This is a genomic window from Nesterenkonia halobia, assembly GCF_039536005.1.
Taxonomy (GTDB): domain Bacteria; phylum Actinomycetota; class Actinomycetes; order Actinomycetales; family Micrococcaceae; genus Nesterenkonia; species Nesterenkonia halobia.
Genome location: NZ_BAAAYG010000004.1, coordinates 1 through 55800, shown reverse-complemented (window position 1 = coordinate 55800; position 55800 = coordinate 1). Strand labels below are relative to the sequence as shown.

General features: G+C 70.2%; 55 protein-coding genes, 1 tRNA gene, 2 pseudogenes and 1 other annotated feature. Of the genes and pseudogenes, 29 read left to right on the top strand and 29 right to left on the bottom strand.

Features of this window, described 5'->3' with window-relative positions:
- Nucleotides 1-240: 240 nt before the first annotated feature.
- Nucleotides 241-1233, top strand: coding sequence for an LLM class flavin-dependent oxidoreductase (locus tag ABD652_RS05860; protein ID WP_344719184.1), 993 nt, complete (start codon nt 241-243; stop codon nt 1231-1233).
- Between the two features lie 52 nt (nt 1234-1285).
- Here ABD652_RS05860 and ABD652_RS05855 read toward each other — a convergent pair whose 3' ends face one another.
- Together ABD652_RS05855 and glnA are read right to left on the bottom strand one after the other, a co-directional pair.
- Nucleotides 1286-4348 (bottom strand): bifunctional [glutamine synthetase] adenylyltransferase/[glutamine synthetase]-adenylyl-L-tyrosine phosphorylase, encoded by a 3063-nt coding sequence (locus ABD652_RS05855; protein WP_344719182.1) that lies wholly within the window; start codon nt 4346-4348, stop codon nt 1286-1288.
- 16 nt (nt 4349-4364) lie between these two features.
- Nucleotides 4365-5705 (bottom strand): type I glutamate--ammonia ligase, encoded by a 1341-nt coding sequence (gene glnA, locus ABD652_RS05850; RefSeq protein ID WP_344719180.1) that lies wholly within the window; start codon nt 5703-5705, stop codon nt 4365-4367.
- Nucleotides 5706-5805: 100 nt separating this feature from the next.
- On the opposite strand from glnA, the gene panB reads away from it, so the two are divergent.
- On the top strand, nt 5806-6756 hold the full coding sequence (panB, locus tag ABD652_RS05845) for a 3-methyl-2-oxobutanoate hydroxymethyltransferase (RefSeq protein WP_344719178.1): 951 nt from the start codon (nt 5806-5808) through the stop codon (nt 6754-6756).
- A 59-nt stretch (nt 6757-6815) separates the two neighbouring features.
- Here panB and ABD652_RS05840 read toward each other — a convergent pair whose 3' ends face one another.
- Nucleotides 6816-6992: an SPOR domain-containing protein gene (locus ABD652_RS05840; protein WP_344719176.1), complete on the bottom strand. Its 177-nt coding sequence runs from the start codon at nt 6990-6992 to the stop codon at nt 6816-6818.
- Nucleotides 6993-7063: 71 nt separating this feature from the next.
- Between ABD652_RS05840 and ABD652_RS05835 the strand changes: the two genes are divergently transcribed.
- A complete protein-coding gene (locus ABD652_RS05835; RefSeq protein WP_344719174.1) occupies nt 7064-8275 on the top strand; it encodes an MFS transporter in 1212 nt (403 codons plus the stop codon).
- A 17-nt stretch (nt 8276-8292) separates the two neighbouring features.
- Here ABD652_RS05835 and ABD652_RS05830 read toward each other — a convergent pair whose 3' ends face one another.
- Complete coding sequence (locus ABD652_RS05830; protein ID WP_344719172.1) at nt 8293-9528, bottom strand: nitronate monooxygenase; 1236 nt, start codon at nt 9526-9528, stop codon at nt 8293-8295.
- Between the two features lie 112 nt (nt 9529-9640).
- Between ABD652_RS05830 and map the strand changes: the two genes are divergently transcribed.
- The 3 genes from map to ABD652_RS05815 all read left to right on the top strand — a co-directional run bounded on the left by map (nt 9641) and on the right by ABD652_RS05815 (nt 11758).
- A complete protein-coding gene (gene map / locus ABD652_RS05825) occupies nt 9641-10534 on the top strand; it encodes a type I methionyl aminopeptidase (RefSeq protein WP_344719170.1) in 894 nt (297 codons plus the stop codon).
- Nucleotides 10535-10742: 208 nt separating this feature from the next.
- Entirely contained in the window at nt 10743-11576 is an 834-nt protein-coding gene (gene ppgK, locus ABD652_RS05820) for a polyphosphate--glucose phosphotransferase (protein ID WP_344719168.1), read from the top strand.
- Nucleotides 11577-11685: 109 nt separating this feature from the next.
- Nucleotides 11686-11758: transfer RNA gene (locus ABD652_RS05815), tRNA-Val, on the top strand.
- A gap of 54 nt (nt 11759-11812) precedes the next feature.
- On the opposite strand, the gene ABD652_RS05810 is transcribed toward ABD652_RS05815, so the two are convergent.
- Nucleotides 11813-12925: a class I SAM-dependent methyltransferase gene (locus tag ABD652_RS05810; protein WP_344719166.1), complete on the bottom strand. Its 1113-nt coding sequence runs from the start codon at nt 12923-12925 to the stop codon at nt 11813-11815.
- Between the two features lie 178 nt (nt 12926-13103).
- Here ABD652_RS05810 and ABD652_RS05805 point away from each other — a divergent pair, with 178 nt between their 5' ends.
- From ABD652_RS05805 to ABD652_RS05775, 7 genes are all read left to right on the top strand, one after another.
- Nucleotides 13104-13832, top strand: coding sequence for a winged helix-turn-helix transcriptional regulator (locus ABD652_RS05805; protein ID WP_344719164.1), 729 nt, complete (start codon nt 13104-13106; stop codon nt 13830-13832).
- Between the two features lie 282 nt (nt 13833-14114).
- On the top strand, nt 14115-14453 hold the full coding sequence (locus ABD652_RS05800; RefSeq protein WP_344719162.1) for a GRAM domain-containing protein: 339 nt from the start codon (nt 14115-14117) through the stop codon (nt 14451-14453).
- Between the two features lie 10 nt (nt 14454-14463).
- A complete protein-coding gene (locus ABD652_RS05795; RefSeq protein ID WP_344719160.1) occupies nt 14464-15228 on the top strand; it encodes a potassium channel family protein in 765 nt (254 codons plus the stop codon).
- Nucleotides 15203-16081, top strand: coding sequence for an alpha/beta fold hydrolase (locus ABD652_RS05790; RefSeq protein WP_344719158.1), 879 nt, complete (start codon nt 15203-15205; stop codon nt 16079-16081). The genes ABD652_RS05795 and ABD652_RS05790 overlap by 26 nt, the downstream gene beginning before the upstream one ends.
- A gap of 60 nt (nt 16082-16141) precedes the next feature.
- Entirely contained in the window at nt 16142-17509 is a 1368-nt protein-coding gene (locus tag ABD652_RS05785; protein WP_344719156.1) for a DUF2252 domain-containing protein, read from the top strand.
- 57 nt (nt 17510-17566) lie between these two features.
- Nucleotides 17567-19006 carry an FAD-binding oxidoreductase gene (locus ABD652_RS05780; protein WP_344719154.1) on the top strand — a complete coding sequence of 480 codons (1440 nt, stop codon included), beginning with the start codon at nt 17567-17569 and terminating at the stop codon, nt 19004-19006.
- The gene (locus ABD652_RS05775; protein WP_344719152.1) at nt 19003-19824 is read left to right on the top strand and encodes an SDR family NAD(P)-dependent oxidoreductase; all 822 of its coding nucleotides are present in this window, start codon (nt 19003-19005) and stop codon (nt 19822-19824) included. The genes ABD652_RS05780 and ABD652_RS05775 overlap by 4 nt, the downstream gene beginning before the upstream one ends.
- A 70-nt stretch (nt 19825-19894) precedes the next feature.
- On the opposite strand, the gene ABD652_RS05770 is transcribed toward ABD652_RS05775, so the two are convergent.
- The 3 genes from ABD652_RS05770 to ABD652_RS05760 all read right to left on the bottom strand — a co-directional run bounded on the left by ABD652_RS05770 (nt 19895) and on the right by ABD652_RS05760 (nt 22552).
- Nucleotides 19895-21370: an NCS2 family permease gene (locus ABD652_RS05770; protein ID WP_344719150.1), complete on the bottom strand. Its 1476-nt coding sequence runs from the start codon at nt 21368-21370 to the stop codon at nt 19895-19897.
- A 133-nt stretch (nt 21371-21503) separates the two neighbouring features.
- Complete coding sequence (locus ABD652_RS05765) at nt 21504-22085, bottom strand: redoxin domain-containing protein (RefSeq protein ID WP_344719148.1); 582 nt, start codon at nt 22083-22085, stop codon at nt 21504-21506.
- Entirely contained in the window at nt 22082-22552 is a 471-nt protein-coding gene (locus ABD652_RS05760) for a DUF3052 domain-containing protein (RefSeq protein WP_425574547.1), read from the bottom strand. Before ABD652_RS05760 ends, ABD652_RS05765 begins: the two co-directional genes overlap by 4 nt.
- A gap of 384 nt (nt 22553-22936) precedes the next feature.
- Between ABD652_RS05760 and aceE the strand changes: the two genes are divergently transcribed.
- From aceE to fabF, 6 genes are all read left to right on the top strand, one after another.
- Complete coding sequence (aceE, locus tag ABD652_RS05755; protein WP_344719146.1) at nt 22937-25684, top strand: pyruvate dehydrogenase (acetyl-transferring), homodimeric type; 2748 nt, start codon at nt 22937-22939, stop codon at nt 25682-25684.
- Between the two features lie 147 nt (nt 25685-25831).
- Complete coding sequence (locus tag ABD652_RS05750) at nt 25832-27055, top strand: PucR family transcriptional regulator (RefSeq protein WP_344719144.1); 1224 nt, start codon at nt 25832-25834, stop codon at nt 27053-27055.
- A gap of 103 nt (nt 27056-27158) precedes the next feature.
- Complete coding sequence (locus ABD652_RS05745) at nt 27159-28100, top strand: ACP S-malonyltransferase (protein ID WP_344719142.1); 942 nt, start codon at nt 27159-27161, stop codon at nt 28098-28100.
- 121 nt (nt 28101-28221) lie between these two features.
- On the top strand, nt 28222-29226 hold the full coding sequence (locus tag ABD652_RS05740) for a beta-ketoacyl-ACP synthase III (RefSeq protein ID WP_344719424.1): 1005 nt from the start codon (nt 28222-28224) through the stop codon (nt 29224-29226).
- 255 nt (nt 29227-29481) lie between these two features.
- On the top strand, nt 29482-29727 hold the full coding sequence (locus tag ABD652_RS05735; protein ID WP_010524628.1) for an acyl carrier protein: 246 nt from the start codon (nt 29482-29484) through the stop codon (nt 29725-29727).
- A 147-nt stretch (nt 29728-29874) separates the two neighbouring features.
- Nucleotides 29875-31119, top strand: coding sequence for a beta-ketoacyl-ACP synthase II (gene fabF, locus ABD652_RS05730; RefSeq protein ID WP_344719137.1), 1245 nt, complete (start codon nt 29875-29877; stop codon nt 31117-31119).
- A 209-nt stretch (nt 31120-31328) separates the two neighbouring features.
- On the opposite strand, the gene ABD652_RS05725 is transcribed toward fabF, so the two are convergent.
- From ABD652_RS05725 to ABD652_RS05700, 6 genes and pseudogenes are all read right to left on the bottom strand, one after another.
- Nucleotides 31329-31832: a DUF3145 domain-containing protein gene (locus ABD652_RS05725; RefSeq protein WP_344719134.1), complete on the bottom strand. Its 504-nt coding sequence runs from the start codon at nt 31830-31832 to the stop codon at nt 31329-31331.
- A gap of 280 nt (nt 31833-32112) precedes the next feature.
- Nucleotides 32113-33168 (bottom strand): tyrosine-type recombinase/integrase, encoded by a 1056-nt coding sequence (locus tag ABD652_RS05720; protein ID WP_344719131.1) that lies wholly within the window; start codon nt 33166-33168, stop codon nt 32113-32115.
- Nucleotides 33161-33706: a DinB family protein gene (locus ABD652_RS05715; RefSeq protein WP_344719129.1), complete on the bottom strand. Its 546-nt coding sequence runs from the start codon at nt 33704-33706 to the stop codon at nt 33161-33163. Before ABD652_RS05715 ends, ABD652_RS05720 begins: the two co-directional genes overlap by 8 nt.
- Nucleotides 33707-33720: 14 nt before the next feature.
- Nucleotides 33721-35169, bottom strand: a complete 1449-nt coding sequence (locus ABD652_RS05710; RefSeq protein ID WP_344719127.1) for a DNA-processing protein DprA — start codon at nt 35167-35169, stop codon at nt 33721-33723.
- A gap of 110 nt (nt 35170-35279) precedes the next feature.
- On the bottom strand, nt 35280-35618 hold the full coding sequence (locus ABD652_RS05705; protein WP_344719422.1) for a magnesium chelatase subunit ChlI family protein: 339 nt from the start codon (nt 35616-35618) through the stop codon (nt 35280-35282).
- A 21-nt stretch (nt 35619-35639) separates the two neighbouring features.
- Nucleotides 35640-36143: pseudogene (locus ABD652_RS05700) on the bottom strand (ATP-binding protein); the annotation flags it as partial.
- A gap of 255 nt (nt 36144-36398) precedes the next feature.
- Here ABD652_RS05700 and ABD652_RS05695 point away from each other — a divergent pair.
- Nucleotides 36399-37493 carry a hypothetical protein gene (locus ABD652_RS05695; RefSeq protein WP_344719125.1) on the top strand — a complete coding sequence of 365 codons (1095 nt, stop codon included), beginning with the start codon at nt 36399-36401 and terminating at the stop codon, nt 37491-37493.
- 7 nt (nt 37494-37500) lie between these two features.
- On the opposite strand, the gene ABD652_RS05690 is transcribed toward ABD652_RS05695, so the two are convergent.
- Nucleotides 37501-38052, bottom strand: a complete 552-nt coding sequence (locus ABD652_RS05690; RefSeq protein WP_344719123.1) for a TIGR03086 family metal-binding protein — start codon at nt 38050-38052, stop codon at nt 37501-37503.
- Between the two features lie 297 nt (nt 38053-38349).
- Here ABD652_RS05690 and ABD652_RS05685 point away from each other — a divergent pair, with 297 nt between their 5' ends.
- Nucleotides 38350-38574 (top strand): hypothetical protein, encoded by a 225-nt coding sequence (locus ABD652_RS05685; RefSeq protein WP_344719121.1) that lies wholly within the window; start codon nt 38350-38352, stop codon nt 38572-38574.
- A gap of 134 nt (nt 38575-38708) precedes the next feature.
- Here ABD652_RS05685 and ABD652_RS05680 read toward each other — a convergent pair whose 3' ends face one another.
- The gene (locus ABD652_RS05680; RefSeq protein WP_344719119.1) at nt 38709-38867 is read right to left on the bottom strand and encodes a hypothetical protein; all 159 of its coding nucleotides are present in this window, start codon (nt 38865-38867) and stop codon (nt 38709-38711) included.
- Nucleotides 38868-38945: 78 nt separating this feature from the next.
- On the opposite strand from ABD652_RS05680, the gene ABD652_RS05675 reads away from it, so the two are divergent.
- Nucleotides 38946-39887, top strand: a complete 942-nt coding sequence (locus tag ABD652_RS05675) for an endonuclease/exonuclease/phosphatase family protein (protein ID WP_344719117.1) — start codon at nt 38946-38948, stop codon at nt 39885-39887.
- Between the two features lie 74 nt (nt 39888-39961).
- Nucleotides 39962-40117, top strand: coding sequence for a hypothetical protein (locus ABD652_RS05670; RefSeq protein ID WP_344719115.1), 156 nt, complete (start codon nt 39962-39964; stop codon nt 40115-40117).
- Between the two features lie 48 nt (nt 40118-40165).
- On the opposite strand, the gene ABD652_RS05665 is transcribed toward ABD652_RS05670, so the two are convergent.
- A complete protein-coding gene (locus tag ABD652_RS05665) occupies nt 40166-40729 on the bottom strand; it encodes a putative immunity protein (RefSeq protein WP_344719113.1) in 564 nt (187 codons plus the stop codon).
- A gap of 99 nt (nt 40730-40828) precedes the next feature.
- Nucleotides 40829-41554 (bottom strand): TetR/AcrR family transcriptional regulator, encoded by a 726-nt coding sequence (locus tag ABD652_RS05660; RefSeq protein ID WP_344719111.1) that lies wholly within the window; start codon nt 41552-41554, stop codon nt 40829-40831.
- Between the two features lie 52 nt (nt 41555-41606).
- Here ABD652_RS05660 and ABD652_RS05655 point away from each other — a divergent pair, with 52 nt between their 5' ends.
- Entirely contained in the window at nt 41607-43064 is a 1458-nt protein-coding gene (locus tag ABD652_RS05655) for an MFS transporter (protein ID WP_344719109.1), read from the top strand.
- A 12-nt stretch (nt 43065-43076) separates the two neighbouring features.
- Nucleotides 43077-43301 carry a hypothetical protein gene (locus ABD652_RS05650; RefSeq protein ID WP_344719107.1) on the top strand — a complete coding sequence of 75 codons (225 nt, stop codon included), beginning with the start codon at nt 43077-43079 and terminating at the stop codon, nt 43299-43301.
- Between the two features lie 120 nt (nt 43302-43421).
- Here ABD652_RS05650 and ABD652_RS05645 read toward each other — a convergent pair whose 3' ends face one another.
- The 9 genes and pseudogenes from ABD652_RS05645 to ABD652_RS05605 all read right to left on the bottom strand — a co-directional run bounded on the left by ABD652_RS05645 (nt 43422) and on the right by ABD652_RS05605 (nt 50625).
- Nucleotides 43422-44318 carry a hypothetical protein gene (locus ABD652_RS05645; protein WP_344719105.1) on the bottom strand — a complete coding sequence of 299 codons (897 nt, stop codon included), beginning with the start codon at nt 44316-44318 and terminating at the stop codon, nt 43422-43424.
- A gap of 63 nt (nt 44319-44381) precedes the next feature.
- Nucleotides 44382-44708 (bottom strand): helix-turn-helix domain-containing protein, encoded by a 327-nt coding sequence (locus ABD652_RS05640; protein ID WP_344719103.1) that lies wholly within the window; start codon nt 44706-44708, stop codon nt 44382-44384.
- A 4-nt stretch (nt 44709-44712) separates the two neighbouring features.
- Nucleotides 44713-45039, bottom strand: a complete 327-nt coding sequence (locus ABD652_RS05635) for a hypothetical protein (protein WP_344719101.1) — start codon at nt 45037-45039, stop codon at nt 44713-44715.
- A 32-nt stretch (nt 45040-45071) separates the two neighbouring features.
- The gene (locus ABD652_RS05630) at nt 45072-45758 is read right to left on the bottom strand and encodes a hypothetical protein (RefSeq protein WP_344719099.1); all 687 of its coding nucleotides are present in this window, start codon (nt 45756-45758) and stop codon (nt 45072-45074) included.
- A gap of 59 nt (nt 45759-45817) precedes the next feature.
- Nucleotides 45818-46522, bottom strand: coding sequence for a hypothetical protein (locus ABD652_RS05625; protein WP_344719097.1), 705 nt, complete (start codon nt 46520-46522; stop codon nt 45818-45820).
- A gap of 304 nt (nt 46523-46826) precedes the next feature.
- Nucleotides 46827-48100 (bottom strand): annotated as a pseudogene (locus ABD652_RS05620) (IS3 family transposase).
- Nucleotides 47693-47821: a sequence feature (AL1L pseudoknot), on the bottom strand. It overlaps the preceding pseudogene by 129 nt.
- A gap of 115 nt (nt 48101-48215) precedes the next feature.
- On the bottom strand, nt 48216-49403 hold the full coding sequence (locus ABD652_RS05615; RefSeq protein WP_344719095.1) for a low temperature requirement protein A: 1188 nt from the start codon (nt 49401-49403) through the stop codon (nt 48216-48218).
- A gap of 107 nt (nt 49404-49510) precedes the next feature.
- Entirely contained in the window at nt 49511-49840 is a 330-nt protein-coding gene (locus ABD652_RS05610) for a nuclear transport factor 2 family protein (protein ID WP_344719093.1), read from the bottom strand.
- A 29-nt stretch (nt 49841-49869) separates the two neighbouring features.
- Nucleotides 49870-50625, bottom strand: coding sequence for an SDR family oxidoreductase (locus ABD652_RS05605; protein ID WP_344719092.1), 756 nt, complete (start codon nt 50623-50625; stop codon nt 49870-49872).
- 100 nt (nt 50626-50725) lie between these two features.
- Between ABD652_RS05605 and ABD652_RS05600 the strand changes: the two genes are divergently transcribed.
- Nucleotides 50726-51382 (top strand): TetR/AcrR family transcriptional regulator, encoded by a 657-nt coding sequence (locus tag ABD652_RS05600; protein ID WP_344719090.1) that lies wholly within the window; start codon nt 50726-50728, stop codon nt 51380-51382.
- 691 nt (nt 51383-52073) lie between these two features.
- Here ABD652_RS05600 and ABD652_RS05595 read toward each other — a convergent pair.
- Nucleotides 52074-53201: a low temperature requirement protein A gene (locus ABD652_RS05595; RefSeq protein WP_344719088.1), complete on the bottom strand. Its 1128-nt coding sequence runs from the start codon at nt 53199-53201 to the stop codon at nt 52074-52076.
- A gap of 155 nt (nt 53202-53356) precedes the next feature.
- Nucleotides 53357-54322 carry an alcohol dehydrogenase catalytic domain-containing protein gene (locus tag ABD652_RS05590; protein WP_344719086.1) on the bottom strand — a complete coding sequence of 322 codons (966 nt, stop codon included), beginning with the start codon at nt 54320-54322 and terminating at the stop codon, nt 53357-53359.
- 191 nt (nt 54323-54513) lie between these two features.
- Here ABD652_RS05590 and ABD652_RS05585 point away from each other — a divergent pair, with 191 nt between their 5' ends.
- The 3 genes from ABD652_RS05585 to ABD652_RS05575 all read left to right on the top strand — a co-directional run.
- Nucleotides 54514-55083, top strand: coding sequence for a TetR/AcrR family transcriptional regulator (locus tag ABD652_RS05585; protein WP_344719084.1), 570 nt, complete (start codon nt 54514-54516; stop codon nt 55081-55083).
- An 8-nt stretch (nt 55084-55091) separates the two neighbouring features.
- A complete protein-coding gene (locus ABD652_RS05580) occupies nt 55092-55490 on the top strand; it encodes an IS5 family transposase (protein ID WP_344719082.1) in 399 nt (132 codons plus the stop codon).
- Nucleotides 55456-55800, top strand: a 345-nt coding sequence (locus ABD652_RS05575) for a transposase (RefSeq protein ID WP_344719080.1), incomplete at its 3' end; no start/stop codon positions are given. The genes ABD652_RS05580 and ABD652_RS05575, both read left to right, overlap by 35 nt.

Sequence of the window (55800 nt, the reverse complement as noted above, 5' to 3'; positions counted from 1 at the left end):
GGCCCGCATCGCAGCACGCGATGCGGGCCTCGCGCGTGTCCGGGCGGCGGTCCGGAGACGCGCCGCCGCACGGTGATCATGCTCTCAGCGAATCCGGGATGAGCGGCCCGCATGCTCCTGTTGCTCCTCACAGGACCGTGCCCGGGCCACGAGGCTCCTCCCTCGAGGCCGGTCACGGTCCGCGGCCGCCGCCCGACGACGGCGCCGTCGTCCGTCCGCCTCATTCCAGGAGCCGCCGCCGTGCCCGCATCCCGCCCGCTCTCCGTGCTCGACCTCGCCGTCGTCCGTCCGCCGGACACCGCCGCCGACGGCATCGCCCGCAGCGTGCGGCTGGCGCAGACCGCCGACGCCCACGGCTACACGCGACTGTGGTTCGCCGAGCACCACAACATGCCGTACATCGCCTCCTCGGCGACCTCGCTGCTGATCCAGCACGTCGCCGCCGCCACTGAGCAGATCCGCGTCGGCTCCGGCGGGATCATGCTGCCCAACCACGCCCCGCTGATCATCGCCGAGCAGTTCGGCACGCTGGAGACGCTCTTCCCCGGTCGCATCGACCTGGGCCTGGGGCGCGCACCGGGCACGGACGGCGCGACGCTGCGCGCCCTGCGCCGCGACGGCTCGGAGGCCGACCGATTCTCCACCGACATCCTCGAGCTCTCCGGCTACCTCGCCGGACCCAGCCGCATCCCGGGGGTCAACGCCCACCCGGGCCAGGGCACCGATGTGCCGCTGTGGGTGCTGGGCTCCTCGACCTTCGGCGCGCAGCTGGCCGCCCGGCTCGGCCTGCCCTACGCCTTCGCCTCGCACTTCGCCCCGCAGATGCTCGGCGAGGCCGCGGCGGTCTACCGCGAGCACTTCGACGCGACGAACTCGCTGCAGGGTCCCGACGCCGAGCCGCACTTCATCGCCGCGGCCAACGTCATCGCCCACGACGACGGCGCCGTGGCCGCCGAGCAGCGGCGTCGCGCCGAGGACCAGTGGATCCGCAACATGCTGGGCCGCCAGCGCGAGCTCAGCGCCGACGACGTCACCGCGCTGCGCGGCCACCCCGCCGGCCAGCAGGTGCTGGACATGCTCTCGCGCACCGCCTCCGGCACCGCCGAGGAGGTCGTCTCCTGGCTGGACGCCTTCGCCGAGGAGGTCTCCGCCGACGAGCTCATGCTGGTCAACCTGGCCCCCGACGAGGCCGTCCAGCACCGCACGCTGCAGCTGCTGGCCCCGCGCCCCTGATCCGGCACGCCTGATCCCGCAGGTCTGATCCCCGGCCGGACGGCGCCGGGGCTCAGGCCTCGGTGTAGAACAGCCGCTCGTAGACCTGCCGGCAGCGCCGGGTGGTGCGCAGATAGTGCTCCTCGAAGGCGGCGGCCTCGCCGGCCTCGAAGCCGCACCAGCGCGCCACCGCCTCCAGATCGCGCCGGCCGGAGGGCAGCACGTCGCCGGACCGGCCGGTCCAGACCTTGATCCCGGCGCGCACCCGGGTGCACAGCGTCCAGGCCTCGGCGAGCACCGCGGCGTCCTCGGCGGCGATCAGCTCGGCGGCCACCATCGCCTCCAGCGTCGGCAGCGTCGACTGCCCGCGCAGCGTGTCATGGTCGTGGCCGTGCTGCAGCTGGGTCAGCTGGACCAGCCACTCGACGTCGGAGAGCGCCCCGCGCCCGAGCTTCACATGCCGGGACGGGTCCGCGCCGCGGGGCAGCCGCTCGCTCTCCACCCGGGCTTTGATCCGGCGGATCTCGCGGATCTGCCCGTCGGTGGGCGGCGCGCCGAAGCGGACCTCGTCGACGAGCCGGATGAACTCCGCGGCCAGCCCGTCGGATCCGGCCAGCGGCCGCGCGCGCAGCAGCGCCTGCCGCTCCCAGACGTCCATCCAGCGGCGGTAGTACTCGCGGAAGGACTCCAGCGAACGGGACAGCGTGCCCTTCCGTCCCTCGGGGCGCAGGTCGGCGTCGATCTGCAGCGGGTGCTCGCCGCGCACCGGCGGCTTCACCGACCCGGTCAGCAGCGCGCTCATCCGCGAGGCCAGCCGCTGGGCCTGCGCGTCGGCGGCGTTGGAGTCCGCGCCGGGCAGCGCCCGGTGGACGAAGAGCGCATCCATGTCCGAGCCGTAGGTGATCTCCCGGCCGCCCTGCCGGCCCATGGCCACCACCAGCAGCTCGACCTGCGGCTCCTCGGCGGCGAAGACATCCTGCTCGGCGACGCGCAGCGCCCCCAGCGTGCAGGCCCGGTCGACGTCGGCCAGCGCCCGGCCGATCTCCTGGATGTCGAGCCGCCCGGCGGCGTCGGCGATGGCGATGCGCAGCACCTCGCGCTGGCGGACCAGCCGCGTCAGCCGCACCGCCGTCATCGCATCGCCCTCGTGGCGGGCCAGCTGGTTCTGCACCTCGGTCCAGAGCGCCTGGTAGCTCAGCGGACGCAGCGCGTCGTCGTCGCCGAGCCAGCGGGTGGACTCCGGCGAGTGCTCCAGCTGGTCGGAGATGAACCGCGAGCTGGAGAGCACGTCGCAGAGCCGCTCGGCGGCCACGGAGGAGTCGCGCAGCATCGTCAGGTACCAGGGGCTGCTGCCCAGCGACTCGCTGAGCCGGCGGAAGGCGATCAGCCCGGCGTCGGGATCGACGCCCTCGGCGAACCAGCCCAGCATCATCGGCAGGATCCGCCGCTGCAGCGTCGCCCGCCGCGTGACCCCGGAGGTCAGCGCCTCGATGTGCCGCATCGCCCCGGGAGTGTCCGAGTAGCCCAGGGCGGCCAGCCGCGCCTGGGCGGCCTCGGAGGAGAGCCGGACCTCCTCGTCGGAGAGCACTGCGGTGGTGGACAGCAGCGGCCGGTAGAAGATCGTCTCGTGGAAGCTGGTGACCTCGCGGACGACGTCGCGCCAGCGGCGCTGCAGGCCCTCCGGCGTATGCCGCCGATCAGTGCTCGGCGGCTGGATCGCATGCGCCAGCGCCCGCAGCTCCTCCTCGCGGACGGGCATCAGATGGGTGCGCCGCATGCTGGTCATCTGGATGCGATGCTCGAGCAGCCGCAGCCAGCGATAGCAGCGCGACATCGCATCCTGGTCGCGGACGGCCATGTACTCGCCGTCGCCGAGCGCGCGGATCGCGGTGAGCGTGTCGCGCACGTGCAGCGACTCGTCCACGCGCCCGTGGACCAGCTGCAGCAGCTGGACGGTGAACTCGATGTCGCGCAGCCCGCCGCGGCCGAGCTTCAGCTCGCGCGCGACGTCCGCGTCGGGGATGGTCGCGAAGACCCGCCGGCGCATGCGCTGGACGTTCTCCACGAAGCCCTCCTGCTGGGAGGAGCTCCAGACCTGCGGCCAGATCGCGGCGATGTAGGCCTCGCCCAGATCGGCGCTGCCGGCCACGGGGCGGGCCTTCAGCAGCGCCTGGAACTCCCAGCCGTGGGCCCAGCGGCGGTAGTACTCCAGATGAGACTCCAGGCTGCGCGAGAGCGGCCCGTCCTTGCCCTCGGGGCGCAGGTTCGCGTCGACCTCCCACAGACCGGGCTCCGGGGCCGAGCCGTCGACGACGCGGGCGATCCCCGAGGCCAGCCCGGCCGCGAGCGTGCCGGCCCGGGAGGCCTCGAGGTGCTCCGGGGCCCGGTGGACGTGGATGACGTCGACGTCGGAGACGTAGTTCAGCTCGCGGGCGCCGCATTTGCCCATGCCGATGACGGCCAGCTCGACGTCGCGCACCTCGGCGCCGTGGCGGGCGACGAGCTCGGCGCGGGAGACGGCCAGGGCGGCGTCGAGCGCCGCACCGGCGAGGTCGGCCAGCTGGCGGGAGACCAGCGGCTGGTGCTCCAGCGGGTCCTCGGCGCAGAGGTCGCGCAGCGCCAGCGCGGTCAGCTGCCGACGATAGGCCACGCGCAGCGCGGCCGTGGCCTCACGGACGGTGAAGTCCTCCGCCAGCCGGGCCTCCGGCGCCGCGGCGGCACCGCCGGGCGAGGCGCCGTCGGCCCGGACGGCGGCCAGCAGCTCGGCCCGCATCGCCGCGGCGGGCACCGTGTGCGGCATCGCCGCGCCGTCGACGGCGAGCAGGTCGGCATGCTCGGGCCGCCGGACGAGGAACTCGCCGAGCGCCGGAGAGGCGCCCAGCAGCCGCAGCATCGGCACCGCGCGCGGCATCCTGCCCGCGGCGTCGGGGACCAGCAGCTCGGCGACGCCCTCGGCGCGCTCGAGCAGGCGGATGAGCAGCAGCAGGGCCTGGTCCGGATCCGGTGCGACGCGCAGCGTCGCCAGCAGCGCCCGGAGATCGACGTCGGCCAGCTGGGGATCCTTCAGGAACCCCGAGGCGCGGTCGAGCTCCTGGAATCCGGCCGCGATCAGCTCCCGGGTGGACAGTGCCTCCATGCTCGACCCCGCCCTCTCAGATCAGGCCGAGGTACCGGTTGATCTCGAACGGCGAGACGTTGACGCGGTAGTCGTCCCACTCCTCCTGCTTGTTGCGCAGGAAGTTCTCGAAGACCTGTTCGCCCAGGACCTCCGCGACGAACTCGGAGTCCTCCATCTGGCGGATCGCATCGTGCAGCGTGCCCGGCAGCGGCTTGATGCCCAGCGCCTTGCGCTCCGGGGTGGTCAGCGACCACACGTCCTCGGTGATCGCCTCGGCCAGCTGGTACTCCTCGCGGATGCCCTTCAGTCCCGCGCCCAGGACCATGGCGTAGGCCAAGTAGGGGTTCGCCGAGGAGTCGATGCCGCGGAACTCGATGCGCGCCGAGCCGCCCTTGGTGGGCTTGTACAGCGGCACCCGCATCAGTGCCGAGCGGTTGTTGTGGCCCCAGGAGACGTGCGACGGCGCCTCGCCGCCGCCCCAGAGCCGCTTATAGGAGTTCACGAACTGGTTGGTCACCGCGGTGAACTCCGGCGCATGGGTGAGCACGCCGGCGATGAACTGCCGGGCGACGGTCGAGAGGTTGAACTCCGCGTTGGGGGCGAAGAAGGCGTTGGTGTCGCCTTCGAAGAGGCCGAAGTGGGTGTGCATCCCCGACCCCGGGTGCGCGGCGAAGGGCTTGGGCATGAAGGTCGCGTACTTGCCCTGCATCACCGCGACCTCCTTGATCACGGTGCGGAAGGTCATGATGTTGTCCGCAGTGGTCAGCGCGTCGGCGTAGCGCAGGTCGATCTCGTTCTGCCCCGGGCCGGCCTCGTGGTGGCTGAACTCCACCGAGATGCCGACGGCCTCGAGCATGTTGACCACGTGGCGGCGGAAGTCCTGCGAGACGCTGCCGGTGACGTGGTCGAAGTAGCCCGCCCGGTCCACCGGCACCGGGTGGCCCTCGGCGTCGACGTGCTCGGACTCCAGCAGGTAGAACTCGATCTCCGGATGCGTGTAGCAGGTGAAGCCCATCTCCCCGGCCGCGTCGAGCTGGCGGCGGAGCACCGAGCGCGGGTCGGCCGCGGCGATCTCCTGGTCCGGGGTGAGGATGTCGCAGAACATCCGCGACGTCGGCTCCTCCTCGCCGCGCCAGGGCAGGATCTGGAAGCTCGAGGGGTCGGGCTTGAGCAGCATGTCGGACTCGAAGACCCGCGAGAGCCCCTCGATGGAGGACCCGTCGAAGCCCAGCCCCTCGCTGAAGACGCCCTCGACCTCGGCCGGCGCGAGCGCGACCGACTTCAGGGCGCCGACGACATCGGTGAACCAGAGGCGCACGAAACGGACATCCCGTTCCTCGATGGTGCGCAGTACGAATTCCTGCTGTCGATCCATGCTCGCTGCCAACTCTCTGACGTGCGGGGTCACTGGCGTTCACCACTCTACCGGAGTCCCTTCAGGCCGCCGGGCCGTGCGTCGGCGGTATCGTGGGGCCATGTCCGAGACGCCGCAGACCCCTCCGCAGACTCCTCAGCAGCCCTCGCAGCAGCCCCGGCAGCAGGCCCCGCAGACCTCCGGCGGTCCCGCCGACGCCGAGACCGCGCCGTACTCCGGGCCGGCCGCGGACCGGGCGGCCGAGTTCACCCCGCGCCGGGTGCGCACAGTGCATCTGCGGCGGTTCAAGGAGGCCGGCGAGCGCTTCGCCATGCTCACCGCCTACGACGCGACGATGGCCGGGATCTTCGACCGGGCCGGCGTCGAGGTGCTGCTGGTCGGGGATTCGGCGGCCAACGTGATGATGGGCCGGTCGACGACGCTGTCGATGACGGTCGAGGAGATGCTGGTCTACTCCCGCTCGGTCGTCGCCGGCGCCGAGCGCGCCCTGGTGATCGCCGACGTGCCCTTCGGCAGCTATGAAGCCTCGCCGCAGCAGGCCGTGGAGACCGGGGTGCGGCTGATGAAGGAGGGCGGAGTCCACGCGGTGAAGGTCGAGGGCGGCGCCGCGATGGCCGGGCACGTGCGCGCCATGGTCGCCGCCGGGATCCCGGTGATGGCCCACATCGGCTTCACCCCGCAGTCCGAGCACGCGCTGGGCGGGTACCGGGTCCAGGGCCGCGGCGAGGCCGGTGAGCGGCTGCTCGCCGACGCCCGTGCGCTGGAGGAGGCCGGGGCCTTCAGCGTGCTCATGGAGATGGTGCCCGCCGCAGTCGCCGCCGAGGTGGATGCCGGGCTGGCGGTGCCGACGGTCGGCATCGGTGCCGGCTCGGGCACCACCGGCCAGGTGCTGGTCTGGCAGGACATGCTGGGGCTGACCGCCGGCCGGAAGCCCCGGTTCGTGCGCGAGTACGCGGATCTGCGCTCGACCGTCGCCGAGGCGGTCGGAGCCTATCGCGAGGACGTCCGCACCGGGCGCTTCCCGGCCGAGGAGCACAGCTTCGACGACTGAGCCGCCGAGCCGCCGAGCGGCTGCAGCTCAGGCCCCGGACCGACGGCGGAGCCGTCGGATCAGCCCGTCGGGTCTCCGGTGCCCTCGTCCTCCCAGGCCTCGTTGTTCTGCCGGACCCGACGCAGCGCCGCGGCGGCCTCCTCGCGCGTGTCGTAGGGGCCGAGCAGATGCTTCCAGCTGGACTGCGCACCCTCTTCGACCTCGCCGGTGGTCACGTTGTACCAGTACTCCGTCATGACTCCAGCCTACGCGCCGCGCCGCGGCAGTGTGATTGCACCGCCGCCGATCCTGGACGAGACTCGTCAGCATGCCTCGATCCGCCGCCGCTGACGCCCATGCCCCGACGCCTGCCCGGATCCGCGGGGCCCGGGCGGCGGCGATGGTCGCCTTCGCCACCAACGGCGCGCTGCCGGCGTCGCTGCTCGCCCGCTATGCCGAGGTCAAGGAGGCCCTGGGCCTCTCCCCCGCGCTGTTCGGCCTGCTGGTGGTCGGCTATGCCGTCGGCGGGACGCTGGCGATGCACCTGCCCGGAGTGGTCTCCCGCCGGATCGGCGTCGCCCGGGCGGCGGCGCTGGGCACAGTCTGGGTGGCCGCGGCGTTCGTGGTGGTCGCCGTCGGGGTCACGCTGGGCTCCCCGTGGATCGTGCTGGCCGGGCTGATGGCCGCCGGCTGCGGCGACGCCGTCGTCGACGTCGCGCAGAACGCCCAGGGCATCCGCGTCCAGGAGGCCGGCGGACGCTCGGTGCTGAACTCGATGCACGCCGGCTGGAGCGTCGGGGCCGCCCTCGGCGGCGGCGTGGGCACCCTGGCGGCGGTGCTCGGCGTCCCGCTGCTGGCCCACCTGGGCGTCTGGAGCCTGATCTGCGCGGCCTCGATGGCGCTGGCCGCCCGGCGGTTCCTGCCCGAGACGACGCTCGCCCTGGACGCCGAGGCGCCGACGGCGCGACCGCCTGGCCTGCGGGTGGCGATGCTGCTGGCGCCGCTGGCTCTGGTCGCCCTGGCGGGGATCTCCGTGGAGGACGTGGGGAACAACTGGTCGGCGGTGCTGCTCGCCTCCGAGCGCGACGCCCCGGTGGCCGCCGCCGGCGTGGGGCTCAGCGTGCTGCTCGGCGCCCAGTTCGTCGGCCGGCTGCTCGGCGACCGTGTGGTCGACCGGATCGGGGCGCGTCCGGCGCTGCTGGGCAGCCTCTCCGCCGTGGTGGTGGGCATGCTCGGCACCGCCTGGGCGCCCTCGCTGGCGCTGACGCTGGCCGCGCTGGCCGTGGCGGGGCTGGGCTGCGCGATCACCGTGCCGCTGGCCTTCGCCGGCGCCGACGCGCTCGAAGGGCTGCCGGCGCACAGCGGGGTCACCTGGATCAGCTGGACGATGCGCACCGTCTCGATCGGGCTGAGCCCGGCCATCGGCGGGCTGACCACCGTCTGGTCGCTGCCGACGGCGCTGACGCTGGTCACGGTCATCGCGGTGGCCGCCCTGATGCTGCAGCTGCGTCCGCGGCGCCCGAGCGCCGCGCAGCACTGAGCGGCCAGCGCCTCGGCTCAGGAGTCGAACGCCGCCGCGATCCGCGCCACCACCTCCGCCGCCGGAGCGTCCTCCGGAATCTCGCCACCGGCCCGCGAGGCTCCGGTGCCGGCCCAGAGATGGCAGCGTTCGAGGTCGCCGGCCCGCGCCGCGGCCGCCCTCAGCGGCTTCGTCAGCTGATGGACCTGCGGGTAGGCCGCCGGCGCGGCGGCGTCGTGGGCGTCGATGAAGCTGGTGCGCAGTCCGCGCGCCGGCCGTCCGGTGTAGGCGCGGGTGACCGTCGTGCCGCGGCCCGGCCGTCCCGCCGAGACCGCCTCACGCTCCTCGCGCAGCGCCCGCCGATGCGGCGTGGAGGTGCCGGCCTCGCGGGTGAGCAGGAACGCGGTGCCGAGCTGGACCGCGTCCGCCCCGGCCCGACGGACCGCGGCGACGTCGGCGGCGTCGATGAGGCCGCCGGCGGCGATCAGCGGCACGGCGGGCGAGCCTGTCGGGCCAGTCGAGTCGACAGAGCCGATCGGTCCGGTCGGGCCGGTCGGGCCGGTCGGGCCGGTCGAGCCCGGGGAGGCCCGGGAGCTCCGCACCACTTCGGCGACTTCGGCGACGGCGGTCACCAGCTCGGGCAGCGGCCGGTCGTCCGGATCGGCGCCGACGCGATGGGTGCCGCGGTGGCCGCCGGCCTCCGGTCCCTGCACGCAGAGCGCATCCATCCCGCGGGCGATGGCGTCCTCGGCCTCGCGCTCGTCGGTCACGGTGCCGACGAGCTGGCTGCCGACGGCATGCAGCGCCGCGACGTCGGCAGGCTCCGGCAGCCCGAAGGTGAAGGAGACCACCGGCACCGGATCGGCGATCAGCGCGTCGAGCGTGGCGCGCCAGTCGTCGTCGTCGACGGCAGTCTCCGTCGGCAGCTCGACGCCCAGCCCGCGCGCCTCCGGCTCGAGCTGTCGCCGGTAGTCCGCCAGGCCGCCGTCGGCGGCCGAGACGAGATCGGCCTCGTCCGCGGGCGGGGCGAAGACGTTCACCCCGACGGGCGCGTCGGTGAGCTCGCGGACGGTCGCGAGCTGCGCGACCATCGCCGCGGCGTCGAGATAGCCCGCGGCCAGGAAGCCCAGCCCGCCGGCGTCGGCGACCGCTGCGGCGAGCTCCGGCGTCGACGGCCCGCCGGCCATCGGAGCCTGGATCACCCGACGCCGCAGCGGCGCCGCCCCGCCGGTCGTCCCGCCGGTCGCCTCATCAGCACCTGCACTGCTGTCCATGCGGCCATGCTAAGCCTGTCGCCGCGAGGCCACCAGTGATCTCCGGCACCTCCGCGAGAGCCGCCCGGCGGCGGCTGGGTGGTCGCGCGCGCCGAGCGATAGGATCGCCGACATGGCATCCGCATCCTCCTCCATGGCTCCGATCGGTACGCTGACCCCGGGCACGCAGAGCCCCGAGCGGCCGGTGCCCCAGCACATCCCGCGTCCGGACTACGTCGGGCTCGACGCGCCGCCGCAGTACACCGGCGAGGACGTCTACGACGCCGAGACCGTGGAGCGCATCCGCCGTGCCGGGCAGCTGGCGGCCGACGCCATGGTCGCGACGGGCCGGCACATCACCCCGGGCGTGACGACCGACGAGCTCGACGCGGTCGCCCACGAGTACCTGGTCAGCCGCGGCGCCTACCCCTCCTGCCTGAACTACCGCCGCTTCCCCAAGTCGATCTGCACCTCGGTCAACGAGGTGATCTGCCACGGGATCCCGGACTCGCGGCCGCTGGCCGACGGCGACATCGTCAACCTGGACATCACCGCCTACCTGGACGGCGTCCACGGCGACCACAACGTCACCTTTTTCGTCGGCGACGTCGACGAGGAGTCCCGGCTGCTCGTCGAGCGGACGCAGGAGGCGATGATGCGCGGCATCCGCGCGGTCAAGCCCGGCCGCCCCATCAACGTCATCGGACGGTCCATCGAGTCCTACGCGAAGCGCTTCGACTACGGCGTGGTCCGCGAGTTCATCGGCCACGGGGTCGGCAAGGCCTTCCACACCGGGCTGGTCATCCCGCACTTCGACGCCGCGCCGGACCACTCCCAGCCGCTGGAGCCGGGCATGGTCTTCACCATCGAGCCGATGCTCACCCTGGGCACCCGGCACTTCGAGCTCTGGGAGGACGGCTGGACCGCGGTCACCCGCGACCGCAGGCGCACCGCACAGTTCGAGCACACTCTGGTCGTCACCGAGGACGGCGCCGAGATCCTCACCGTGCCCGCCGAAGAGGCCTGAGCCCCGCCGGAGGCGACGACATCTCCGCGGCGGGGACGTGACCCGGATCGCCGCGGACGCTATTCTGTTCTACGGCGCCGCGCCGCTCGGCACGGCCTGCTGTTCCGGTGCGACGACGCACACCTACGCACACTGAGGCCCGCGATCGGCGCCCGGGCGACGTCGTCGCCGCAGGGTCCGCGCCCGGTCGCCCCACCCCTGGAGAGCGATGACCCACGCAGTCGAGAACCCGTCCACGACCCGCCCGCACGGGCTGCCCAAGCGCGCCGTCGGCATCGACGTCGGCGGCACCGGCATCAAGGGCGGCATCGTCAACCTCGACAAGGGCACGCTCACCGGAGAGCGCTTCCGCATCCCCACGCCGAAGCCGGCGACTCCCGAGGCCGTCGCCGGGGTGATCGGCGAGATCCTCGAGGAGCTGCTCGGCCGCGAGAAGGCCCCGGCGGTCGCGGAGCTCTCGGTCGGAGTGCTGGTGCCGGGCATCGTGGTGGACAACCAGGTGCTCTCGGCGGCGAACATCGACGACTCCTGGCTGGAGTGCGACGCCGGAACCCTGCTGCGCGACCTGCCCGGGCAGATCCACACCTTCAACGACGCCGACGGCGCCGGCCTGGCCGAGGCCCACTACGGCGCCGGCTCCGACACCTCCGGCTCGGTCATGACCGTCACGCTCGGCACCGGCATCGGCTCGGCGCTGGTCCACGACGGCGAGCTGGTCCCGAACACCGAGATGGGCCACCTGGAGTTCGAGGGCGAGGTGGCCGAGCAGAAGGCCTCGGCGGCGGCCCGCGAGCGCGCCGACATGCCCTGGGACGAGTACGGCCGACTGCTGAACCGTTACCTGGTCCACCTGGAGCGGCTGTTCTCGCCGAAGAAGTTCATCATCGGCGGGGGCATCTCCAAGCGCAGCGAGGACTTCCTGCCGCAGGTCACCGACGTCCGCGCTCCGGTGGTGCCGGCCCAGCTGAAGAACAACGCCGGCATCGTCGGCGCCGCGCTGCACGCCGCCGAGCAGACCCGGCGGCAGGCGGCGAAGCGCTGACCGCGAAGGGCTGACCGCGCGGCTGGTATAGTCTTCTCGCCGGTGCCGCCCGGCGCCTTGCCTGCCGCCCGCGAGGGTCGGCGGATCGTGGCGCCGCGGCGGCCGGTGAGGGCCTTTAGCTCAGCTGGCAGAGCATCGCGTTTACACCGCGAGTGTCGTCGGTTCGATCCCGGCAGGGCCCACCGACGCCTCGGCGTCCCCAGGCCCCGGAGCTGGGCGAACCCGCCCGCCGCGTCTCAGTCCGGCGCCCGACCGCTGGTCACGGCATGCACCGGAGTGAGCTCGAACCAGTCGACGTCGACGAATCCGTGCCGCTCCAGCAGAGTGTCATAGACCGACCGCGGCTGGAGCTGATCGTCGATCTGGGCCTCGAAATACTGGATGCCGGCCATGATCCGCCCCGGCACGGACCGCAGACCGGCGTCGGTCTCCGGGAACGGGAAGTCGGAGATGACGAACCAGCCGCCCGGTGCGAGAGCCTCGCGGATCGCCGCAGTCGCCCGGTCCATGTCGCGGCACTCGTGCATGGAGATGTTGTTGATCACCACGCTCGCCTGCTCGTCCAGGGTCAGCTCTTCCAAAGGGCTGACCAGGAATCTCGTCCGGTCCGCCAGGCCGGCGGCCTCGACCATCCGCTGCGCCTGCTCGATCGAATGCGCGTCGCCGTCCACTCCGATGATCTCGCAGCGCGGGTGATGCTCGGCCAGCCGGCGGACCCCCGCCCCGGTGCCGCAGGCGGTGTCGACCACCGTGCAGGCGGCCTCGAGCTGGGCGGACAGTCCCGGCACCCGGGCCAGGCCGTCGGGGACCAGCCGAGCGTAGAACGGCCGGCCGGTGGCGGAGACGCGGGCGATCCACTCCGGCGACGTCTCGTCCCACCACAGCCGTTCCCCGCTGTGGAGGCACGCGGCGAACCGGTCGAACAGCTCGGACTGCAGCATCAGCGGGAACATGCCGCCGACGTAGGCCGGCGAGTCCCCGTCGAGCAGCAGCGTATCCAGGTGATCGGCGAGCCGGTAGCCTTCGCCCGCCCTCTCGAGAATGCCGGCCGAGAAGGCCGCACGGCACCAGACGCCGACGTAGAAGGCGTCCAGGTCCAGGTCATCGACGAGCTGCTCGGAGGTCCGGCTCGGCTGGCGGGCGAGCTGCTCGATCAGTCCGGCGCGCAGACCCAGCTCGATGGTCCGATGCGCGATATAGCCGGCGACATGGCCCAGGAGCTGCCCGGCCTGTTCAGGCATGCTGGGCCCCGGGGCCGCCGCGTGGTCGGATGCGGCCGAGGCCGTCCCGGCCGACGGCTCGGCAGTCGAGGGGAGGGTGCGCTCGGCGGAGGTGTCCTGCGGGTCCATGATGACCACTCCTCGGGAGATCAGTGATGATTCCCAGTGTGATCTCCCGGCGTCGGCCGGGATAGTTCACGATCTGCACCGACCGGGTCCTCGAGCCGTCCTCGGCGTCCGCGCCATCCTTGTTCGCCGCGGCCGGCCTCGGTATCCTCGTCCCCCACACACCTCGAGGAGGGGTCTGTTGTGGGATACGGCCAGTTCTCCGATCGCCAAGACCATGGAGGTCCTCGACGAGCGGTGGACCGTGCTGATCATCCGCGAGCTGGTCGCCGGCAGCCACCATTTCAACGAGATCCGCCACGGGCTGCCGAGGATGTCCACGGCGCTGCTCTCCAAGCGTCTGCGGTCGCTGGAGCGGGCCGGAATCGTCGTCCGACGGGCCGAGGGCTCCCGGACGGGCTATGACCTCACCCCGGGCGGCCGAGCGCTGGAACCGGTCATCCAGTCGCTGGGCGAATGGGGCGTGCAGTGGCGCAGCGAGCTCGGCGACGAGGACCTCGATCCCCACCTGCTGCTCTGGGACATCCACCGCAACATCGACGTGGCGACGCTGCCGGAGGGTCGCGTCGTCCTCGCCTTCACCTTCACCGATGTGGAGCCACGGACGCGGAGCTGGTGGATCGTGGTCTCCGCCGACGGAGACGTCGACGTCTGCGACGTCGATCCCGGCCATCCCGCGACGGTCGCGATGTCCTCCACGCTGCGCACCATGGTCGACGTGTGGCGGGGGCAGCTCAGCTGGTCGCAGGCCCTGCGCTCGGAACAGCTGCACCTCAGCGGGCCCGCCGCCGCGCGGCACTCGCTTCCCCGCTGGTTGATGCTCTCGCCGTTCGCGGCCCTCGTCGACCACCGGCTGGATCGAGCCTCGTCCTCACCCCAGTCTCCCGGCCCGGAGGCCTCTCCGCGCTGACGGCGAGCACGCTCCCCGGTGACTCCCTCCCCGGTCGAAGCGACACTCGTCGCGGGACCGACGGGCCGGCGCCCGGGTCGGCGCGCCGATGTCTCACAGCGCGCGCCGGGTTCTGCGCGACGCCCCGCGGGGCGTCGACTACCATGGTGCGGAATCGTCCGCGGTGACCAGCCAGACCGACGCCGTGCTTCCGGAGGATCCGGCACGAGCGACGAGTTCCCACCGGGCCCGGCACACGCCGGGCCCGACCCACGCCGATGCTCCCGACCCCGTTGGAGAACCATGAAGACCGAGCTGGACGCCGGCGAGACCGTGCTGAAGTCCTCGAACGCCAACCTGCAGCGCGGCGCCGAGACCGTGGGCGGTCGCCTGCACCTGACCGACCGCCGGCTGATCTTCGAGTCCCACGCTTTCAACATCCAGTCCGGGGCCTCCGTCGTCGGCCTCGGGGAGATCGTCGACGCCGAGCCAGTCTGGACGCTCTTCCTGAATTCGATCCCGGTGATGCCCAACTCGCTGGCAGTGCGCACCCGCGACGGCGGCGAGCTGCGCTTCGTGCTCTTCGGCCGGAAGACCTGGCGCCGCGAGATCCTGCAGGCCGCCGGCCGCCCGACCGCCTGAGCCGGAGTCGATGACCGCGCAGCCGACCGAGCAGCCCCTGTCCCGCGTCCAGCGCTGGGAGCGCCGCACCGAGATCCCGATGATCCTGCTGGCGGCGGCGTTCTTCGTCGCCTACGCCTGGCGGGTGATCGACACCAGCATGCCGCCGACGCTGGAGCAGCTGCTCCTCACCGTCTCCTGGACGCTCTGGGCGGCCTTCGCCCTGGATCTGGGCATACGCCTCGTGCTGGCCGAGCGGCGCGGCCGCTATCTGCTCTCCCGCTGGTACGACGTGCTGTTGGTGCTCGTGCCGGTATTCCGTCCGCTGCGCGTGCTGCGCGTGCTCAGCACCCTGCGCCTGGTCCAGCGGGTGATGACCCGCCGGCTGGTGGGCCGGACCAGCGTCTACGTCGCCGCCACGGCACTGATCTGCATCCTGCTGGGGGCGGTGGCGATCCTCGACGTCGAGCGCGGCCATCCCGACGCCAACATCACCAGCTTCGGCGACGCCATCTGGTGGGCCGTGGTCACCAGCGCCACTGTCGGCTACGGTGACTTCTATCCGGTCACCGTCGCCGGACGGCTGATCGCCGTGGCGCTGATGATCGTGGGCATCGCGCTGCTCGGAGCGATCACCGCCGGCGTCGCCTCCTGGGTGATGCAGGCCGTCGCCGAGCCGGAGCACCACCGGCAGGGCGACTCCTCCCCCGATGACCGGAGCGACGACGAGCCGACCCGCGAGAACGCCCCGGACCGAGGAGCGGTGCACGATGACCCAGGACGAGCGCCCCGCTGACACTCCCTCCGACCTGCAGCTGCTCGACGCCGGCGACGGCCTGCGCATCGGCTGCCTCCGGCATCCTCCGGAGAGCCCCGCCGACGACGCCACGCCGGTGGTGCTGCTGCACGGCGGCGGCCTCGATCACCGGATGTGGCGCCGCCAGCTCGACGCCGGCCTTCCCCGCCCGCTGATCGCCCTCGACGCGCGCGGCCACGGATGGACCGAGGCCCCGCGGGACGCGGCCTTCCGGCACGGCGACGACGTCGTCGCCGCCCTGGACGCCCTCCACGTCGACCGTGCGCTGCTGGTGGGACTGTCGATGGGTGCGGCGACGGCGGTGGACGCCGGGCTGGAGCACCCCGACCGTGTGGCCGGCATCGTCGCCTGCGGGGCGGGCACCAGCGAGCCGACGTTCAGCGATCCCTGGATGCTCGAGCAGCTGGACGCCCAGCGTCGGGCGGCCGAGAACTTGGACCCGGAAGCCTGGATCCGCACGGCGCTGCAGTTCGCCGCCGGGCCGCACCGCGAGCTCGCCGCCGTCGACGCGGAGGTGGTCGCCGAGCTCGAGACGATGCTGCGCCGCACACTGTCCGTCCACATCGTCGGCCAGGACGGGCCGCGGGCTCCGACGCCGGCCACTCCGGTCCAGGACACCTGGGAACGGCTCGGCGGCCTCCAGGTCCCGGTCCTCGGCGTGGTCGGGTCGCTGGACGCCGACGACCACCTGCGGATGGTCGGGGAACTCGTCGACCGCTGCCCGCGGGCTCGGCTGGTGACCGTCGACGCCGCGGCCCACTATCCCCCGCTGGAGCGCCCGGAGGAGTTCACCGCGACGCTGCGGGAGTTCCTGGCCGCGCTCGAGGCCTGAGGCCGGGCCCCGACCGCCGCATGCCGCCGATGCCGCCGTCGCCGGAGATATCGTGTCCCCATGGACGGCATCGATCTGCGCACCCCGGTCCGCTCCGACGAGATCGTCGAGCAGGGCAGAGCCCTGCAGGAGGCGACGCCGCCGGACTCCCACGACCACGATCCGGTGAGTCCGCGGCGCCCCGACGTCGTGGACTTCATCCACCGGAGCAACGCCGGCCGCCTCGACTCGCTGATCCCGCTGCGGATCCGCCGGATGACGGCCTCGCCCTTCGCCTTCTTCCGCGGGGCGGCGGGCCTGATGGGGGCGGACATGGCCGGCACCCCGGCCAGCGGGCTCACCGCCCAGCTCTGCGGCGACGCCCACGCGGCGAACTTCGGCCTCTTCGGCACCTCCGACGGGCAGATCGTCATGGACGTGAACGACTTCGACGAGACCGTCCCGGGGCCCTGGGAGTGGGACCTCAAGCGGCTCTCGACCAGCCTGGTGCTGGCCGGCCGCGAGGGCGAGGTGTCCGAGAAGCGCTGCCGCAAGGCCGCCGAGGACGCGGTGAAGTCCTACCGGCGCACCGTCCGGAAGCTGGCCGAGGTGCCCTTCATGACCTCCTGGAACGCGCTGCCGGACTCCTCGGTGATCGAGAGGGCGAAGGCCGACGAGCTGCTCGACGACTTCGAGAAGGCCGCAGACAAGGCACGGAAGAACACCAGTGCGAAGATCGCCGCGAAGCGGACCACCGAGTTCTCCGACGACGGCGGCCGACGGCTGCGCTTCTCGGAGAACCCGCCGATCCGCACCCACCTCGACGACGCGGAGGCCGAGGCGGTGATCGACGGGCTGGAATCCTACGTCGAGACGCTGCCGGCCAGGCACCGCACGCTGCTGACCCGCTACCACATCACCGACGTCGCCTTCCGCGTGGTCGGCACCGGGAGCGTCGGGCGGCGGTCCTACATCGCGCTACTGCACGGCAACGGGGACGAGGCGCTGGTGCTGCAGCTCAAGGAGGCCTGCCCCTCGGCGTTGGAGCCGTTCCTCGAGCACCACGACGCCGACCACGAAGGCCGGCGCGTCGTCGAGGGCCAACGCCTGGTGCAGGCCGAGGCCGACATCCTGCTCGGCTGGACGACGATCGATGGCCGGCCGTTCATGGTCCGCCAGTTCCGCAACATGAAGGGCGACATCGACCCCTCGGCGCTGTCGGGCGGCCATCTCGACGATTACGGCCGGCTCGCCGGCGCTCTGCTGGCCCGGGCGCACGCACGGTCGCTCGACCCGCGACTGCTGGCCGGGTACTTCGCCGGCGACTCGGACATGGACGAGGCCGTCGGCCGCTTCGCGGTGCGCTACGCCGATCAGACCGAGGCCGACCACGAGGAGCTCGTCGCCGCGGTCCGGAACGGACTGCTGCCGGCGGAGACGGAGGATTAGACGCCGTTGGACTTCCGGCGAGCACACCCCATTCGAACCGCGACAGACGAGGTGAGCATGACCTCCCGCCCCGACACCGCCGGAGAACCCGGCGACGGCGTTCTCCCCTCAGACACCGCGGCGACGGACGATCCCGTCGTCGCGGCGCTGCGACAGGCCCTGCCCGACCGCGTCGTCACCGACCCCGAGGTGCTGGCCGCCTGCACCGCGGACCGCTCCGGCCACCGGGCCGAGGCGCCGCCGCTGGCGGTGGTGGAGGCCCGGGAGGTCGCCGACGTGCAGCAGACCTGCCGGATCGCCTCGGCGCACGGCACGCCGATCGTGACCCGGGCCGCCGGCACCGGGCTCGCCGGCGGAGCGATCGCCGGAGGCGGAGAGATCGTGCTCTCCACCCGGGCGATGGACCGCATCCAGGAGATCTCGCCGGCCGACCGGCTCGCCGTCGTCGAGCCGGGGATCCTCAACGGGGACCTCAACCGCGCCCTGGCCGCCCACGACCTCTGGTGGGCGCCGGATCCGGCCAGCCGCGACATCTCCACCGTCGGCGGCAACATCGCCATGAACGCCGGCGGGCTGCTCTGCGCGAAGTACGGCGTCACCCGGGAGGCGGTGCTGGCGCTGACCGTCGTGCTCGCCGACGGCCGGGTGATCGAGACCGGGCATCGCACAGTCAAGGGCGTCAGCGGCTACGACCTCTGCGCCCTGCTGATCGGCTCCGAGGGCACGCTGGGCGTCATCGTCGAGGCCACGCTGCGGCTCGAGCCGCTGCCCGAGGGCCCGCCGACGACGATCGGCGCGTTCTTCGACTCCGTCGACGCCGCCGCCCGCGCCGCCGCGGCGATCACCGCCGGCGGCCATCGGATCGCGCTGATGGAGCTGATGGACGAGCCGACGCTCGCCGCCGTCGCCGCACAGGCCGACCAGGATCTGCTGAGCCGGGGCCGTGCGCATCTGCTCGTCCAGTGCGACGGCCCCGGCGCCGCGACCCTGGCCGAGTCCGTGGTCGCGGTGCTCACCGAGCACGGCGGCGACGTCGAGACCGCCTCCGACGAGCAGCGCGCCGCCGAGCTGCTGGCGCTGCGGCGTGCGGCCCTGCCCGCCCTGGAGGCGCAGGGCACGCTGCTCGTCGAGGACATCGCCGTCCCGCGCAGCCGCCTGGCCGAGACCTTCGCGGCGATCCGGGAGCTCGAGGCCGCCCACGGGGTGACGATCCCGACGACCTGCCATGCCGGCGACGGCAACCTGCACCCGACCTTCGTCGTCGACGGCGAGGAGGTCCCCGCGGAGGTGTGGGCGGCGGCCGAGGCGCTCTTCGCCCATGCCCTGGCCGTCGGCGGCACGCTGACCGGCGAACACGGCATCGGGCTGCTCAAGCGGGCCTGGCTGCCCGACGAGCTCGGCGCCGAGCAGCTGCAGCTGCAGCGCGGCATCAAGGCGGTCTTCGATCCGCAGGGACTGCTCAACCCCGGCAAAGTCTTCGCCCGGGAGGAGGCATGACCGAGACGATCGTCATCACCGGAGCCAGCGACGGCGTCGGCGCCGCCGCGGCACGACAGCTCGCCGGCGACGGGCATCGGCTGGTGCTCGTGGGGCGCTCGCCGGAGAAGACGCGGGCGGTGGCGGAGTCGGTCGGCGCCGAGCATCACCTCGCGGACTTCACCCGGCTCGACGACGTCCGGTCGCTCGCCGAGGCGCTGCGCCGGGACTGCGGGCGCATCGACGTGCTGGCCCACAACGCCGGCGGCGTCTTCTCCGGACCGAGCGCCACGCCGGACGGCTTCGAGAAGACCTTCCAGGTCAATCACCTCGCGCCGTTCCTGCTCACGCGACGGCTGCAGGACCGGCTGCTGGACTCGCGGGCGCGAGTGGTGGCCACCTCCAGCATCGGAGCCCGCGTCTTCTCCCGCCTGGACCTCGACGACATCCAGACCTGGGAACGGTTCACCGCCAACCGGGCCTACGGCAACGCGAAGCTGGCGAACATCCTCTTCGTCCGCGAGCTGCACGACCGATTCCACGCCGAAGGGCTGTCGGCGGTGGCCTTCCATCCCGGCTTCGTCGCCACGAACTTCGCCTCCGACACCTCCAGCTGGTTCCGCCTGGCCTACCGCTCGGCTCTGCGCAGGATGTTCAGCACCCCCGAGGAAGGCGGGAGGCGGCTGGCCCGCCTCATCACCGGCACGCCGGGCCGGACCTGGTCGTCCGGGGAGTACTGCGGATCCGATCTGCAGATCGCGCGCACCGCCGTCGCCGGGCACGATCCCGAGGTCGCGCGCCGACACTGGGAGCTCAGCGAGCAGCTGCTGGCCGGCTGAGCGCGCCGTCCGTCCCGTCCGGCCCGATCGTCCGGATCGAGCGGATCATCCGGATCGGGCGGACCGTCGGTCAGCCGGCGCCGACGGCGTTCTGGATGGGCCCGGAGATGAAGTACAGGATGAACAGCGCGGCGGTGACATACATCAGCGGGTGGACCTGCTTCGCCTTGCCGCGCAGGATCTTGATGACCACGTAGGTGATGAAGCCGGCGCCGATGCCGTTGGTGATGGAGTAGGAGAACGGCATCAGCACCAGAGTCATGAACGCCGGCATCGCGATCTCCGGGTCGGTCCAGTCGATGCGGGTGATCTGCTGCATCATCAGGAAGCCGACCAGCACCAGCGTCGCGGAGGCCGCCTCGGTCGGGATGACCGCGGCCAGCGGCGAGAGCACGATCGTGGCCAGGAAGAGCACGCCGGTGACCACGTTGGCCAGACCGGTGCGCGCGCCGTCGCCGACGCCGACCGTCGACTCGATGAATCCGGAGTTCACCGACGTCGCGCCGAGTCCGCCGCCCATGGTGCCCAGCGCGTCGGAGACCATGATGCGCCGCGAGCACGGCACGCCGCCGTCGGCGTCCTTGATGCCGCCGGCGTTCGAGACGCCGACCATGGTCCCGAGCAGGTCGAAGAAGTTCGCCAGCAGCAGGGTGAACACCGCCAGCGCGGCGGCGATGATGCCGATGCTCTCCCAGGAGCCCAGCAGGTTGAAGCCGCCGAGCAGCGAGAAGTCCGGCAGCGTGAACCAGTCCTGGTCCAGCGTCGGGACCGTCAGCTCCCAGCCGTAGGGGTTCTCCCCGTCCTCGCCGACGGCGCCGATGTGCAGGAAGGACTCCAGCGTGATGGCCAGCGCCGTCGCGCCGACGATCGAGTAGAGGATCGCGCCGCGGATCTTGGCCGCCCACATGGCGAAGAGCGCGAAGAGCGCGACCAGGAAGATGACCAGCGGCCAGCCGAAGAGGAATCCGCCGGCGCCCAGCTCCAGGGCGGTGCCGCCGCCGTTCTGGATGAAGCCGGCGTTGATCATCCCGATCAGCGCGATGAACAGCCCGATGCCGACGCTGATGGCGGTCTTCAGCTGGGCGGGCACGGCGTCGAAGATGGCCTGGCGGAAGCCGGTGAGCACCAGCAGCAGCAGGATGAAGCCTTCGATGACCACCAGGCCCATCGCATCGGCCCAGGTCATGCCGGGCAGCACGACGATGCCGTAGGTGATGAAGGCCGACAGCCCCAGCGAGGACGAGACCGCCATCGGGAACTTGCCGACCACGCCCATCAGGATGGTCATCAGCCCCGAGACCAGCGAGGTCGCCGCGGCGACGGCGGGCAGGTTCGGCTCGGTGCCGCCGCCGAGGAAGTGCCCGGTGGAGTCGGCCGAGGCTCCGATGATCAGCGGGTTCAGCACGACGATGTAGGACATCGCCAGGAAGGTCGCCAGCCCGCCGCGGATCTCGCGGCCCCATGTCGACCCGCGGGCGGTGATCTCGAAGTATCGGTCCAGAGCGCCGCCTCGCGCGGCCGTCGAAGTCTCAGTCGTGGTGCTCACGGAGTTCCACTCTAAGCGAAAGGCGGGCGCCGACGCCGCCCGCGGCCGCCGACGGAGACCATGGGATGCGCCACGGCGGCCGCTCAGTCGCCGGCCGGGTCCCGCGGGTCGGCCGGCACGGGCCCTCCGCGACTCATCCGGGCCGGCTCAGCCGGGCCAGCACCTCGAGGGTCTGGTCCAGGTCCCGAGCCTGGTGCGTCGGCACCTGCTGGACATGCCGGACGACGAGGTCGGCGTCGAGCAGGAAGCTCGTCCGCGTCGCGACGCCGCGCTCGGCGTCGAAGACCCCGAAGTCCCGGGCGATGCGCCCGTGCGGCCAGAAGTCGCTGACCAGCTCGACGGCGAGCTCGTCGCCGGCCGCGGCGCCGTCGGCGGTGCCGGCGTCCTCGGCGCTCCCGCTGTCCTCTGCGGCCGCGACCAGATGCTCGGCGTAGGCCCGCAGACTGTGGATCGCGTCGCAGCTGACCGCCAGCGCCCGCACGTCCAGCCGGCGCAGCTCGTCGCGGCGGGCCTGCAGCTCCGCCAGCTCCGAGCCGCAGACGCGGCTGAAGGCGAAGGGATAGAACATCACCAGCACCGGGGCCCCGACCAGCTGCTCCAGACGCAGCTCCTCGCCGTGGTGGGTCCGGCCGACCGCCGGCGGCGCGGCATCGCCGATCCGTGGCCCGCCGTCGTCGACGTCCTCCGCTCCCCCGCGAGGCAGGGGCACGCTCACTTGCGCGCGACGAGCTTCGAGGCCGCCCAGTTCTCGCTCACCCCGGCCGAGGAGGTCACATGCAGGCCGGCGTTGGCCGCCGCGTCGTGGATCTCCACCGGCGGGACATAGCCCTCGCGGCCGGAGCGCGGGGTCAGCATCCAGACCACGCCGCCCTCGTCGAGGGTGGTCAGCGCGTCCATCATCGCGTCGACCGGATCGTCGTCGCCGTCGCGGAACCACAGCAGCACCGCGTCGACGACCTCCTGGGAGTCCTCGTCGATGAGCTCCTCGTCCAGCAGCTCCTCGAGCCGGCGGCGGAAGTCCTCGTCGACGTCGTCGTCGACGCCGATCTCCTGGACCAGGTGGTCGGCGGAGAAGCCCAGCTCCCCCAGCAGTCCCGATGAGTCCACCACATTGCATGCGGCGTCATATCCATGGCCGGGGTCGGCGCTCAGCGGGTCCTCGGCAGCGGCTGCCTGGCTCACCTGTCTGTCCCTCTCTTTCAGTGGCGGGCCCCGGGGCGGGGCGTGGCGTGGGACGTCGGCTCCGGGCCGCACGGCATCGCGCGACGTCGTTCGGCGTCCCTGCTCCACGGTACGTCCGCCGCCGCACAGGTGGGAAGAGCCACACCGAGGGCTCCCCGTCGGGTCGCGATGTCATGTTCACCGGCTCGGTCCGCGACTTGGCGGCGCGGGAGCCGCCTGCACCGCCTCGGCGACGTGCGCCGGCGGCCGTTGGGGGTAAAGTTGCGAGGAGAAGTGCGCGCCCTCACCCTGACGGTCGCGCCCGAACCTCGACGACTCCGCCGCACGACCACCCATGTCCGCGGAGCACGGAGTCGCATCGCCGACCCATTGAGAGAGGTACCTGTGAGCGCTGGTGAAGAGAACTCGCACATTCGCAGCGGTCTGACGAATCAGCTCCCCGACCGTGACCCGGAGGAGACCCGGGAGTGGCTGGAGTCGTTCGACCAGCTGCTGGAGATCCACGGCACGGAGCGGGCCGAGTACATCGTGCGCACCCTCCTGCAGCGGGCGGGCGCGAAGTCCGTGGACATCCCGATGGTGACCACCACCGACTACGTCAACACCATCCCGGTCGACCAGGAGCCCGAGTTCCCCGGCGACGAGGAGCTCGAGCGCCGCTTCCGCCGGATCCTGCGGTGGAACGCCGCGATCATGGTCCACCGCGCGCAGAAGGAGGGCATCTCCGTCGGAGGCCACATCTCCTCCTACGCGGGCATGGCGACGCTCTACGAAGTCGGGCTGAACCACTTCTTCCGCGGCGCCGACCACCCCGGCGGCGGCGACCAGATCTTCTTCCAGGGCCACTCCTCGCCGGGCAACTACGCCCGCGCCTACCTGGAGGGCCGGATGTCCGAGGAGGACCTCGACGGCTTCCGCCAGGAGAAGTCCCAGGCGCCGCACGGGCTGAGCTCCTACCCGCACCCGCGGCTGATGCCCGACTTCTGGCAGTTCCCCACCGTCTCGATGGGGATCGGGCCGATGAACGCGATCTACCAGGCGCAGTTCAACCGCTACGTGCAGAACCGCGGGATCAAGGACACCTCCGAGCAGCACGTCTGGGCCTTCCTCGGCGACGGCGAGATGGACGAGCCCGAGTCGCGCGGCATGCTGCAGCTGGCCGCCAACGAGAAGCTCGACAACCTGACCTTCGTGATCAACTGCAACATGCAGCGCCTCGACGGTCCGGTGCGCGGCAACGGCAAGATCGTCCAGGAGCTGGAGGCCTTCTTCCGCGGCGCCGGCTGGAACGTGGTCAAGGTCCTCTGGGGCCGCGAATGGGACCAGCTGCTCGACCGCGACGACGACGGCGAGCTGGTCCGCATCATGAACGAGACCCTCGACGGCGACTACCAGACCTACAAGGCCGAGTCCGGCGAGTTCATCCGCGAGCACTTCTTCGGCCGGTCGGAGAAGACCAAGGAGATGGTCTCCGACCTCTCCGACGACGACATCTGGAACCTCAAGCGCGGCGGGCACGACTACCAGAAGGTCTACTCCGCCTATCAGGCCGCCGCGCAGTCCGAGGGCAAGCCGACGGTGATCCTGGCCCAGACGGTCAAGGGATACGGGCTGGGGCCGAGCTTCGAGGGCCGCAACGCGACCCACCAGATGAAGAAGCTCTCGGTCGACGACCTCAAGCTCTTCCGCGACACGCTGCGGATCCCGGTCAGCGACGAGCAGATCGAGGCCGACCCGTACAACGTGCCGTACTACCACCCCGGCGAGGACGCCGAGGAGATCAAGTACCTGCACGAGCGCCGGAAGGCCCTCGGCGGGCCGCTGCCCGAGCGCCGCGAGCCGGTCAACACGCTCGAGCTCCCCGGCGACAAGGCCTACGCCCAGGCGAAGAAGGGCTCGGGCAAGCAGCAGGCGGCGACCACGATGGCCCTGGTCCGCCAGCTGAAGGACCTGATGCGGGACAAGAACATCGGGCACCGCATCGTGCCGATGTTCCCCGACGAGGCCCGGACCTTCGGCATGGACTCGTTCTTCCCCACCGCGAAGATCTACAACCCCAAGGGGCAGAACTACATCTCGGTCGACCGGGAGCTGATGCTGGCCTACAAGGAGTCCGAGAAGGGCCAGCTGCTGCACCCGGGCATCAACGAGGCCGGGGCCACGGCGGCCTTCACCGCCGCGGGCACGAGCTACGCCACCCACGGCGAGCCGATGATCCCGTTCTACATCTTCTACTCGATGTTCGGCTTCCAGCGCACCGGCGACTCCTTCTGGGCCGCCGCCGACCAGCTGAGCCGCGGCTTCGTCGTCGGCGCCACGGCCGGCCGGACCACTCTGGTCGGCGAGGGGCTGCAGCACCTCGACGGGCACTCGCCGCTGCTGGCGGCCACCAACCCGGCGGTCAAGCACTATGACCCGGCCTTCGGCTTCGAGATCGCCCACATCATGCGGCGGGGACTGTACGAGATGTACGGCGACCATGACGGCGTCGAGATCGACCGCAACGTCATGTACTACCTGACGGTGTACAACGAGCCGGTCACCCAGCCGGCCGAGCCGGAGGACGTCGACGTCGAGGGCATCCTGCGCGGCATCCACCGGGTCTCCGTCGGCGAGACCGACGGGCCGAAGGTCCAGCTGCTGGCCTCCGGCGTCTCGGTCCCGTGGGCCCAGGAGGCCCAGCAGCTGCTGGCCGACGACTGGGGCGTCTCCGCCGACATCTGGTCGGTGACCTCGTGGAACCAGCTGCGGCGCCAGGCCCTGGACGTCGAGCAGGCCGCGATGCTGGATCCGGAGAAGGAGCCGGAGGTGCCGTACGTGACGCAGAAGCTCGCCGGCGCCGAGGGCCCGATCGTCGCCTCGACGGACTTCTCCACCCAGGTCCCCGACCAGATCCGGCAGTTCGTCCCGCACCGCTTCGCCACGCTGGGCGCCGACGACTTCGGATTCTCCGATACCCGGCCGGCGGCCCGTCGCCACTTCCGCATCGACTCCCACTCCATGGTGGTGCGTGCGCTGCAGATGCTGGCCGACGAGGGATCCGTCGATCCGTCGCTGGCCGAGAAGGCCTACGAGCAGTACCAGCTCAGCGACGTCAACGCCGGCACCTCCGGCGCCGCCGACGAGGACTGACTCCTCGCCGTCGCCGCGGGCGTCTCCGCCGTCCCCGTCGTCGCCGCCGCCTCCGGACTCCGGAGCCGGCGGCGACGACGGGGACGGCTGTTTTGTAGGGAATGCACAACTGGCCTGCGGACACGTCGAGGGTCTAGGGTGCCGAGCATGACCGCTTCCCCTCCCGGCTCGCTGCCCGACCCGGCGGCGTCGGCGGACCCTGCGCCCGCGGGGCCGCCTCCGACGGCCCCGCATGTGGACGAGGAGATCCTGCGGCTGCTGCAGTCCCAGGTCGGGACGCTGACCACTGCGGTCAACCGGCATCTGGAGGAGCAGCTGCCCTGGTACCGCCAGCTGAGCACCGACGAGCGGGCCTCGCTGCGGCTGATCGCCCAGCGCGGCATCCAGGGCCTGGTCAACTGGCTGGAGGATCCCGATCACCGGTCCCTGACGCTGGTCAACGAGCTGCTCGGCTCCGCGCCGAGCGACCTGATGCGCACCGTCTCGCTGCAGCGGGCCCTGCAGCTGGTGCGCAGCATCGTCGAGGCCGTGGAGCTGCGGCTGCCGGCGGTGGTCCCCGCCGAGGCCCAGCAGGCCACGCTGGAGGCCGTGCTGCGCTACTCGCGCGAATGCGCCTTCGCCGTCGCCGACGTCTACGCCCGCGCGGCCGAATCGCGCGGCGCCTGGGACTCCCGACTGGAGGCGCTGCTGGTGGACTCGGTGCTGCGCGGCGAGCCCGCCGAGCAGATCGACTCCCGCGCGGCCGCCGTCGGCTGGCGCAGCGCCGACGGCGTGGTGGTCGTCGTCGGCGACGCGCCGGAGCAGACCGACGCGCTGTTCCTCAGCCACCTGCGGCGCCAGTGCCAGCGCTTCGCCGCCGACGCCGTCGTCGGCGTCCAGGGCGACCGGCTGGTGCTCTTCCTCGGCGGCGTCGAGGGCCTGGAGGCGGGGCTGGAGCGCATCATGCCGCGCTTCGGCCAGGGCCGGGTGGTCTACAGCCGCATCGACGGGCCGATCGGCCGAGCCCACGAATGCGCGGAGGCCGCCCATTCCGGCTACACCGCCGCGGCCGCCTGGCCGCAGGCCCCGCGGCCCGTCGCCGCCGAGGACCTGCTGCCCGAGCGGGCGCTGGCCGGCGACGACGCCGCCCGCTCCGTGCTGCGCGAGGCGGTCTTCGCCCCGTTGTCGACGGCGGGCAACGGCCTGATGGAGACGGTCTCGGCCTACATCGGCGGCGGCCATTCGCTGGAGGCCGCCGCCCGCGAGCTCTTCGTCCATCCGAACACGGTGCGCTACCGGCTGCGCCGGGTGTCCGACGTCACCGGGTGGGATCCGATGGTCCCGCGCGACGCGTACGTGCTGCAGACGGCGCTGGCGGTGGGACGGTTGTAGACTCGGACCCGTCGCCCGTTTGTAGAGTCTCCACAACGCGCCGCGCGGAGCTTGGTCCGCCCATGACCCGCTGAGCGTCGGCCCGATATGGAAAGTTGGTAGTGTGCTAGCGATCGTCTGCCCTGGACAGGGCTCCCAGACCCCCGGCTTCCTCTCCCCGTGGATCGAGGATGACTCCGCGCGCGAGACGCTCGCGCGCCTCTCCGACGCCGCCGGGACCGACCTGCTGACCCACGGCACCTCCTCCGACGCCGAGACCATCCGCGACACCGCCGTCGCCCAGCCGCTCATCGTCGCCGCGAGCCTGCTCTCCGCCCGCGCCCTGGGCCTCGGCGCCGGCGCCGCCCCGGCGGGCGCCTCGCGCGAGCAGCTGCTGGTCGCCGGCCACTCGGTCGGCGAAGTGCCCGCCGCCGCGCTGGCCGGTGCGCTGACCGAGGAGCAGGCCATGCGGCTGATCCGGGTGCGCGCCTCCGGCATGGCCGAGGCCGCCGCGGCGACGCCGACGTCGATGGCCGCCGTCGTCGGCGGCGTCGAGGAGGAGGTCCGGCAGGCCATCGCCGATCACGAGCTCACCGCGGCCAACGCCAACGGTCCCGGTCAGATCGTCGCCGCCGGCACGCAGGAGGCGATCGCCGCGCTGGAGGCCGAGCCGCCGCAGCGCGCCCGGGTGATCCCGCTGCCGGTCGCCGGCGCCTTCCACACCGAGCACATGGCCCCCGCCGCGCGGCGCCTGGATGAGGAGGTCGCCTCCTTCACCAGCGACGACCCGGCGCTGCCGCTGCTGTCGAACCGCGACGGCGAGACCGTCGCCGACGGCGCGGAGGTGCTGAGCCGGCTGGTCGACCAGGTGACCCGGCCGGTGCGCTGGGACCTGTGCATGGAGACCATGTCCGCCCGCGGCGTCACCGGCATCCTGGAGCTGCTGCCCGGCGGCACGCTGACCGGCCTGGCCAAGCGCGGGCTGAAGGGCGTGCCCTCGTTCGCGGTGAAGAGCCCCGAGGACCTCGACGACGCGCGGGCGTTCCTCGCCGAGCACGCCGCCTGACCACACTGCCGCCGACGGCGCCGCGCCCCGGCGTCGTCGTCCCCCGACCACCCAGGACAAGGACCCACCCGCCGTGACAGCCGTTCTGAACCAGCCCGCCCCCGTCCAGGCCTCCCGTGTGATGGGGCTGGGCGCGCACCGCCCCGACGTCATCGTCGACAACGAGCAGATCTGCCGGTGGATCGACTCCTCCGACGAGTGGATCCGCCAGCGCACCGGCATCGTCACCCGCCACCGTGCCCGGCCGGAGGTCTCGGTCGTCGACATGGCCGAGGACTCAGCGCGCGAGGCGATCGAGCAGGCCGGGCTGACCGGCGCCGACGTCGACGCGGTCATCGTCGCCACCGTGACGCATCCGTACCAGACGCCGTCGGCGGCCGCCGAGCTGGCCCACCGGCTGGGCACCGAGGCGGCGGTCGCCTACGACATCTCGGCGGCCTGCGCCGGCTACTGCTACGGCATCGGCCAGGCCGACGCGCTGGTCCGCGCCGGCACCGCCCGGCATGTGCTGGTGGTCGGCGTCGAGAAGCTCTCCGACTTCATCGACGACCACGAGCGCAGCATGTCCTTCCTGCTCGGCGACGGCGCCGGCGCGGCCGTCGTCGGCCCGTCCGAGGAGGCCGGCATCTCGCCGAGCCTGATGGGCTCCAACGGCGAGAAGTGGGGCACCGTCTCGATGGACGGCTCGCTGCTGCCGCTGCGCGACGCCCTGGCCGAGGCCCGCCGCACCCAGGACGCCTCGCGGCTGCTCGACGCCGAGGAGCGGCTGTGGCCGACGCTGCGCCAGGACGGCCCGACCGTCTTCCGCTGGGCGGTCTGGGAGATGGCCAAAGTCGCCCAGCAGACCCTCGACGCCGCCGGGATCTCCGCCGAGGACCTGGTGGCCTTCGTGCCGCACCAGGCCAACATCCGAATCATCGACGAGATGGTCAAGCAGCTGTCTCTGCCCGAGCACGTCGCCGTCGGCCGCGACATCGCCGACGCCGGCAACACGTCGGCGGCCTCGATCCCGCTGGCGATGCACCGGCTGGTGCAGGAGGATCCCGAGCTCTCCGGCGGTCTGGCGCTGCAGATCGGCTTCGGCGCCGGACTCGTCTACGGTGCTCAGGTGGTCCGCCTGCCGTGAGCACCGACCGTCACCGCCTCGACGGTCCCGCCCGGGACGGTGCGGGCGCGCCCACGCGCCCCGGACCGCTCCCGCGACGGAGAATGGAGGCGGCGGACCGGCCGACGCCGGTCCCGGACAGGAAGATGTCCCGCCGTCCACCAGCACGGACGGCGGGGTGAGACGCGTCAGGGACACCTGAGGCACTCGACGACGACCCGCAGTCCCTCCGCGGAGGCGGGCCGTCGGACCGTACAACGACGAAGGGAGCAGCCCGTGGCTGACAAGAACGAGATCCTCGCCGGACTGGCCGAGATCGTGAACGAGGAGACCGGCCTGGAGACCGAGGAGGTCCAGCTGGGCAAGTCCTTCACCGAGGACCTGGACATCGACTCGATCTCGATGATGACCATCGTGGTCAACGCCGAGGAGAAGTTCGGCGTGAAGATTCCGGACGAAGAGGTCAAGAACCTCTCCACCGTCGGCGACGCGGTGGACTTCATCGCGAACGCCGAGGGCTGATCCCCCGACAGCCTCGGTGTCCGGAGCTGCGGCCGGCGTCGTCGACGACGGCGCCGGCCGACTCCGCACCCCGTCGACTCGCGTCGACCTCCCGCCCATCCCCTCCCATCCACCTGATGCCATTCCCAGCGAACCAGAGGTAGATCCATGACACGCCGTCTCGTCATCACCGGCCTCGGCGCCACCACTCCGCTCGGCGGCGACGTGCCGACGCTGTGGCAGAACGCGCTGGCGGGCACGCCCGGCGCCACGACTCTCGACTACGACTGGGTGGAGGAGTACAGCCTGCCCGTCTCCTTCGCCGCCGAGGCGGCGGTGGCGCCCTCCGAGGTGCTCTCGCGCCCCGAGACCCGCCGCATGGACCGCTCCACCCAGCTGGGCATGGTCGCCTCCCGCGAGGCCTGGGCCGACGCCGGTCTGGCCGACGCGGACGTCGACGGCGACCGGCTCGGCGTCTCCTTCGCCACCGGCATCGGCGGCGTCTGGACCCTGCTGGACAGCTGGGACACGCTGCGCGAGCGCGGCCCGCGGCGCGTGATGCCGATGACGGTGCCGATGCTGATGCCCAACGGGGCGGCCGGTGCGATCAGCCTGGACCTCGGCGCCCGAGCCGGCGCGCGCACGGCGGTCTCCGCCTGCGCCTCCGGCACCGAAGCCCTGGACGTGGCGATCCGCATGATCCGCGAGGGCGAGGCCGACATCGTCATGGCCGGCGGCACCGAGGCCGCCATCCACCCGCTGCCGCTGGCGGCGTTCTCCTCGATGCAGGCTCTCTCCCGGCGCAACGACGACCCGGCGGCGGCCTCCCGCCCCTACGACGTCGACCGCGACGGCTTCGTCATGGGCGAGGGCGCCGGCGCGCTGGTCATCGAGTCCGAGGAGCACGCGAAGGCCCGCGGCGCCCGCATCTACGCGGAGCTCGCCGGCGCCGGAGTGAGCTCGGACGCCCACCACATCACCGCTCCCGACCCGGAGGCCCTCGGCGCGACCCGCGCGCTGAACCGCGCGCTGGAGTCTGCGGAGGCGGAGGTCTCCGAGGTCACCCACGTCAACGCTCACGCCACCTCGACGCCGGTCGGGGACAAGCCCGAGTACGCCGCGCTGCGCTCGTCCTTCGGCGACCACCTCGACTCGGTCTGCGTCTCGGCGACGAAGTCGCAGACCGGCCATCTGCTCGGCGCCGCCGGTGCGGTGGAGTCGGTGCTGACCACGCTGGCGCTGCACGAACGGCGTGCGCCGGTGACGATCAATCTGGAGAACCAGGACCCCGATCTGCCGCTGGACGTGGTCACCGGCGCCCCGCGACAGCTGCCGGCCGGCGACCAGGTCGCCGTCTGCAACTCCTTCGGCTTCGGCGGGCACAACTCCGTGGTGGCCTTCCGCACCGTCTGACGGGTCGCGAGCCGCTCCATCCATGACGACGGGCGACCGGCCCGGGCGATCCCTCGGATCGTCGGGGACGGTCGCCCGTCGTCATGGGGGGCTGATGGGAAGCACCGCTGCGCGGGGCAGCGATCGGGCGGCAGGAGTGCGGTCGGCGACGTCGTCGATGGAGGAGGACGACGTCGCCGGGTCGGCCGGTCCGGGGCGAGGGCGCCGGCTCAGCCGACGCGGTGGAGCCAGCGCACCGGCGCGCCCTCGGCGGCGTGCCGGAAGGGGTCGAGCTCCTCGTCCCAGGCCTCGCCGAGAGCCAGCGAGAGCTCCTGATAGACCACCGACGGGTCGCCGGCGCCGCGCTCATAGGCGCAGCGGACGCGGTCCTCGGAGATCATGATGTTGCCGTGGACGTCCGTCGTGGCGTGGAAGATGCCCAGCTCGGGCGTGTGCGACCACCGGCTGCCGTCGCACGCGGGCGAGGGTTCCTCGGTGACCTCGAAGCGCAGATGCGACAGGCTCCGCAGCGACGAGGCCAGCGTGGCGCCGATCCCCTGAGGACCGCGCCAGCTCAGCTCGGCGCGCTGGGTGCCGGGCGATGCGGGCTGGGGCTCCCACTGGAAGTCCACGCGGGCGTCCACCACTGAGGACACTGCCCATTCGACATGCGGGCAGAGCGCCGTGGGGGCCGAGTGGATGTGCAGGACACCCCGGGCCGTGTGTTCAGACATGACCATCCTCCATCGTGCTGTTGGTACGTCTTCCCCTACGTCCGACAGCGGTGATCCCGATGGTGGATCCGTCATGGAACCGTCATTCAGTTGTCGCGAGACCAATTCTGCATCAGATGTGCGTGATACGCCACATCTGTGATCGAGCTCTCCCCGTGACACAGCTTAACAGGGCCGCACTGGCCGTCCGGCATGACCGCGTCCCGCGGCGTGGTGCGTCGCCTCGCTCTACGTCCCCGGCGACCGGCGCGGGTGCTTGCCGCCTCGGCTCGGCCCGCGCTCACGCCCGCGGGTGAGCCTGGCCGTAGCCGCGGCGCAGGCCGTCGACGGAGATGTGGGTGTAGACCTGGGTGGTGCTCAACGAGGCATGGCCGAGCAGCTCCTGCACGGCGCGCAGATCCGCCCCGCCGTCGAGCAGATGGGTGGCCGCCGAGTGGCGCAGCGCGTGCGGCCCGCGGGCCGCGGTGGTGCCCAGGGCGGCGAGCTGCGCGTCGACGGCGCGGCGGACCACGCGGACGTCGATGCGCCGGCCGCGGCGTCCCAGGAACGCCGCGGCTCCGGACTCGGCCACGGCGAGCAGCGGCCGGCCCTGCTCCCACCACGCGTCCAGGGCATGCTGGGCGGGGATCCCGTAGGGCACCATGCGTTCCTTGTCCCCCTTGCCGAGCACCCGGACCATGCGGCGCTCCGGCTCGAAGGAGCCGCGGTCGAGCCCGACCAGCTCCGAGACACGGATCCCGGTGGCATAGAGCAGCTCGATCATCGCCGCATCGCGCAGCGCCATGGCGCGGGCGATCGGATCCGGCTCGGCCTGCTCCTCCGGGGCCGACTCCCCCGGGGCGGGTCCCGGCGTGCTCGGCTCCGCTGTGCTCGGCTCCGCCGGGATCTGCGCGGCGTCGGACAGCTGGTCGGTGAGCGCCTGGATCTGCCGGTCCTGGAGCACGTCGGGCAGGTGGCGGCCGCCGGGTGCCGTGCGCAGCCGCACGGAGGGGTCGGTGGCCAGGTGCCCGCGGCGGTGGGCCCAGGCGGTGAAGGTCCGCGCGGAGGCGGTCTTGCGGTTCAGCGTCGCCCGCGAGGCGCCTCCGGCGTGCAGATCGGCCAGCCAGGTGCGGATCTCGGCGAGGTCGAGGCCGCGCAGCCCTCCGACGCGGCCGGCGAGCTGACGCAGGTCGCCGGCGTAGGAGCGGATGGTGTGCTCGGAGAGTCCGCGCTCCAGCCGCAGATGCGCGATGAACTCCTCCACCAGCGGGTCGTCCTCCTCCACCAGCGGGTCGTCCTCCTCCACCAGCGGGTCGTCCTCCTCCGCCCCGGCGGGTCGCTCGGCGCGCTCACCCACGATCGATCCCCACGTCCCAGAGATGGTGGGCGATGTCGTGCCAGGCATACTGCGCCAGCGTGACCACGGTGAACTCGGAGCCGTCGCCGCGCAGCCCGCGCCGGGAGTGCTGCTCGGCGTCGACGGCCTCCAGCACGGCGGCGAAGCGCCGGCCGGCCGGGTCCAGCGCTGCGGCGACCTCCGCGGGATCCTGCCGGTGGTAGGCGCCCTGGACGGCGGCCTCGTCCTGGTCCCAGTCCGGGAAGGGCGGATCCTGCCGGTCGAGCATCAGCCGGAGCCGCTCGTGCATCACTCCGAAGACGTCGCGCACATGGGCGGCGTACTCCAGCGGTGACCACGTCGCCGGCGCCGGCCGCCGGCGCAGCTCCTCGGCGGGCCGCTCGAGCAGCGTCGTCCACTGCGGCAGACTCGCGCGCACCGCCGCGGCGACGTCCGTCGGACCGAGACGCCGCACGTCGGCGCCGCAGTCCGGGCACGGGCGCTCCAGCACCCACGTCCAGTCCTTGCTGTCCTTCGCGATCCGGCTCGCATCGTCCATGCAGGCAGGGTAGCTCATGGGCTCGGCGTGCTCCTCCCCCACCGGCCCTCCACGCGGCGCGCATGACCGGCTCGTTCCAGGCGGGTCAGCGCCGCGTAGACCTGCGGCATGGCCAGCCCCGCGACGGCGGCGAGCTTCCCCGGGGTGCTCAGCCCCCGCTTGGGCAGCGCGTCGTGGAGCAGCACCTCCTCCTGGCTCATCCCGTCCTGCGGACGAGCCGGCGCCGAGCGGTCCGTCCGCGGCGGCGGAGTCCGCGACCCCGAGCCGGAGACGCCGGGCTCCCCGACCTCCTCGCCGGGCATCACCGGCAGCATCGCCTGCGCCGGCCGACCGTCGTCCGAGGGCGCCGCATCCGGCGCGGCCCCGGTCGATCCCGCGGCCGTTCGTCCCGCCGCCGGCGATCCGGGCGTCGAGCCGGCCGGTGCGGCGTCACCGGCCATCAGCTCGACGACGTCGGCGGCATCGGTGACCACCGTCGTCGGCGTCTCGCGCAGCAGCCGATGGCATCCGGCCGACGTGGCCGAGAAGATGCTGCCGGGCACGGCCCCGACCGGGCGGCCCAACGAGAGCGCATGGTGGGCGGTGCTCTGCGCCCCGCTGCGCCACCGGGCCTCGACGATGACCGTCGCCGCCGACAAGGCGGCGATGAGTCGGTTGCGCTGCAGGAAACGATGCTTCGTCGGCGCGGCTCCGGGAGGCAGCTCGCTGAGCACGAGCCCGTGGTCGGCCACCCCCTGCAGCAGGCGTTCGTTGCCCGCCGGGTACCACCGATCGAGCCCGCCGGCGAGCACGGCGACCGTCGGCGGAGCCGCGCCGGGGCCTCCGAGGCCGCGCCGTGCGGCGAGCCGCAGCGCGGCCCGGTGCGCGGCGGCGTCGACGCCGTAGGCCCCGCCGGAGATCACGCAGACGCCGTGTCCGACGAGGTCCTCGACCATCTCCGCAGTGGCGCGCATGCCGTAGTCGGTGATCTCGCGGGATCCGACCACTGCTGCGGTGCGCGGGATCCAGGGCAGCACGGGCTGCTCCGGCATTTCCGACTGCTCGGCAGGCGCCGACTGATCCAGCCGCTCCGCGTCGCGGCTCGGCGCGTCCGGGCCCCGGGTGCCGCCGCGGTGCCAGAGCGCGACCGGGGCCGCGATGCCCAGCGCCTCAAGCTCGGTCGGCCAGCTCGGGTCCTCCGGGATGAGCAGTCCGCCGCCGAAGCGACGGATCGTGGCCAGCTCGCGGGCGCCGTCGCACTGGCCCAGCCGCGCCCGCCACCGCGCCAGCCCGTCCTGCAGGCGCCGGCCGCGGCGGCCGATGCCGGCTTCCTCGGCATCGGCGGCGAGACATGTGGTCAGCTGCGCATCCGGCTCGGCGCCTCCGCTGATGAGCGCATGGGTCTGCCGTGGACCGAGCCGGGCGAGGAGCACACCGGCCAGCAGATCCCCGGGCTCGATGATCCGGCTCAGCTCCGCTCGCACCACTCGCAGTTCCTCGTCGGGGCCGCCGTCGCCTCTGGGCGACACGGCCGGACCCAGGCCGCCCCCGGGGGCGTCGAGAGTGGAACCGGATCCCGGCTCGACAGTGCTGTTCATCCCGTCCTCCGTTCTTCGGTGCTCTGCCGCAGCTGCATCGCCGCCTCGACGTCCTCGGCCTCCGGACTGGTGCGCCCCGCCATGTCCGCCAGCGTCCAGGCCAGCCGCAGCACGCGGACGTAGCCGCGCAGCGACAGCCCGCCGCGGTCCAGGGCCGCGTCCAGGGCGGCGGACGCGGCGGCCGCCGGCCGCAGTGCTCCGGTGAGCAGCCCCATGGGCGCCTGGCTGTTCATACGCAGATCCCACCGGCCCAGCCGGTCCTGCTGGACTGCTCGGGCGGCGAGCACCCGCTCCAGCACCGCCGCCGAGCTCTCCCCCGGCTCGTCGAGCGTCATCGAGGCCGAGCGGGGCCGGTCGACCTGGACCTGCAGGTCGATCCGGTCCAGCAGCGGGCCGGAGAGCTTGGCCAGATAGCCGCGCCGCTGCACCACGGAGCAGCTGCACTCGCCGGCCCGGCCCAGCGCCATGCCGCAGGGACACGGGTTCGCGGCCATGACCAGCTGGAAGCGCGCCGGGTAGGTGACGCTGCCAGCGGCCCGATGCAGCGAGATCACCCCGGTCTCCACCGGCTGACGCAGCGAGTCGAGCACCTGGCGCTGGAACTCGGGCGCTTCGTCGACGAAGAGCACGCCGCAGTGCGCGCGGGTGACCGCACCGGGACGCGCGATCCGCGCTCCCCCGCCGACCACGGCCGCGGTGCTGGCGCTGTGGTGCGGCGCTTCGAAGGGCGGGCGCCGACGCAGCCTGCTGACGGTGGCGGCGTCTCCGGCCACCGACTCGATGGCGGTCACCTCCATCGCGGCGTCGTCGCCCAGCGGCGGCAGGATGCCGGGCAGCCGCTCGGCCAGCATGGTCTTGCCCGCGCCCGGTGGTCTGTGCCCTTAAGAGAGTATGCCTGGTGACCAGGGGTTATCGTCACTTCAGGTATCCCTCGATGAGTCCGACGCGCGATATCGTCAACGATGAATACCGCTGTGCAAATACACTCCGGCGAGAATCACCGGGGTGTTCCCATGAGGTGACTCGTCATGCTGTCATAGACGACGAGGCATGATCGCTCCTCCCTACCTCCGAGCGCATGGTCATGCTGGATCGACGATCGTGATGAGGAGCCCATGTTCGCTCAGCCTTCTTCTCCCCTGCCGGATTTTCAGCTTCTGCGCGCTCTGATCGAGCGGCCGTACGGAGCGTCGATCAAGCAACTCACCAAGGACCTGAGGACTGTATTCGAGGCTCCGGCCGTTCAGCGGGTGCGGGCGATGCACCAGGAGGGCTGGTTGGCGACCCCCAATGCTCATGGTCAGGCTGTGGTGGCAGACCCCGATGCTGATGTGCGAAGGCTGTCGTGGGTGATCAACCTTAACCGTCCGGGCATCGAGGCCATGCTGGAGCTGCTGCATGTCGAATACGGTGCCGACGTCGAGGCCTACCGTAAGCACTTCGAGAGCCCGCTTCTTCGGCATCTCTGGCACGTCCAGAACCGGGCATCACAGATTGATGAGGAAGGGCCCACTGACGTCGAGCGGGTACAGCAGATGCTCACCGACGATGATCCGATCGATGCCCGCGACTACCGTGGGCTGCTGCGGCAGGCTCACGAGATCTGGGGTCTTCCGAAGCACATCGAGCAGATGGCTCAGGCCATGTATCACGACGGTCCGCTCGATCACAACGAGCGGTATCGCGATCTTGTTCACGGGATGCTGGGTTTCATGAGGCGAATGCCGCGGCAGCCTGCATCTCCCGGCCCAGGCGAGGACGCCAGGCCTCACCTGGTGGTCCTCGCCCATCGGGCCCGGCGGCTTGCGGGGATACTCGATGGGACTGCCGAATTTCTGGCGACCAGTGATGCAGTGGGACAGCAGCAGGCCTATCACGCTGAGCGGATCGCCGTCTGGGTGCAGGAGGAGAGGACTCAGCCGGAGCGCCGATGGGTCTCGGCTCCGTCCCTCGAGCAGCATCTGGAAGGTCTCGCCGAGGCGCAGCAGCGCAGGTCCGGGTACATGCCCAACGGCGGCACGCCGCAGCCCTATCAGCTCGGCACTGCCGGTGAAGGCCTGCTGGCACACATGTTCCGCACCAAGGCTGACTCTGCCCGCGAGCTCGTCGAGACGATCACCGCCATGCCTGGCCTGCGCGCGGTGATCACTGCGACCGAGCCAGCGTTCAATGATACTGGTGATGGCGACACTGGAGATTCCGCCGCGTAGGGTGGCGTCATTCGGGGCGACGGCCCAGGTGGGCCAGAAGCCGCTGCTGCTGGTCAGCCCCTGCCGGCACCGGCCGTGCCGGACCACAGACGCCGTCGGCGCGTAGCATCTCGCCGAGATCATCGGCGAGACCCCGGGCCCAGCGCACATCGGTCAGATCGAACACAGCCGTCAGTCCGACGGCCTGAGCGAGGTCCCAGCGATGGATCAACAGGTCGAATGAGAGGAAACCGTCGATCGACTCGGCGAAGGTCATCGGCCCCGCCACCCCATCGATGACCCGGGAGGCGATGTCGGGATCAGCCAGTGCGGCCGCGACAGCCTCGACGACGACGTCGAGGGCGGCGAGAGGATCCTCATCGACCGGCAGCGGTGCCTCAGGTGCGGCGTCGAGGAACCCCAGCTGCATCAGATGTGCGTGGATCACATGGGCGACGACGTCGTGGGCGGTCCAGCCCTCGCACGGCGAAGCGGCCTGCCATTGCTCGGAAGGCACGTCGTCGACGGTGTCGCGGAAGTCGGCGGCCAGTCGAGTGTAGCGATCGGCGATCTCGGACATTGCTGCTCCTCGAGCAGAGTTGTGTGGTCCTCAGAGACGAGGTGGCCATGGCACTCGTCCCGGCTGATGTTCTCCACACTCGCCGAGGCACCGGCCCAGATTCAAGGATTCCAGGACGGGACGTCTTGAGAACGGCAGTCACTTGGTCAGCGCCTCGGATGTGGACCCTGGCGACGTGGTGACTGCTTGTCGACCAAAGTAGCTAGTGAGCGCAGTCAAAGGATCTCTACCATGACAAGTGACATAGCTCTCACCATCGTGAAGCAGAGCTGATGGCATCACCTGTTGGAGGCACTCATGGCACGCAAGACGATCCGCATGACGCTGGGCACCACATTCGCGGCACTGGCACTTGCCGCCGGCGGGCTCAGCGTCGGAGCCGAAACCGCTGAAGCCAAGATCAGCGACATCCCGCGGGTGGACGACGGCTCCCTGGGCCACCACTTCGGGTGTGCCTTCGGCCGTATCTTCAACCCCCATCTGTGCGGAGGCCTGTTCAGCTACCCGCCCACCAGCCCCTGACCGATCGGCATGCGAGTCGAGCCGCAACCACTGAGACTGCTGCATCACCCAGACCTGGTGAGAACCAGCAGTCGGTGGGGGCGTCGGCATAGCCCCGTGAGCTTCTGCCAGTCGTTTAGGAACGGGCAGAATCGTCAGTCGATCACCGGATGCAGCAGATCGGCCTCGGGGACCGAGTAGCTGGCGTCGCGATTCGGCGCGTCGTCGTAGACGGCCGAGGAGACGACCTCGTCGTAGCGCTCGGCCAGCCCTGATCCGAAGGTGCCGAGGAAGTGCTCCCAGTCAATGCTCATGACCCCGAGGATACCGTCGCCCGATCATTCCGGCTTCAGTTGACCCGCTGTTCACTTCGTCCCGCCACGCTGGGCGGCATGGTCGCCATCGGCACATGGAATCTCGAGAACCTCTTCCGTCCCGGCGAGGACTCCGGCCGTCAGACCGACGCCGAGTACGACGCCAAGCTCGACGCACTGGCCGCCACCATCGCCGAGCACTCCCCTGATGTGCTCGCCGTCAAGGAGGTCGGCGACCCCGAGGCCCTCGAGGACCTGGCGTCCCGACCCGAGGGCAGCTGGAACACCGCGCTGGCCGATCCCGACGGTCGCGGCATCCGGGTGGGTTTCCTCGCCCAGTCCGCGCTGACCAGTCTCGAGCAGATCATCGATTTCCCCGAGACGCTGGCCCCGGTCCAGGTCGACGACGAGGGCAGCACCATCACTGCGATGGGACGGCCGGCGCTGACCGCGCGGATCCGCAAGGCCGGTACGAACATCGATCTGGTCTCGGCACACCTGAAGTCGAAGCTGCTGACCTATCCCAGTGGACGCTTCTCCCCTCGCGATGAGGGAGAGCGTGCACGTTATGCGGTCTACGCGCTGCACCGGCGGGCGGCCGAGGCTGCTGCCGTCCGCGCCGGCGTCGATGACCTGCTCGACGGCGACGGGCGGCAGAACGCGGTGATCGTCGCCGGCGACCTCAACGACGAGCCCCAGGCTGCCACCACCCAGATCCTGCTGGACCCCGGCGGCTCCGAGTTCGGCAGCGGAGGATATGAGCGCGAGGACCAGGGCGATGCCGCGCGGATGTGGAACCTCGCCCCGCTGATCGATGAGGAACAGCGCTTCACACGTGTCTACCGGAGTCGTGGTGAGCTGATTGACCATCTGATGGTCAGCCATGCGCTGACCGAGGCGGTCGAGTCGGTCACCACCGGCGGCGTCGACGTCAGCTCGGTCGCTGACTCGCCCGGGGCGCGCGACAGCGGCGAGGCCTCGGATCATCGGCCGGTGGTCGCGACGTTCGAGCTGGGCTGAGCGATCAGCTCTGCTCTCCACAAGCTCGCCCCCTGTCCATGCCCAGCACCGACGAGTCCGCGTAGCCTCGCATCATGATCGATGACGAGGCATACCGGACCTGCTCTGCATGCGGCGGCGACTGCCCGCCGGAACCGTGCGGTGCCGACGGCATCGGCGCACGGCTGGTCTTCGTCTGCCCGCGCCATGGCGCGCAGTCGATCATGGATCCGTTCAGCCGGCTGCGCTGAGCTGACGGGCAGACCTGTGGATGCACGGCTCGTGAGACGGCGTCCTGATCAGCTCACCGATTCGCGAAGCTGGACATCCAGAGACGACATCACCTCAGCGGTCGCTCGATCTCTCGTCGCCGCACGCGGGTAGCGGCACAGCACTTCGACCACAGCAGGCGTGGACTGTTCCAGAACTGCGGCAGTGGCGGCCGCACGCGTGAGCGGTTCGACCGCTCGCATCTCCAGCGCCAGCACGCAATGTGATGGACCGCGGAGGATGTGGCCGACTTGGGAGGCCTCGGCCAGCGGGTGAAGATAGGCCGACGCCGCCGCGTCGCCGGCTGCCATCGCTGCATGCGAGGCAGCGCCGCTGACCTGCTTGGAGGCTCGATGGGCAGCAGGAGCACCGATGCGCTGTGCACGAGACCGCGGCCCACCGCGCACGAAATCCTCCGCCGCGACCAACGCATCACGTGGGCGGGCATCATGCGGCTGCACCGCTTCGAAAAGGTCGATGACCTGCAGTGCACACGCCAGGTTGAACGCCGCCACCGCGCGCAGGTCCGCCATGGACAGGTCAAAGTCCGGAGTGCGCTGCACGCGGCCGGCCGGTCGTGAGTTGGGAGTCATGCCCATTCATCGTAGCTCTGAAGCGCAGCAAGAGAAGGCCTAGACAACCGATCACGGGGCACAGGCCCAGCAGGCGCGATCACGCGCCAAGTGGATCTATCACGCGGTATCGACCACGCGAGTGATGAGCATATCGAGACCATGCTCGAAGAGTTCGTCGGAGCTTGCCCGCTGCTCATCAAAGTGACCGGACTGGTAGAGCGTCGGGTAGACATCGCGATTGTCTTCAATGCGCTGCCATGCAAGGGCCTGCTGTTCCGGGGCAGTCTCTGCCTGATGCCAGGTGGATTCGGCCGCAGCGGTGCCGATGACGTAGTTGGCGAAGAGCTGCGTGATCGCAGACAGCTCGATGCCGGACAAGCCGGTGCCCGCCAGAGTCGAGTAGAGGTATTCAGTCCGGGCCAACACGTTGGGCCCCAGCATCGGCCTTCCCACCAGCGCTGTTGTCCACGGGTGGTCGAGCATCGTCTTGCGCCATCCGAGCAGGAGAGCCCGAACGTCCGACCGCCAATCGCCATCTGCTCTCGGGATCTCGACAAACCCGAACACGTGGTCGAAGGCGAGATCAAGGACCTCTTCTTTCGTCTTCACGTGCCAATAGAGTGCGGTCGAGGTCACACCGATTCGCTCAGCCAGTCGACGCATCGTCATTCTCCCGATGCCCTGGTCATCGAGAAGACCAACCGCCTCGACGACGATCCCCTCCCGCGTCAGCGTGCGGCGACTGCGGGACGGCACCTCCTCACGCAGCCAGACACTCGTCGCAGCGCTGCCGTGCGCCCGCTGATGCGAGTCTTCACTGGGTGCTTCCTGATCGCCTGCCATGGGTCCACTCTATCCGATTGCTCAGGTAATTTACTGTTGGTAAGTTACATGCATGACGTTAAGCAGAACTGGCGCAGCACGCTGGTGGGCACTTGCCGTTGCGGGCCTGGCGCAGCTCATGGTCGTCCTGGACTCGACGATCATCACGATCGCCCTGCCCGCGCTCCAGGATGAACTCGGCATGAGCGATGCCAGTCGCAGCTGGGTCATCACCGCCTACGCCCTGGCCTTCGGCGGCCTGCTGCTCCTGGGTGGCAGGTTGAGTGATGTCCTCGGCGCGAGGCGAGCCTTCGTTTTGGGACTCGTCGGGTTCGCCCTGACGTCGGCTTTGGCAGGTGGTGCCCCTACGTGGGGCCTGCTGTTGGTGGCGCGAGCGGGACAGGGCGTCTCGGCAGCGCTGCTCGCGCCCGCCGCGCTTGCAGTGATCTCAGCGACGTTCACTGCACCTCGTGACCGAGCCACGGCCTTCGGCGTGTACGGCGCACTGACCGGGGCAGGAGCCGTCATCGGCCTCCTGCTGGGTGGATTCCTCACCGAGTGGGCGGGATGGCGCTGGTGCCTGCTCATCAACGTGCCGATCGTGGCAGTGGCCCTGATCGGCACCAGTCGTGTCATTCCGACGATGGAACGACGGGGCGTGCGACTCGACTGGGCCGGGGCGCTGACCAGCGTGGTGGGAATGGCCGCGATCGTCTTCGCTCTCACCGAGGTCGCCACACGCGGCCCGGGCGATCTGGTCGTCGTGGCGACTCTCGGGCTGGGACTTGTCTCGATGGCCGCCTTCGTGACTGTGCAGTCGAGATCGGCCAGCCCGCTTCTGCCCTTGAGGATTCTGCTCAATCGCCTCCGCGGCGGCGCACTGCTCGCGGTCGCCCTGCCCCAACTGTCGTTGTTCGGACTGTTCCTCGTGTTGACCTATTGGTTCCAACAGATCCTCGGGTTCTCGCCCATGCAGGCCGGGTTCGCGTTCCTTCCCCTGGCACTGTCCATCGGCATCGGCTCGACCGCGATCGCCGGGGCACTGTCCCAGCGTCTGGCACCCCGAAATCTGATCGTGCCGAGCCTGATCGTGATGGCCGTCGGGTTCGTGCTCCTGGTCGGGCTCGATCCCGAGAGCGGGAACGTGTATCTGACCCGCTTCGTCCCTGCGGAGATTCTCATCGGACTCGGACTCGGCTGCACGATCACCCCAGCCGTCGAAAGCGCCACCTCCAACGTCGATTCTCGTGATACCGGAGCTGCGTCGGGAGCGGTCAATGCCGTGACCCAACTCGGTGGATCCGTCGGCACAGCACTGCTGAACACAGTTGCCACACTGGCTGCCGCAACCGCGATGAGCGAGGGCAGGTCACCCAGCGATCAGCTGCACTATACGACAGTGGGCTTCGACGCCGCGCTCACTGTCGCCGCCGTCATGCTCGTCGTTGCCGCAGGCGTCGTGACGGTCGTGATGCCCGCGCGAGTACGGGAATCCCCCGCAGAACCGTCAGCGCCAGTCGCAGAAGGGTGAACCATGCCGGTGATGCGAATTGAGATCCCGACGACCCGAGACGAGGCGAAGAAGATACTTGCCCTCTACGAGGGCAACTCAAAGCACCGTCGCTCGGAAGATCTCGCGATCGACGAAGCGTGGAAACACGACAGAACACCGACCGGGCGAATCTGGTTCGCAGGCCTCACCAACGGTCAACCGCCGAGCCTCAAGTTTGACGTCGAGGTTCATACCAATCTGCGGACTCCGCGCTGAAGTAGATCGCCTCGCGCGATCAGTTCTACCTGCATTGGTCCGAGTGAGCAGCCAGGACCATTGCGAGGCATTCGCCCTCGCGCTGAGGACTGTGCTGCGCTGACGGCGCTCCCACCGTGATCATCGGGTCTCGGCCAGGATCTTCTCGATCCGAGCGTTGAGCTCGTCGGCGCGGGCCAGAATCGCGACTTCCTCCTCGGCGCTGACGTGCCGGGCCGCCGGTGCGACAGGATCCGGCTCGTCGTCCTCTTCTTCGGGCATCGCAGGCACGGGACTGGCGAGCAGCTCGGCGACGGTGCGTACCAGCACTGACAGCGACGACGGATGCAGCGAGGCGTAGAGGTCGATGTAGCCCCACTGATCGATCGCCGGCAGCAGGGCTGGATGGTCCGGCCAGTCGGCCCATTCCGGGCTCGGATCCTCACGCTGATGCCGGTGGAGCTGACGGGTCGAACCGTCGACGATCTCGTCGCGGCGGCGGCCCAGTGTGCGCACTGTGTTCGGCGACCAGCCGTTGTTGGTACCGACGATCTCCAGCCACGACCACACTGCACATGCCGGGCAGGCGTGCTCGTCGTCGCTGACGCCGACCTGCTCGCGCAGCCCCGCCAGCCGGCGAGGCGTCATCGCGCGGACCTGGCTGCGGGACAGCCCCAGGCCGCCGTGGTCTGGTGGTGCCAGCAGCACTGCGGCGAAGAGCAGCCGGCGCATCCGCAGCCGGGCGATCCAGCCGGTCGAGCCCGTGGCGATGATCGTCGAGCCGTGGGTGATCAGTCGTTGCAGGCTTCTCGGCTCGTCACGCTGCTCGACCGGCCAGGCGGGAGCCTCGGCGCTGGGCGGCTCGTCTGCTGGTCGCGGCCCTGCCGATCGCCGGCCGCGCAGCGTCGCCAGCACCTTCTGCGAGGCTCCCGACGTCGCGGCGAAGCGCTGCAGGGTGGCCTCGTCGAGCTGATCCTCGGCGGTGCCGGTGACCGCGCACCAGTCCCGCCAGAGGTCGTCAGCGGTCGTGCTCGTCATGACTCCAGTGTCCTGACTTCAGCCCCGACTGGTCACTCTGGTCACTGCTGTCGAGCCTGCTCGTCACGTGGTGGCGAGCTCCCGGACATAGGTGCGCTGCTGCTCGATATGGACCTCGATGACCCCGGCGCGTGCCAGGCGCTGCAGAGTCTCGATCGACGGTGCGACGTCAGCGCGTTCCAATCGCGCCACGTGCGGCTGCTTCCAGCCCAGCATCGTCCCGAACGCGGTCTGCGTCAGGTCACGTTCTGCGCGATAGCGGACGACGGCCCGGCTCACCGCATCGGCCAGCACGAGGCGATCGGCCTCAGCGGCGTACTCAGGGTCGGCCTGACGGCGCTCGGCCACGATCGCGTCATGGCTTGTCAGGTCGGACAGCTTCATGATCATCACCTCAATCCTCGATCTCGTCCAGTCGTCGTTCGGCGGCTCGACATGCTCGTGTGAAACCTTTGGGATCGCTCTCGGCCTCGGGGGCGTAGGTCCCGATGACGAACACGTCGTCGATCCGCCTGTAGAGCGGCCGTGTGACGCTGCGACCGCCTCGCGGGCGCAGCTCCCTGAGCTTGTCGGTTCCCTTCACCGCGCTGCTGTGCGGGAAGCCCAGCTTCGGACCGAGCTCCTTCAGCTTGGCAGTGGCGTTGTCGACCGCCACGGCCTCCCTGGCACCGAGCTTCCTGTATTCGCCTTCGGCGTCCGGATGGTCGACGACGCTCCACATGGCAACAAATATACCATGCGTGTTATAGCGGCTCAATCGTTCCAGTTCGCTTCGTGCGCTTCGTGCATGGACTGGTCGTCGGAATGGCGTGTCCAGAAGATGGCCTTGATGCCGGCATCTGCGTGCCGCTGCTCGATCAGGAAGACACGCCCGTGCTCATCCTCGCCTCCAGCGACATACAAGGCAGGCCGCCGCTCGGCATCATAAGTCGTCGGCAAGTCGCCGTTCGGAGTCAACCCGAGCTCGTCAAGCACCGCGAGAGCTTTCTCCTGAGTCTCCTGGTTCGCCTTGACATCGGAGAAGTCATAGTTGATCCCGAAGAAGTATGCTCCCTCTGCCCGCGTGCTCGGATCGGGGATCCCCGACTGATTCAGGTACTTACCGAGATCCCACTCACCGCCGCCAACACTCGGAAGCACCTTCTCGCCGAAGTGCTTGGTGACCACCTCGTTGACCAGCCGGAGTTCCTCGACCTGCTGGTCGTAGGTCTCCCCCTTGTTCCAATCGGCCACCAGCTCTTCGCCGCTCTCGGCCGTCACCGAGACTTCGTCGGCCTGGTCCGCACAGGCTGTGACGGTGCCCAGCGTCAAGGCCAGGGACAGCACCGCCGTCGCAGTCCTGTGCATCGCGACTCGACGCCGCAGCCAGGGCCGGCTCCCCGATGGCTCAGGCGGCAGGACGGCTTCAATTCGACGTTGGCTCCAGCACACAAGGGCCACGCGTGTTCTCCTCTTCTGTCGCACGGCCTCTGACTATCAGCCCCGCCGTGCTGGCCCGATTACTCGCCTTCGTAGCCTGGAACGCTCGTTCGATCATCCGTCTGCAGGGGGCCGTCCACTTCGCGTTCCTGGCTGTTCTTCTCGACGATCCTGTCGTACGCCTCCTGCAGACTTGGATCATCGGAAAGTCGTGTTTGATAGAAGGCACGATATCCGTCGCCTGACGTCGTGCTGGCAATCAGGAAGCCCCGACCTTCTGCCGCCCCCGCACCGTAGAAGATCTTGTCGTGTTCAGTGACGCCATGACTGTTGTTCATGTTCTCCGTCAGGCCCAACTGATCCGCGATCTTCTCCGCCGTCGCATAGGCCTCCTTCAGATCCTCAGGAGCGACGTCGAACCTGATCTCATGACGGTAGACACCGTCTCCTTCGGGACGCGGCGTAACCTCGACACTGTGGAGCTCCGCGCTCCAGGGCTCCCCATCGATGGTCGCTACGCCCTTGCCGAAATGCTCACGCATGACCTCGACCACTGACTCCAGCTCGGCCAGCTGCTCGTCCTGGGTATAGCCGCCCTCGACATCGATCACACCCTCAGCCGAAGCGCTGGCGGACTCGGCCCCCGTTCGGCCTGCCGACTCCCCGCAACCCGCAAGCACCGCCGTAGCCACCATCATCGCAACAGCCAGCAGGGTCCGCGGGCGGAACACCGAGCTCGGCTCCCGCCGCGCGCCCTGACTTCGATGCTCGTTCTGGCTCCCCACCCGGTGCACCTTCCCTCTCCGACATCCCCGGTGTCAGCCGACAGTCTATGCCTGAGATCGGCGTCGCTTCCGGGCCGATCGCGGCGGCAGCGTGTCACGCGAGGGGTGCCTGCTCTCATGCCCCGATAAACGCTGTTATCAGAGAGGCGTCACCTGGATCGGCTGTTGATGCTGTATGAACTGACCCAACGTTGTCATGGCGCGCTACGCCGTCGCCCAGGCGACGAGTTGCTCCGCGTCTCGTTCCAGGTCCTCGTCGGTGACTTTCCCCACGCCGTTGAGGAAGTGAATCGCCCCGGGTTTGCTAGAGACTCGCAAGTGCCGCGCCGGCAGATTCCGGCACGGGGTGGTTCTGATAGTAATGGACTTCCTCGAACTCGATCGGAGGGACCATTCCGATCTCGCCGTGGAGGCGGCGATGGTTGAACCAGTCGATGTACTCGGCAGTCGCGAACTCGAGCTCGTCGATGCTCTTCCAGGGCCCGCGGTTGCGGACCAGCTCGGCCTTGAACAACGAGTTGAACGCCTCGGCCAGCGCGTTGTCATACGAATCCCCAGTCGAGCCGACTGAAGCAGCCGCCCCAGCCTCGGCCAACCGCTGGGTGTAGCGCACCGCGAGGTACTGAACACCCTTATCGCTGTGATGAGTCAGATCGGCGAGGTCCCGTCCCTGGCGTTGGCGTGTCCAGATGCCCATCTCCAGCGAGTCCAGAGCGAGATCGGTCCGCAGCGACTTCGACAGCTGCCAGCCGACCACGCGGCGGGAGAACACATCGACGACGAAGGCGGCGTACACCCACCCGGCGAAGGTCCTGCAATAGGTGGGGCACCTCCCGCTTGCGGGGGAATGTCAGCGACCCACAACTGGTCCGGAGCCGTGGCGGTGAAGTCTCGCTGGACCAGATCAGCACGTGTATCCGGCGCACTGCCGCCGATCGTGGTGCGTGGCCCCTTCGCTCGGCTGATCCCTCGCAGCCCCTCAGCACGCATGAGGCGCTCGATGGTGCATCGAGCCACCGGGATCCCTTCACGGCGCAGCTGTGCGTGGATCTTCCGCGCACCGTAGACGCCGAGGTTCTCCGCATGCACCCGGTGGATCTCGACCAGCAGCTGCTCGTCTCGCAGAGAGCGGGCCGAGGGCGGGCGGGACTTGGCGGCGTAGTAGGTGCTCGGCGCGATCTGCGTCCCGGCCGCGGTCAGCGTCCTGCAGATCGGCTCGACGCCGAACTGGTGCTTATGGCTGTCGATGTAGTCGATGATCAGCGCTGTGGGCGGTCGAGCTCCGCCGCGAAAAAAGCCGAGGCCGACCGCAGGATCGCGTTGGCACGGCGCAGTTCGCGCACTTCCTTCTCCAGCTCGCTCACGCGCTGGGCTTCGCTGGTCGTGGTGCCGGGACGGTGGCCTTCATCGATCTCGGCCTGCTGGACCCAATTGCGCAGAGTCTGAAGGATTGATCCCGAGCTGCTCACCTACTCGGCGGAACGTCCCCGGCCTGGTGGCCGGGTCGCGTCGTGCTTCCATCGCCATCCTGGTGGCGCGGTCCCGAAGCTCGTCAGGGTACTTCCTCGGTGCTGCCATGCTCTTCATCCTTCCGTGGAATCAGAGCCTCCACCAGACCCGGGGCGATTCACACGCTCTGACCTATCGGGCTGCTGCGGTGCTTAACGCGGTGATCGCGTGGACCGCACATTTGTCAGGCATGCCCTAATTCAGGCCTGGCCCTTTGCCGGAGTGCTGACGAATACGACGCCGTGTAGGCGGTGTGCGCGGCGAGAACAGCCGTCACGGCGAGCACGGCGACGCTCAAGGCGATCACCGGCAGGTGATCGATCAGCAGCATCGCGGCGATCGTGATCATCACCAGCACAGCTGCTGCGATGAACCTGGACCGCGCGAGGCGTCCGAAGCGTGACCGGAGGAACAACAGGTTCCCTGTCAGGTAGACGAGCGGGCCTGCTGTCGTCACGAGGACGATGGCAGGGGTGAGGCGGTCGTGGGAGAGCCGCAACTCGATGGACACGGCGACGAGGATCGCGCCCAGGACCATGAAGGCATGCGCGTAGGCGTAAGCCGAACGGAGAGCCCCGGTCGATGAGTCCCCGCCGTGGGTCTCGGGGCCGGCAAGGGCGAAGTAGTTCCACCAGAGTACGAACAGGGACGCGAAGCCGACGAGCATGCTCAGGGCGAGCGACGGAGTGAGCTGACCGTGGGAGACGATGGTGCCGCCCATGAGCAGGATGGACTCGCCGAGGGCGACAATGAAGACGAGACGGTTGCGCTCGGCCAGGTGCTCGGCGTCTGTGTCCCACTGGTGCATGGGCGCTGCGCCGATGCCGGGGATCCGGTAGTGGGCCAGCGGGGCCGCATAGTCGATGAGCACCGCGAGTAGCCAGACGCCCAGCCGCCACTCGAAGGGCAGTGTTGCGCCGAGGACCCAGAAGATGCCGGCCATCAAGGTCCACAGCAGCAGCATGCGGTAGTTGGCAGCGAGCTGGTACCCGCGGTAGGCGATCATCATGAAGCCCGGACGAAGGACGCCCATGAAAAGGTAGCACCCAACGAACAACCAGGCTCCGTCGCCGAACGCACTGGGGATGGCGATCGACATGCCCAATGCGGCAAGCATGAGCACCCCGGAGAGCAACTGCACAGGGGTGCGACCCGGATCCAGCCAGTTCATCGCCCAGGCGGTGTAGTTCCAGCCCCACCACACCGCGGCGAACACCACGATGGTCTGGGCAGCGCCCTCCCAGGAAAGGTGCTCGATGAGCAAGTGCGAGAGCTGAATGATGGCGAAGACATAGACCAGGTCGAAGAACAGCTCGACAGGGCCGACCTCGGATCGACGGTGCCCGGCGCGGGCGAGTGGGACGGCAGTCATGGTTGACGAACCTCGCATGTGGGTGTCGTGCGTGAGTATCGAACGCGGCAGCACTGAGCGGGCGTCCATCTGGCTGGACGCCCGCTCGAGATGCAGGTGCCGACGGCTCAGCCTTCGCGGATCGTCATCTTCGCGAGCTTGTCGCCGTGGACGTCGAAAACGAACCTCGACCGACCGTTAGCGTGGTTTGACCGCCAGTCGCCGATGACGGTGACCGTGTCGCCGGCGGTGTCTACTTCCTCGACGGTGAGGGTGCCGTGGGATCCGATGAACTCCTTGTCGCTCCATGTCTTGATCTGCTCGCGCCCGGTGAAGGTGCGCCCCCAGTCGTCTACAGCCCCGTCAGGGGCGAAGGCGTCCAGGAAGGCCTGTTCGTCGTGCCTGTTGACGGCAGCGAGGAACGAGGCCACGGGTTCGGGGATGGTGGGTGCTGCCATGAAGTGCTCCTCTGTGCGTGGCGTCGAGCTCAGCGGGTGGTGTAGCCGCCGTTGGCGAAGATCGTCTGACCGGTGATCCACCAGCCCTCGGAGGCGAGGAATCGGACGATCGGGGCGATGTCCTCGATCTTAGTGAGCTGGTTCCCCATGGCCTGGGACTTGTGGAACTCCACGCGCTCGGGCGTCTCCTGCGGGTAGAAGAAGGGCGTGTCCATCGGGCCGGGGGCCACGGCGGTGACCGAGATGCCGCGATCGGCGAACTCCTTGGCCGCAGCACGGGTGAAGTGCTCCACCGGAGCCTTGCCACCGGCGTAGGTGGAGTAGCCGTCGGTGAACGCGGCCAGCAGGGCGGTGACGATGGTGATGATCTTGCCACCGTCGGCGAGGTTCTTCCCGGCCTCCTGGATGAAGAAGTACGCGGCCTTGGAGTTGATGTCGAACATCGAGTCGTACTCGTCCTCGGTGGTCTCCACGATCGGCTTGCGCAGCACCTTGCCAGCCGTGTTCACCGCGACGTCGATCTTCCCCAGGGCTGCCTCCGCGTCGGCGAACAGGCGGGCCACGTTCGCGGGGACCGTGAGGTCTCCCTGGAAGATCGCGCCCTTGCCTCCTGCGGCCTCGACCGCGGCGAGGGTCTGCTCCGCGTCGGCGCGGCTGGAGTCGGAGTTGTAGTGGATCGCTACGTTCGCGCCTGCGTCGGCCGCCTGGCGGGCGATCAGCCCGCCGAGGTTCTTCGCGCCGCCCGCGATCAGCATGTTCTTGCCGTTGAGTGTGTGCTCAGCCATGATGCCCCCTATATATCTCCGGTATGTAACAGTATCTCGCTGATACATGCGATAACGTAGCACTATGACAGGAGCTCCGACAAGCGATACACGGGAGCGGATGATCGCGGCTGCCGCGGACCTCATCGCCGCCTCCCCCGGGGAGGAGTTCTCGTTGCGGGCGGTGTGCGACGCCGTAGGGGTGAAGATGCCCACGCTCTATCACTTCTTCGGGTCCAAGCAGGGACTGATCGACGCAGTCATCGAGCGCGGGTTCGATCTATACCTGGGCGAGAAGTCGTCGATGGAATCCTTCGGCGACCCGATCCAGGACATCCGCGCCGGCTGGGACGCCCACGTCGCCTTCGGCCTGGCCAACCCCGGTTTCTACACCCTCATGTACGGCAAGGTCCGCCCCGGGCACTCCCCCGAAGCGCAGTCGCGTCCCAGCGAGATCCTGCGTGGACTCACGGCTAGGGCGGCCGAGCAGGGCAGGCTCGCCGTCCCCTCCGAGCAGGCGGCCGCGCACATCCTCGTGACCAACATCGGCGTCACATTGCGTCAGATCATCCTGGCAAGCCATGATCCAGCGTTGTCCCGCGCCGTCCGCGAGGGTGCAATCACAGCTATCACCGGTACAGGAACGCAGCTGGACAACCCTCTTGCCGCCGCGATCGAGCTCGCCGCGTCCCGTCCGGAGGTCCTGGGCAGGTCCGAGACGCAGCTGCTCATCGAGTGGCTCGGCAGACTGAGCCGGTGCGTCGAGACGCCGTCGTAGGCGAATTCGACGACTCGAGTTCTACAACGGCTACGCGTCGCGCTTAGGGCGTGATGTCTGGGCGAACCGAGTGGCCTCGACGATCTGGATCAACTCGTGGTGGGACTGGCAGAGCCGGGGACCAAGAATTGATGCCGACCTCAGAACCTCATCGGCTCGGGGAAGATCGGCGCTCTCCTCATGCAGTCGGTGCAGTAGGGCTTCGTGCCGGTTAGCTTCTCCGCTCAGCTCATCACTCTCCGAGACGGCCGCTCGGCGAGCGAGCTTCTACCGGCCCCGGGTGTGGGTCGAGTCCCTGAACCTGGCTCTGACAGCGACCAGAGTAGTTCGGCGGCGAATCAGATCGAGCTTCAGACGGCAACCTCTCCAGTGGTCCTCATCGATTTCAGTCTCGCCTCGCGCCCGGCGGAAGGACAGATCCCCCCTGCGCGGCAGGTCCCTGGTAACTGCGCTTATCCGGGCATGGACGACGCCCGCCGTCGCGTGAGCCGGCGCGCTGTCGGATGGATCACATTGTGCTCATATCCGTGCAGCCAGACGCATGGTGATACAGGGCTGTCGAGCCGCGGGCAACGCCTGCCAAATCGAGAAGAGAAAAAGATCAGGGTCGGCGCACCGCGTAAACGTTTGACGCGGGGGACGATCACGGGGCAGTTGCCCGAGCTCTCCTGGACCGCTTGTTGCGCCGCCCTCACTCGAGCCGTCGCTGTGGTCGTCTCCACACGAGCACGGCGATCATCAGAGCGAGGATGACGGAGGTGAGTGCGAAGGGAATCGGGATGACCGGGTCGATGAGCACGGCGAGGCCAGCGAGCGGTACGGCGACGTTGACCCAAATATCACCGTGGGGCCTGATCGCCAGTGCCCAGACACCGATGACGAAGACGGCGACCGGAACGGTGTAGGCGAACGAAGCCAGTGGTGGGTGGAGCTCGCCGTGGCCGGCGAGGACGCCGATCTCGATCTCGATGCCAGCTGAGAGCGCACCGGCTGCGGCGAAGATGAGATAGTGCCCGTAGCCGTAGGCCAGCGAGCTGGCGAAGGTTCGGATGGCGTGGTGGTGCGGCGGCCAGAAGTAGAGCCACCAGAGGGATGCGGTGGTGATCAGGGTGAGCGCGGCCAGGGAGATGAGCGGAGCCGGGTCCTTCGTGTGGCCGAGGGCCTCGACGATGGCGTTGGCCGATCCGAGCAGGCTCTCGCCGAGCAGGATGAGGACGAAGAGTCCGTATCGCTCGGTGATGTGGTGCGGGTGCCACGGGGTGTTGCCGATGCGTTCGGCGATGATCGGGACCGCGATCTCAGCGCCGATCATGATGACCTGCGCGATCTGGAAGGCCGGTGAGGGGAGTAGGAGGGTGATGAGCCAGAGGGCTTGCACCACGGCGATCCCGGTGGCGTAGGACCAGGCCGCGCGACCGGCGACCCCGCCTGATCGGGTCGCGCGCAGCCACTGCGCGACCATCGCCAGCCGCATCACGACGTAGCCGATGATCAGCACGGTGAAGTCGTAGCGCTCGAACACCGCCGGGATGCCCGAGGCGAAGACCAGCACGCCGCCCATCTGCAGGATGGTGAGCACCCGGTAGAGCCAGTCGTCGTTGTCGAAGGAGGTGGCGAACCAGGAGAAGTTCATCCAGGCCCACCAGATCCCGAAGAAGACGATCGCGTAGCCGAGGATGCCCTGCCCTACGTGACCTTCGGCCAGCGCGTGGTGCAGCTGGACCGAGGCGATGCTGACGGCGACGACGAACACCAGGTCGAAGAAGAGCTCCAGCGTCGACGCTGCCCGCCCCTGCTCGTGAGGGTCGCGGGGGCGCATCGGGACGAGTCGGGCGCGGCCAGTGGTCCGGAGCGGGCGCGGAGCACCTTGCTGGGCCTCGGGCATGGGTCGTCCTTTCGCGGAGTCGGTGGGCGGAAGCGCCCGCACCCTGGGCCGAGCCAGTCCGGCCCGGCCCAGGGTGCAGGTGCCGCTGGTCAGGCGCTGTGCGGGGTGAAGACTCCGCGGAAGCGCATCTTGCCGGTGGAGAGCCGGTCGTAGGCCTCGGTGGCCTGATCGAGGGAGAAGGTCTCGGTGATCGGCTTGACCTTGCCCTTTCCGGCCAGGTCGACGACTTCACTGAGGTAGTGCTGGCCACCGTGCGTGGACCCGATGACCTGCTGGCGCATCATGTGGAACGGCACACCGTCTGACGAGATCGAGAACGGGCGGGTGAAGTCCAACCCGCTCAGGACCACGCGCCCGCTCGGCCGCAGGCCCGTCATGGCGTCTTCAGCGGTGTCGAAGGCGTTGGTGGCGACCAGCAGGAGGTCCGCGCCGCCGAGGTCGGCCAGCTCCTGACCATTGGCGACGACGTGGTCCGCGCCCAGCTGCTTGGCAAGGTCGTGCTTATCAGGCGAGTGCGTGATCGCGATCGTCTCGAAGCCCGAGGCCTTGGCCAGCTGGATGGCGACGTGCCCGAGCCCGCCGATGCCGAGGACGGCGATCCGCTCGCCCGGCCGCAGGTTCGCGTCGCGCATCCCGCTCCACGTGGTGTACCCGGCGCACATCATCGGTGCCGCATCGACGTAGTCGAGCTCGTCGGGAAGCAGCACCGTGCCCTCGGCCGCGATCGCGATGTACTCCGCGTGGCCGCCCTGGGCGGTGAAGCCCGTCAGCCGCGGAGCCGCGCAGTTCATGGCCGTCTGCCCCGTCAGCGGGAGCCGCTTGAGGCAGTAGTCGCACCGGCCGCAATCCTGCTGCACCCATGTGGTGCCGACCCGGTCGCCGACCTCGCGACCGTGCACGCCGGTACCGACCTCGACGATCTCCCCGACGACTTCGTGGCCCGGCGTCTGGGGGTAGATGTCGCCGCCCGCGCCCTGCGTGGCCCACACGTCGGTGTAGCACATTCCCGATGCGTGGACCTTGACGAGCACCTGGCCGGGCTCGGCGGTGGGCATCGGGACTTCTTGGACCTGCCAGGGCTCGTTGGCTCCGGTCATGACGACTGCCTTCATGGCATTACTCCTTCTCCCGTGGTCGAGCAAAGCGTGCCGGCCACGATAGGTAACTAACTGGTTCGTGTCACGGTATTCGTCTCCGATCGGTCTGTCAACAACTGGTTAGTTACGTTCTCCTGTAGACTGGTGCCATGCCACCTGACGCGACTGCCACCAAGACCCGGATCCTCGACGCGGGCGTGATCGAGTTCGCCCAGTACGGCTTGGCTGGCGCGCGAGTCGACCGGATCGCCGAGTCAGCGTCGGCGAACAAGCGCTCCATCTACTCCCACTTCGGGAACAAGGAGGAGCTCTTTGATATCGTCGTCGCCCACGCCCTCCGGGAGCTCGTCATTTCCGTCCCCTTCGCTGCAAATAACCTCGGCGACTATGCCGGACGCATGTTCGACTACCTGCTTGAGCATCCTCAGACGCTGCGCCTGACAGTCTGGGCGCAGCTCGAGCGCTCCGTTGTCGGGAGCGAGGAGATCGAGGAGTACCGGCCCAAGGTGGCTGCCATCGCCGAGGCGCAGAAGTCCGGAGCCATCGGCAATCAGTGTGACGCCGCCGATCTGCTCGCATTTACGGTCTCGACTGCAACGTCGTGGTCGAACGCGTCGCCCGCCCTGCGCGGACTCGCCGCCGAACCCGACGGATCGGACCAGCGAATCGTCAGCCACCGGGCCGCGCTCGTCGCCGCGGTGCGCTCGATCGTAGGGTGACCTAGGGCGTGTTGCTAAAGGGTGGAGCGTCGGTCGTCGGCAAGTCTGTCCTTGTGGCACGCAGAGAGATATCTGACGAGACCTGGGCAGTGATCGGCCCGTTGTTCCCGGAGGCGAAGTCCACCGGCAGGCCCCCGGTGGATCCACGCAGAGTCGTCGAAGCTGCCGCCTGGCGGTACAGGACCGGCTCACCCTGGCGGGAGATCCCGGAGAGGTTCGGCAGCTGGAACACGATCTATAAGAACTTCTCCCGGTGGGCCTCGCAGGGCGTCTGGGCCCGAGTGCTCGAGACGGTGCAGTCGCTGACTCACCAGCGCGGGGAGCTGGACTGGGTCGCCTCGATCGACTCGACGATCGTGCGCGTGCATCAGCATGGTGCGACCTTGCCCCGGAGCACAGGGGGCTGAATCGAACTACAAGAAGTTCGGCACTGAGCCGGCCGATCATGCCATCGGCCGCTCGCGTGGCGGGCTGACGACCAAGATCCATCTGGCAAGTGATGGCAGAGGACGGGCGCTGGGGTTCGTGCTCACCGGCGGGCAGGTCGCCGACACCAGTCTGCTGGCCGAGACGCTCAGCGAGATTCGCGTGGCCGGGGCCAGAGGCAGGCCGCGATCGCGCCCGCGACGGGTGATCGCTGACAAGGGCTACCTGAACCGTCCTGGGTTTCGTTCCGCTCCTATTGAGCGGAAGGATACGAACATGCCGAAGATGTAC

Excerpts from the sequence above, each read along its gene's own strand:
- ABD652_RS05650 (WP_344719107.1), top strand. The coding sequence starts at position 43,077 with ATGCGAATTGAGATCCCGACGACCCGAGACGAGGCGAAGAAGATACTT.
- ABD652_RS05775 (WP_344719152.1), top strand. The coding sequence starts at position 19,003 with ATGACCGAGACGATCGTCATCACCGGAGCCAGCGACGGCGTCGGCGCC.
- glnA (WP_344719180.1), bottom strand. The coding sequence starts at position 5,705 with ATGGATCGACAGCAGGAATTCGTACTGCGCACCATCGAGGAACGGGAT.
- ABD652_RS05695 (WP_344719125.1), top strand. The coding sequence starts at position 36,399 with ATGTTCGCTCAGCCTTCTTCTCCCCTGCCGGATTTTCAGCTTCTGCGC.
- ABD652_RS05705 (WP_344719422.1), bottom strand. The coding sequence starts at position 35,618 with ATGACGCTCGACGAGCCGGGGGAGAGCTCGGCGGCGGTGCTGGAGCGG.
- ABD652_RS05675 (WP_344719117.1), top strand. The coding sequence starts at position 38,946 with ATGGTCGCCATCGGCACATGGAATCTCGAGAACCTCTTCCGTCCCGGC.
- ABD652_RS05725 (WP_344719134.1), bottom strand. The coding sequence starts at position 31,832 with ATGTCTGAACACACGGCCCGGGGTGTCCTGCACATCCACTCGGCCCCC.
- ABD652_RS05670 (WP_344719115.1), top strand. The coding sequence starts at position 39,962 with ATGATCGATGACGAGGCATACCGGACCTGCTCTGCATGCGGCGGCGAC.
- ABD652_RS05585 (WP_344719084.1), top strand. The coding sequence starts at position 54,514 with ATGCCACCTGACGCGACTGCCACCAAGACCCGGATCCTCGACGCGGGC.
- ABD652_RS05595 (WP_344719088.1), bottom strand. The coding sequence starts at position 53,201 with ATGCGCCCCCGCGACCCTCACGAGCAGGGGCGGGCAGCGTCGACGCTG.
- ABD652_RS05680 (WP_344719119.1), bottom strand. The coding sequence starts at position 38,867 with ATGAGCATTGACTGGGAGCACTTCCTCGGCACCTTCGGATCAGGGCTG.
- ABD652_RS05810 (WP_344719166.1), bottom strand. The coding sequence starts at position 12,925 with ATGGACCCGCAGGACACCTCCGCCGAGCGCACCCTCCCCTCGACTGCC.
- ABD652_RS05740 (WP_344719424.1), top strand. The coding sequence starts at position 28,222 with ATGGGGCTGGGCGCGCACCGCCCCGACGTCATCGTCGACAACGAGCAG.
- ABD652_RS05830 (WP_344719172.1), bottom strand. The coding sequence starts at position 9,528 with ATGGACAGCAGTGCAGGTGCTGATGAGGCGACCGGCGGGACGACCGGC.
- ABD652_RS05795 (WP_344719160.1), top strand. The coding sequence starts at position 14,464 with ATGACCGCGCAGCCGACCGAGCAGCCCCTGTCCCGCGTCCAGCGCTGG.
- ABD652_RS05690 (WP_344719123.1), bottom strand. The coding sequence starts at position 38,052 with ATGTCCGAGATCGCCGATCGCTACACTCGACTGGCCGCCGACTTCCGC.
- ABD652_RS05800 (WP_344719162.1), top strand. The coding sequence starts at position 14,115 with ATGAAGACCGAGCTGGACGCCGGCGAGACCGTGCTGAAGTCCTCGAAC.
- ABD652_RS05665 (WP_344719113.1), bottom strand. The coding sequence starts at position 40,729 with ATGACTCCCAACTCACGACCGGCCGGCCGCGTGCAGCGCACTCCGGAC.
- ABD652_RS05750 (WP_344719144.1), top strand. The coding sequence starts at position 25,832 with ATGACCGCTTCCCCTCCCGGCTCGCTGCCCGACCCGGCGGCGTCGGCG.
- ABD652_RS05790 (WP_344719158.1), top strand. The coding sequence starts at position 15,203 with ATGACCCAGGACGAGCGCCCCGCTGACACTCCCTCCGACCTGCAGCTG.
- ABD652_RS05610 (WP_344719093.1), bottom strand. The coding sequence starts at position 49,840 with ATGGCAGCACCCACCATCCCCGAACCCGTGGCCTCGTTCCTCGCTGCC.
- ABD652_RS05685 (WP_344719121.1), top strand. The coding sequence starts at position 38,350 with ATGGCACGCAAGACGATCCGCATGACGCTGGGCACCACATTCGCGGCA.
- ppgK (WP_344719168.1), top strand. The coding sequence starts at position 10,743 with ATGACCCACGCAGTCGAGAACCCGTCCACGACCCGCCCGCACGGGCTG.
- ABD652_RS05600 (WP_344719090.1), top strand. The coding sequence starts at position 50,726 with ATGATCGCGGCTGCCGCGGACCTCATCGCCGCCTCCCCCGGGGAGGAG.
- panB (WP_344719178.1), top strand. The coding sequence starts at position 5,806 with ATGTCCGAGACGCCGCAGACCCCTCCGCAGACTCCTCAGCAGCCCTCG.
- ABD652_RS05615 (WP_344719095.1), bottom strand. The coding sequence starts at position 49,403 with ATGACTGCCGTCCCACTCGCCCGCGCCGGGCACCGTCGATCCGAGGTC.
- ABD652_RS05660 (WP_344719111.1), bottom strand. The coding sequence starts at position 41,554 with ATGGCAGGCGATCAGGAAGCACCCAGTGAAGACTCGCATCAGCGGGCG.
- map (WP_344719170.1), top strand. The coding sequence starts at position 9,641 with ATGGCATCCGCATCCTCCTCCATGGCTCCGATCGGTACGCTGACCCCG.
- ABD652_RS05590 (WP_344719086.1), bottom strand. The coding sequence starts at position 54,322 with ATGCCCACCGCCGAGCCCGGCCAGGTGCTCGTCAAGGTCCACGCATCG.
- ABD652_RS05605 (WP_344719092.1), bottom strand. The coding sequence starts at position 50,625 with ATGGCTGAGCACACACTCAACGGCAAGAACATGCTGATCGCGGGCGGC.
- ABD652_RS05655 (WP_344719109.1), top strand. The coding sequence starts at position 41,607 with ATGACGTTAAGCAGAACTGGCGCAGCACGCTGGTGGGCACTTGCCGTT.
- fabF (WP_344719137.1), top strand. The coding sequence starts at position 29,875 with ATGACACGCCGTCTCGTCATCACCGGCCTCGGCGCCACCACTCCGCTC.
- ABD652_RS05715 (WP_344719129.1), bottom strand. The coding sequence starts at position 33,706 with ATGGACGATGCGAGCCGGATCGCGAAGGACAGCAAGGACTGGACGTGG.
- ABD652_RS05645 (WP_344719105.1), bottom strand. The coding sequence starts at position 44,318 with ATGACGAGCACGACCGCTGACGACCTCTGGCGGGACTGGTGCGCGGTC.
- ABD652_RS05855 (WP_344719182.1), bottom strand. The coding sequence starts at position 4,348 with ATGGAGGCACTGTCCACCCGGGAGCTGATCGCGGCCGGATTCCAGGAG.
- ABD652_RS05780 (WP_344719154.1), top strand. The coding sequence starts at position 17,567 with ATGACCTCCCGCCCCGACACCGCCGGAGAACCCGGCGACGGCGTTCTC.
- ABD652_RS05635 (WP_344719101.1), bottom strand. The coding sequence starts at position 45,039 with ATGTGGAGCGTCGTCGACCATCCGGACGCCGAAGGCGAATACAGGAAG.
- ABD652_RS05835 (WP_344719174.1), top strand. The coding sequence starts at position 7,064 with ATGCCTCGATCCGCCGCCGCTGACGCCCATGCCCCGACGCCTGCCCGG.
- ABD652_RS05785 (WP_344719156.1), top strand. The coding sequence starts at position 16,142 with ATGGACGGCATCGATCTGCGCACCCCGGTCCGCTCCGACGAGATCGTC.
- ABD652_RS05640 (WP_344719103.1), bottom strand. The coding sequence starts at position 44,708 with ATGATCATGAAGCTGTCCGACCTGACAAGCCATGACGCGATCGTGGCC.
- ABD652_RS05840 (WP_344719176.1), bottom strand. The coding sequence starts at position 6,992 with ATGACGGAGTACTGGTACAACGTGACCACCGGCGAGGTCGAAGAGGGT.